At 46.9% G+C, this 57,671-nt stretch carries 54 protein-coding genes and 1 tRNA gene (1 of these 55 running past the window's edge); 19 read left to right on the forward strand and 36 right to left on the reverse strand.

Translation table 11 applies throughout. The features are described 5' to 3' along the window. Nucleotides 1–269 (forward strand): integrase core domain-containing protein (locus ABO04_RS02905; protein ID WP_160809145.1); only part of this gene is annotated, 269 nt, incomplete at its 5' end. Between the two features lie 16 nt (nucleotides 270–285). Here the strand turns inward: ABO04_RS02905 and ABO04_RS02910 are convergent. Then, a complete protein-coding gene (locus ABO04_RS02910; RefSeq protein WP_160809146.1) occupies nucleotides 286–504 on the reverse strand; it encodes a hypothetical protein in 219 nt (72 codons plus the stop codon). A gap of 90 nt (nucleotides 505–594) precedes the next feature. Here ABO04_RS02910 and ABO04_RS02915 point away from each other — a divergent pair, with 90 nt between their 5' ends. Beyond that, nucleotides 595–984, forward strand: a complete 390-nt coding sequence (locus ABO04_RS02915; protein ID WP_160809148.1) for a RidA family protein — start codon at nucleotides 595–597, stop codon at nucleotides 982–984. A 382-nt stretch (nucleotides 985–1,366) separates the two neighbouring features. Here ABO04_RS02915 and ABO04_RS02920 read toward each other — a convergent pair. From ABO04_RS02920 to secA, 7 genes are all read right to left on the reverse strand, one after another. Continuing rightward, nucleotides 1,367–1,442: transfer RNA gene (locus ABO04_RS02920), tRNA-Thr, on the reverse strand. A gap of 14 nt (nucleotides 1,443–1,456) precedes the next feature. Further along, on the reverse strand, nucleotides 1,457–1,885 hold the full coding sequence (locus ABO04_RS02925) for a ClpXP protease specificity-enhancing factor (protein WP_160809149.1): 429 nt from the start codon (nucleotides 1,883–1,885) through the stop codon (nucleotides 1,457–1,459). After that, a complete protein-coding gene (locus ABO04_RS02930; RefSeq protein WP_160809151.1) occupies nucleotides 1,882–2,481 on the reverse strand; it encodes a glutathione S-transferase N-terminal domain-containing protein in 600 nt (199 codons plus the stop codon). Before ABO04_RS02930 ends, ABO04_RS02925 begins: the two co-directional genes overlap by 4 nt. Before the next feature lie 38 nt (nucleotides 2,482–2,519). After that, nucleotides 2,520–3,224 carry a cytochrome c1 gene (locus ABO04_RS02935; RefSeq protein ID WP_160809153.1) on the reverse strand — a complete coding sequence of 235 codons (705 nt, stop codon included), beginning with the start codon at nucleotides 3,222–3,224 and terminating at the stop codon, nucleotides 2,520–2,522. Further along, nucleotides 3,221–4,468, reverse strand: a complete 1,248-nt coding sequence (locus tag ABO04_RS02940; RefSeq protein WP_160809155.1) for a cytochrome bc complex cytochrome b subunit — start codon at nucleotides 4,466–4,468, stop codon at nucleotides 3,221–3,223. Before ABO04_RS02940 ends, ABO04_RS02935 begins: the two co-directional genes overlap by 4 nt. A 1-nt stretch (nucleotide 4,469) precedes the next feature. After that, nucleotides 4,470–5,075 carry a ubiquinol-cytochrome c reductase iron-sulfur subunit gene (petA, locus tag ABO04_RS02945; protein ID WP_160809156.1) on the reverse strand — a complete coding sequence of 202 codons (606 nt, stop codon included), beginning with the start codon at nucleotides 5,073–5,075 and terminating at the stop codon, nucleotides 4,470–4,472. 197 nt (nucleotides 5,076–5,272) lie between these two features. Next, the gene (secA, locus tag ABO04_RS02950) at nucleotides 5,273–8,002 is read right to left on the reverse strand and encodes a preprotein translocase subunit SecA (RefSeq protein ID WP_160809158.1); all 2,730 of its coding nucleotides are present in this window, start codon (nucleotides 8,000–8,002) and stop codon (nucleotides 5,273–5,275) included. 479 nt (nucleotides 8,003–8,481) lie between these two features. Here secA and ABO04_RS02955 point away from each other — a divergent pair, with 479 nt between their 5' ends. After that, nucleotides 8,482–8,940 (forward strand): DciA family protein, encoded by a 459-nt coding sequence (locus ABO04_RS02955; RefSeq protein WP_160809160.1) that lies wholly within the window; start codon nucleotides 8,482–8,484, stop codon nucleotides 8,938–8,940. A 12-nt stretch (nucleotides 8,941–8,952) separates the two neighbouring features. Here ABO04_RS02955 and ABO04_RS02960 read toward each other — a convergent pair whose 3' ends face one another. From ABO04_RS02960 to ABO04_RS03000, 9 genes are all read right to left on the reverse strand, one after another. Further along, entirely contained in the window at nucleotides 8,953–9,600 is a 648-nt protein-coding gene (locus ABO04_RS02960) for a DUF2959 domain-containing protein (RefSeq protein ID WP_160809162.1), read from the reverse strand. Between the two features lie 56 nt (nucleotides 9,601–9,656). Continuing rightward, nucleotides 9,657–10,622 (reverse strand): hypothetical protein, encoded by a 966-nt coding sequence (locus ABO04_RS02965; RefSeq protein ID WP_160809164.1) that lies wholly within the window; start codon nucleotides 10,620–10,622, stop codon nucleotides 9,657–9,659. 14 nt (nucleotides 10,623–10,636) lie between these two features. Further along, entirely contained in the window at nucleotides 10,637–11,620 is a 984-nt protein-coding gene (locus tag ABO04_RS02970; protein ID WP_160809165.1) for a diacylglycerol kinase family protein, read from the reverse strand. Continuing rightward, nucleotides 11,610–12,845 (reverse strand): CDP-alcohol phosphatidyltransferase family protein, encoded by a 1,236-nt coding sequence (locus ABO04_RS02975; protein WP_160809167.1) that lies wholly within the window; start codon nucleotides 12,843–12,845, stop codon nucleotides 11,610–11,612. Before ABO04_RS02975 ends, ABO04_RS02970 begins: the two co-directional genes overlap by 11 nt. Before the next feature lie 7 nt (nucleotides 12,846–12,852). Then, complete coding sequence (lptG, locus tag ABO04_RS02980) at nucleotides 12,853–13,920, reverse strand: LPS export ABC transporter permease LptG (protein ID WP_160809169.1); 1,068 nt, start codon at nucleotides 13,918–13,920, stop codon at nucleotides 12,853–12,855. Beyond that, on the reverse strand, nucleotides 13,920–14,993 hold the full coding sequence (gene lptF, locus ABO04_RS02985; RefSeq protein WP_160809171.1) for an LPS export ABC transporter permease LptF: 1,074 nt from the start codon (nucleotides 14,991–14,993) through the stop codon (nucleotides 13,920–13,922). Before lptF ends, lptG begins: the two co-directional genes overlap by 1 nt. 18 nt (nucleotides 14,994–15,011) lie before the next feature. Beyond that, nucleotides 15,012–15,827, reverse strand: coding sequence for a nucleotidyltransferase family protein (locus tag ABO04_RS02990; RefSeq protein WP_160809173.1), 816 nt, complete (start codon nucleotides 15,825–15,827; stop codon nucleotides 15,012–15,014). Between the two features lie 49 nt (nucleotides 15,828–15,876). After that, a complete protein-coding gene (locus tag ABO04_RS02995; protein WP_160809175.1) occupies nucleotides 15,877–17,034 on the reverse strand; it encodes an N-acetyltransferase in 1,158 nt (385 codons plus the stop codon). Between the two features lie 89 nt (nucleotides 17,035–17,123). Continuing rightward, complete coding sequence (locus ABO04_RS03000; RefSeq protein ID WP_160809177.1) at nucleotides 17,124–17,603, reverse strand: hypothetical protein; 480 nt, start codon at nucleotides 17,601–17,603, stop codon at nucleotides 17,124–17,126. A 276-nt stretch (nucleotides 17,604–17,879) separates the two neighbouring features. Between ABO04_RS03000 and ABO04_RS03005 the strand changes: the two genes are divergently transcribed. After that, complete coding sequence (locus ABO04_RS03005) at nucleotides 17,880–18,500, forward strand: exopolysaccharide biosynthesis protein (RefSeq protein ID WP_160809179.1); 621 nt, start codon at nucleotides 17,880–17,882, stop codon at nucleotides 18,498–18,500. Nucleotide 18,501: 1 nt separating this feature from the next. On the opposite strand, the gene ABO04_RS03010 is transcribed toward ABO04_RS03005, so the two are convergent. The 4 genes from ABO04_RS03010 to ABO04_RS03025 form a co-directional block, all read right to left on the reverse strand. After that, nucleotides 18,502–19,857: an AMP-binding protein gene (locus ABO04_RS03010; protein WP_160809180.1), complete on the reverse strand. Its 1,356-nt coding sequence runs from the start codon at nucleotides 19,855–19,857 to the stop codon at nucleotides 18,502–18,504. Between the two features lie 11 nt (nucleotides 19,858–19,868). Further along, nucleotides 19,869–21,146 carry a glycosyltransferase gene (locus tag ABO04_RS03015; RefSeq protein WP_160809182.1) on the reverse strand — a complete coding sequence of 426 codons (1,278 nt, stop codon included), beginning with the start codon at nucleotides 21,144–21,146 and terminating at the stop codon, nucleotides 19,869–19,871. Between the two features lie 143 nt (nucleotides 21,147–21,289). Beyond that, nucleotides 21,290–22,813 (reverse strand): EAL domain-containing protein, encoded by a 1,524-nt coding sequence (locus tag ABO04_RS03020; protein ID WP_160809184.1) that lies wholly within the window; start codon nucleotides 22,811–22,813, stop codon nucleotides 21,290–21,292. 194 nt (nucleotides 22,814–23,007) lie between these two features. Next, on the reverse strand, nucleotides 23,008–24,039 hold the full coding sequence (locus ABO04_RS03025) for a hypothetical protein (protein ID WP_160809186.1): 1,032 nt from the start codon (nucleotides 24,037–24,039) through the stop codon (nucleotides 23,008–23,010). A gap of 309 nt (nucleotides 24,040–24,348) precedes the next feature. Here ABO04_RS03025 and ABO04_RS03030 point away from each other — a divergent pair, with 309 nt between their 5' ends. The 3 genes from ABO04_RS03030 to ABO04_RS03040 all read left to right on the forward strand — a co-directional run bounded on the left by ABO04_RS03030 (nucleotide 24,349) and on the right by ABO04_RS03040 (nucleotide 26,148). Beyond that, nucleotides 24,349–24,549 (forward strand): (2Fe-2S)-binding protein, encoded by a 201-nt coding sequence (locus tag ABO04_RS03030; protein ID WP_160809187.1) that lies wholly within the window; start codon nucleotides 24,349–24,351, stop codon nucleotides 24,547–24,549. A gap of 52 nt (nucleotides 24,550–24,601) precedes the next feature. Then, nucleotides 24,602–25,066, forward strand: a complete 465-nt coding sequence (gene bfr / locus ABO04_RS03035) for a bacterioferritin (protein ID WP_160809188.1) — start codon at nucleotides 24,602–24,604, stop codon at nucleotides 25,064–25,066. A gap of 332 nt (nucleotides 25,067–25,398) precedes the next feature. Continuing rightward, a complete protein-coding gene (locus ABO04_RS03040; protein ID WP_240141395.1) occupies nucleotides 25,399–26,148 on the forward strand; it encodes a tetratricopeptide repeat protein in 750 nt (249 codons plus the stop codon). Nucleotides 26,149–26,155: 7 nt separating this feature from the next. Here ABO04_RS03040 and ABO04_RS03045 read toward each other — a convergent pair whose 3' ends face one another. From ABO04_RS03045 to ABO04_RS03075, 7 genes are all read right to left on the reverse strand, one after another. Next, nucleotides 26,156–27,538: an NAD(P)(+) transhydrogenase (Re/Si-specific) subunit beta gene (locus tag ABO04_RS03045; RefSeq protein ID WP_160809192.1), complete on the reverse strand. Its 1,383-nt coding sequence runs from the start codon at nucleotides 27,536–27,538 to the stop codon at nucleotides 26,156–26,158. Continuing rightward, nucleotides 27,539–27,847 carry an NAD(P) transhydrogenase subunit alpha gene (locus tag ABO04_RS03050; RefSeq protein WP_160809194.1) on the reverse strand — a complete coding sequence of 103 codons (309 nt, stop codon included), beginning with the start codon at nucleotides 27,845–27,847 and terminating at the stop codon, nucleotides 27,539–27,541. A gap of 55 nt (nucleotides 27,848–27,902) precedes the next feature. Next, the gene (locus ABO04_RS03055) at nucleotides 27,903–29,030 is read right to left on the reverse strand and encodes a Re/Si-specific NAD(P)(+) transhydrogenase subunit alpha (RefSeq protein WP_160809196.1); all 1,128 of its coding nucleotides are present in this window, start codon (nucleotides 29,028–29,030) and stop codon (nucleotides 27,903–27,905) included. A gap of 121 nt (nucleotides 29,031–29,151) precedes the next feature. Further along, nucleotides 29,152–32,703 carry an FAD-dependent oxidoreductase gene (locus ABO04_RS03060; RefSeq protein ID WP_160809198.1) on the reverse strand — a complete coding sequence of 1,184 codons (3,552 nt, stop codon included), beginning with the start codon at nucleotides 32,701–32,703 and terminating at the stop codon, nucleotides 29,152–29,154. A 100-nt stretch (nucleotides 32,704–32,803) separates the two neighbouring features. Next, entirely contained in the window at nucleotides 32,804–34,087 is a 1,284-nt protein-coding gene (cysN, locus tag ABO04_RS03065) for a sulfate adenylyltransferase subunit CysN (RefSeq protein ID WP_160809200.1), read from the reverse strand. 56 nt (nucleotides 34,088–34,143) lie between these two features. Further along, nucleotides 34,144–35,052, reverse strand: a complete 909-nt coding sequence (gene cysD, locus ABO04_RS03070; protein WP_160809202.1) for a sulfate adenylyltransferase subunit CysD — start codon at nucleotides 35,050–35,052, stop codon at nucleotides 34,144–34,146. Nucleotides 35,053–35,084: 32 nt separating this feature from the next. Next, nucleotides 35,085–35,774, reverse strand: coding sequence for a phosphoadenylyl-sulfate reductase (locus ABO04_RS03075; RefSeq protein ID WP_160809204.1), 690 nt, complete (start codon nucleotides 35,772–35,774; stop codon nucleotides 35,085–35,087). 187 nt (nucleotides 35,775–35,961) lie between these two features. Between ABO04_RS03075 and cysB the strand changes: the two genes are divergently transcribed. From cysB to ABO04_RS03090, 3 genes are all read left to right on the forward strand, one after another. Further along, nucleotides 35,962–36,918, forward strand: coding sequence for an HTH-type transcriptional regulator CysB (cysB, locus tag ABO04_RS03080; protein WP_160809206.1), 957 nt, complete (start codon nucleotides 35,962–35,964; stop codon nucleotides 36,916–36,918). A gap of 510 nt (nucleotides 36,919–37,428) precedes the next feature. After that, a complete protein-coding gene (locus ABO04_RS03085; RefSeq protein ID WP_160809208.1) occupies nucleotides 37,429–39,264 on the forward strand; it encodes an assimilatory sulfite reductase (NADPH) flavoprotein subunit in 1,836 nt (611 codons plus the stop codon). 8 nt (nucleotides 39,265–39,272) lie between these two features. Continuing rightward, entirely contained in the window at nucleotides 39,273–40,994 is a 1,722-nt protein-coding gene (locus tag ABO04_RS03090; RefSeq protein WP_193565779.1) for an NADPH-dependent assimilatory sulfite reductase hemoprotein subunit, read from the forward strand. Between the two features lie 173 nt (nucleotides 40,995–41,167). On the opposite strand, the gene ABO04_RS03095 is transcribed toward ABO04_RS03090, so the two are convergent. Beyond that, nucleotides 41,168–42,283 carry a transglutaminase domain-containing protein gene (locus ABO04_RS03095; RefSeq protein WP_160809212.1) on the reverse strand — a complete coding sequence of 372 codons (1,116 nt, stop codon included), beginning with the start codon at nucleotides 42,281–42,283 and terminating at the stop codon, nucleotides 41,168–41,170. Between the two features lie 77 nt (nucleotides 42,284–42,360). Here ABO04_RS03095 and ABO04_RS03100 point away from each other — a divergent pair, with 77 nt between their 5' ends. From ABO04_RS03100 to ABO04_RS03125, 6 genes are all read left to right on the forward strand, one after another. Continuing rightward, nucleotides 42,361–43,041 (forward strand): alpha/beta hydrolase, encoded by a 681-nt coding sequence (locus ABO04_RS03100; RefSeq protein ID WP_160809214.1) that lies wholly within the window; start codon nucleotides 42,361–42,363, stop codon nucleotides 43,039–43,041. Nucleotides 43,042–43,068: 27 nt separating this feature from the next. After that, nucleotides 43,069–43,758 carry a VIT family protein gene (locus ABO04_RS03105; protein ID WP_160809216.1) on the forward strand — a complete coding sequence of 230 codons (690 nt, stop codon included), beginning with the start codon at nucleotides 43,069–43,071 and terminating at the stop codon, nucleotides 43,756–43,758. A gap of 152 nt (nucleotides 43,759–43,910) precedes the next feature. Next, on the forward strand, nucleotides 43,911–44,363 hold the full coding sequence (locus ABO04_RS03110) for a histidine phosphatase family protein (protein WP_160809218.1): 453 nt from the start codon (nucleotides 43,911–43,913) through the stop codon (nucleotides 44,361–44,363). 123 nt (nucleotides 44,364–44,486) lie between these two features. Beyond that, the gene (locus ABO04_RS03115) at nucleotides 44,487–45,437 is read left to right on the forward strand and encodes a polysaccharide deacetylase family protein (protein ID WP_160809220.1); all 951 of its coding nucleotides are present in this window, start codon (nucleotides 44,487–44,489) and stop codon (nucleotides 45,435–45,437) included. 457 nt (nucleotides 45,438–45,894) lie between these two features. Beyond that, nucleotides 45,895–46,449 carry an NAD(P)H-dependent oxidoreductase gene (locus ABO04_RS03120; RefSeq protein WP_160809222.1) on the forward strand — a complete coding sequence of 185 codons (555 nt, stop codon included), beginning with the start codon at nucleotides 45,895–45,897 and terminating at the stop codon, nucleotides 46,447–46,449. Nucleotides 46,450–46,653: 204 nt separating this feature from the next. Further along, a complete protein-coding gene (locus ABO04_RS03125; protein ID WP_160809224.1) occupies nucleotides 46,654–46,920 on the forward strand; it encodes a hypothetical protein in 267 nt (88 codons plus the stop codon). 87 nt (nucleotides 46,921–47,007) lie between these two features. Here the strand turns inward: ABO04_RS03125 and ppx are convergent, their stop codons facing one another. The 3 genes from ppx to rpiA all read right to left on the reverse strand — a co-directional run bounded on the left by ppx (nucleotide 47,008) and on the right by rpiA (nucleotide 50,021). Continuing rightward, nucleotides 47,008–48,546 (reverse strand): exopolyphosphatase, encoded by a 1,539-nt coding sequence (gene ppx / locus ABO04_RS03130; protein ID WP_160809226.1) that lies wholly within the window; start codon nucleotides 48,544–48,546, stop codon nucleotides 47,008–47,010. A 25-nt stretch (nucleotides 48,547–48,571) separates the two neighbouring features. Beyond that, complete coding sequence (gene phoU / locus ABO04_RS03135; protein ID WP_160809228.1) at nucleotides 48,572–49,279, reverse strand: phosphate signaling complex protein PhoU; 708 nt, start codon at nucleotides 49,277–49,279, stop codon at nucleotides 48,572–48,574. A gap of 82 nt (nucleotides 49,280–49,361) precedes the next feature. Beyond that, nucleotides 49,362–50,021, reverse strand: a complete 660-nt coding sequence (rpiA, locus tag ABO04_RS03140) for a ribose-5-phosphate isomerase RpiA (RefSeq protein ID WP_164504239.1) — start codon at nucleotides 50,019–50,021, stop codon at nucleotides 49,362–49,364. A 169-nt stretch (nucleotides 50,022–50,190) separates the two neighbouring features. Between rpiA and mutL the strand changes: the two genes are divergently transcribed. From mutL to xerC, 3 genes are all read left to right on the forward strand, one after another. Then, a complete protein-coding gene (gene mutL / locus ABO04_RS03145; RefSeq protein WP_160809229.1) occupies nucleotides 50,191–52,017 on the forward strand; it encodes a DNA mismatch repair endonuclease MutL in 1,827 nt (608 codons plus the stop codon). 277 nt (nucleotides 52,018–52,294) lie between these two features. After that, nucleotides 52,295–52,996, forward strand: a complete 702-nt coding sequence (locus tag ABO04_RS03150; protein ID WP_160809231.1) for a DUF484 family protein — start codon at nucleotides 52,295–52,297, stop codon at nucleotides 52,994–52,996. Continuing rightward, nucleotides 52,980–53,939 carry a tyrosine recombinase XerC gene (gene xerC, locus ABO04_RS03155; protein WP_160809233.1) on the forward strand — a complete coding sequence of 320 codons (960 nt, stop codon included), beginning with the start codon at nucleotides 52,980–52,982 and terminating at the stop codon, nucleotides 53,937–53,939. Before ABO04_RS03150 ends, xerC begins: the two co-directional genes overlap by 17 nt. A 43-nt stretch (nucleotides 53,940–53,982) precedes the next feature. Here the strand turns inward: xerC and ABO04_RS03160 are convergent, their stop codons facing one another. The 4 genes in view from ABO04_RS03160 to ABO04_RS03175 are tightly spaced (at most 43 nt apart) and all read right to left on the reverse strand, a layout consistent with a single transcriptional unit that may run on beyond the window. Next, nucleotides 53,983–54,885 carry a prephenate dehydrogenase/arogenate dehydrogenase family protein gene (locus ABO04_RS03160; RefSeq protein WP_164504240.1) on the reverse strand — a complete coding sequence of 301 codons (903 nt, stop codon included), beginning with the start codon at nucleotides 54,883–54,885 and terminating at the stop codon, nucleotides 53,983–53,985. Nucleotides 54,886–54,902: 17 nt separating this feature from the next. Further along, complete coding sequence (gene hisC, locus ABO04_RS03165; protein ID WP_160809235.1) at nucleotides 54,903–56,027, reverse strand: histidinol-phosphate transaminase; 1,125 nt, start codon at nucleotides 56,025–56,027, stop codon at nucleotides 54,903–54,905. 43 nt (nucleotides 56,028–56,070) lie between these two features. Further along, entirely contained in the window at nucleotides 56,071–57,129 is a 1,059-nt protein-coding gene (gene pheA / locus ABO04_RS03170) for a prephenate dehydratase (RefSeq protein WP_160809237.1), read from the reverse strand. Nucleotides 57,130–57,168: 39 nt separating this feature from the next. Then, nucleotides 57,169–57,671: the final stretch of a 3-phosphoglycerate dehydrogenase family protein gene (locus ABO04_RS03175; protein WP_160809239.1), read on the reverse strand. The gene runs 715 nt beyond the window's last position; 503 of the gene's 1,218 nt are visible here — the last part of the coding sequence; its start codon lies off the right edge, out of view; the stop codon is at nucleotides 57,169–57,171.

Below are 57,671 nucleotides of genomic sequence, written 5' to 3' on the forward strand. Positions count from 1 at the left end.
AAAATCTGGAAACGGTGCTGATTGAACCCGGAAAACCCTGGCAGAACGGCACCAATGAAAGCTTCAACGGTAAGTTCCGGGATGAATGCCTGTCGATGGAATGGTTCCGTAATCGGCTGGAAGCCAAGGTGATCATCGAGAATTGGCGCCATCATTACAATGAGGTTCGACCGCATTCCAGCCTGAATTACCTGACCCCACGGCAGTTCGTGGGTAATCTGAGCAATGATTTAACAACCATGGCCAGAATCTCTAGTTCCAATTGGTAAGAAATTCCCGGTCAGGTCAGATGACACATAAACGGCTGATCAGGCGGGCGTCATTAACGATGTCCAGTGGCGCGCGTATGAATCGGGTCTGCGCGATGGATTGCATCTGTGACCAGTAATAGCCTTGACCAAGTTCAGCAGACAGCAACAGATTGGATGTGGTCTTGCAATAACGAACATTCAAATAAGGTATTGGCGGCAATCCCCCAAAACAGCGGTTGACCGTGGTCAACATAGCGCTGCTGCTTCTAAGCACCGTTAAAATGGGGGATTACCTATAGCGCCACAGGCACAAATCATTTAATTAACACGGAGAAATCATTTCATGACACATAAACTCATCAGTTCAGGCTCGACCTTTGAAAAAGAAATCGGTTATTCGCGTGCAGTCGTTGTAGATAACTGGATACTGGTATCTGGCACGACGGGTTTCGATTACGGAAAAATGTCCATTTCAGATGATTTGCTGGAACAGGCAGAGCAATGCTTCAGAAATATCGAAGCAGCACTCAATCAGGCTGGGTCGAGCATGAAAGAAGTAGTACGAGTTACTTATGTATTCCCTCAAGCAGAAGATTTTGAGAAATGCTGGCCGGTGATGCGTAAATATCTGGGTAATGTCAGGCCATCCGCTATGATGCTGACTGCCGGTTTATCCGATCTGCGCATGAAAATTGAGATTCAGGTAACGGCCTATCGTAGAACCGAAGACTGATCGGATCCAATTTCATGGAATCCCATTTGCCTGATAGATCACTTGCTGAGATGCAAGTATTCACTTTCGAAGTGATCTCAGACAATAAGTCAAGTAAATATTTTCGTAATGTACGAAAACCGGCATTGATAATTTCCGCTGGCATGACGTTTATGTCATACATGGGTAAGCTGACATATAAAGATCGGCACACCACTAAATGCATTACAGGAATTGGGTAGCTTGGGAATCAGCTGATATTGTAAAGAGGTATACCCACCTTTCCAGCGATCATTTAGCCAAATACGCCGAAGAAATGAGCGGAAAAATTCATTAACAGTTACAAAATTGAAGACAGGGACAATATATAGCTAAGGAATAATTACGTGACTCATTGATTTCATGGTGCCGGCAGCAAGAATTGAACTCGCGACCTTCTGATTACAAATCAGCTGCTCTACCGACTGAGCTATGCCGGCATAAAAAAATCGAACTATTTCACAATTTTTAAAAAAGTCTTATCTTGCTGCTTACCTTCAACGGATAAGGCTTGATTTTCCTGTAAAACAGAGTCATCCGCGCTGCTCTCACTAATTAATTCCGTATTAATCTCCGGAACGAAAGTAAGCCCCTGACCTGATTCTCGTGCGAATATTGCAGTTACAGCCCCAATCACAATCCTGATCTCTTTTGGCACTCCGTTGAAACGAGTTATAAATTGAATGGTTTCGTTATTAATTAATAAATTATTTACGGATTGACTACTTATGTTAAGTATTATTTCCCTGTTTTCAAATAGCTCTACTGGAATACCAAAACACCCATCTTCGAATGCTGAAATATAAGGACAATATCCGTTATCAATACACCACTCATGAATAGCACGTATCAAATAAGGCTTGATTGAGACAGCATTATTCATTTACGCATTAATTTCTCAGCTGGAGTTAATGCATCAACAAATAATGGCCTGCTAAAAAGCCTTTCGGCATATTTGAGCAGTGCAGCAGCCTGTTTTGGCAACTTAATCTCGTAATAGTCAAGCCGCCACAACAATGGAGCAATTACCACATCCAGCATGGTATATTCATCTCCCAGCATATATTTCTGCTTATCGAAAATAGGAGCAATTATCGTCAGCCCATTCGCAATTTCCATACGAATCTTATCTGCTGCCTTTTGATTACCCTGCTCCAGAGATTCGACATGGCAGAAAAACTCCTTCTCAAAGCGATGTAATAATAATCTTGCACGAGCGCGCATCACTGGTTCCGCAGGCATTAATTGCGGATGAGGAAAACGATCATCAATGTATTCATTGATGATATTCGCTTCGTACAACACAAGATCCCTTTCAACCAGAATAGGTACTTTTCCATGTGAACTAATTACAGCAATATCCTCAGGTATATTGTTGGGATCAACATCAATCACCTGAAAATCCATGTCCTTTTCATGTAATACGATACGGCAACGATGGCTAAAAGGACAAGTTGCTATTGAATACAATGTCATCATAGCTTCATTAGCTCACAGAAGATAATTCTGTGAAATTTTCAATGTATATCTCTCCAGTATTCTTTTTTAAGCAAGTAAGTCAACCCCAACATACCAAACAGAAACAGTAATACGATCACTCCAAGTTCCTTACGATAAGGCGCATGCGGCTCACCCAGATAGACCATGTAATTTACCAAATCAGCCACGAATTTATCATATTCGTCCTTCGTCATCGTACCTGATTTTGTTAAAACTAAGTTTCCAGTTTCTGGCTCGAGCGTCTGCCATCCTTGCAAATGATGCAAAACGTGAGGCATTGCAACCTTGTCAAAGATCAAGTTATTCCAGCCACTATAGGTGGATGTATCCTGATAAAAAGTACGCAAATAGGTATACAGCCAATCCGCTCCACGCGATCGGGCGATAACAGATAAATCCGGAGGGGCCACACCGAACCACTGCTCAGCTTCTTTCTTCCTCATAGCCGCCTCCATAAGATCCCCAGTCTTCTGCCCAGTACGAATAAGTTCCGTACGAATATCGTCCTCACTCATCCCAATATCTCGATGACGGTTATAGCGCATGAAATCAGCACCATGACATGTCAGGCAATATGCAACGAAGCTATCGGCACCGCGTTTCAGCGATTCCTTATCTGTTTTATCTATAGGAGCTTTGTCTAACTCAACTTCCTGACTGGAAGAATGTGCGACAAATGGAATCAGCAATACAGCCAGTAGTAAAATTTTTATCATTCTCATTTTGTTACATTCATTGGTTCTGGTTTAGTTTTATCTATTTTGCTATACCAAGGCATCAGAAGGAAGAAAGCAAAATAAATTACAGTGAAAATTTGTGCCAACAAGGTATACAGCGGTGTTGGTGTTTTAGTACCCAACCATCCGAGAACGAAAAAGCTGATCACAAAAAGAGTCAATGCAATCTTAAAATAGGGTCCTTTATAACGGATCGATTTAACCGGACTCCGATCCAGCCACGGTAGGAAACAAAAGATAACCACGGCTGCCGCCATTAAAATCACACCCCACAGCTTAGCATCCACACCAAGAAAGTTCACAGTCACTGCACGCAACATGGAGTAATACGGAGTGAAATACCATACGGGAGCAATATGATCTGGCGTATGTAAAGGATTGGCAGGTATAAAATTATTATCTTCCAGAAAATATCCTCCCATCTCCGGAGCGAAGAAAATAATGCCACAAAATATAATCAAGAACCCAACTACTCCAAAGATATCTTTTACCGTGTAATAAGGATGAAATGGTATACCGTCAACAGGGATTCCAGTTTGTGGATCTTTATTAGCCTTAATTTCTATACCATCAGGATTATTGGAACCAGTTTCGTGCAAAGCAATAATATGCACAAACACCAGCACCACAATCAAAACAGGAAGTGTTACTACATGATAAGCAAAAAACCGGTTCAAGGCTGCATCTGACAGCATGAAGTCACCAAGGATCCAGTTTGACAAAGTATCACCTATCAGCGGTATCGCCCCAAACATGCTAACGATAACCTGGGCTCCCCAGTAAGACATCTGTCCCCATGGCAAAATATATCCAGTAAAGGCCAGACTCATCAAAACAAAAAATATGGCCATACCTATCAGCCACAGTAACTCCCGCGGTTTTCGGTAGGATCCATACATCATTCCGCGAAACATATGCAGATAAACCACCACAAAAAACATGGAGGCACCGGTTGAATGCATATATCTGATCAACCAGCCAAAATCTACATCCCGCATGATGTATTCAACCGATGCAAAAGCCATTCCGGCATCGGGTTTATAATTCATCGTCAGAAAGATACCTGTCAGCAGTTGATTAACCAACACCAATAATGCTAACGATCCGAAGTAATACCAAAAATTGAAATTCTTGGGAGCATAATATTCAGATAGATGTGCCTTCCAGGTCGCTGTTAAAGGAAAGCGCTTGTCTATCCATTCCATCATTGAATTTTGTTGTTTATTCATTTTAGGCGGACTCTTTGCTGTCAGAACCGACCAGAAGTCGATTGTCACTTAAATAGGTATAAGGAGGTACTACCAGATTGGAAGGAGCTGGTACATTTTTATAAACACGACCTGCCAGATCAAACTTGGATCCATGACAGGGACAGAAAAATCCCCCTAGCCAATCTGCACCCAAATCAGCAGGTGCTATCTCTTTCCTGTACACTGGAGAACATCCGAGGTGTGTACAAACCCCAAGCACAACCAGTATCTCAGGCTTAATTGATCTTTCAGGATTTTGCGCGTAAGAAGGTTGCTGATCCCGCTCGGAGTCCGGGTCAGCCAGCTGGTCATTTAATTTCTTCAGATCGTCCAACATTTCAGAGGTACGTTTAAGTACCCAAACAGGCTTCCCCCGCCATTCAGCTGTCAACAACATGCCTGGTTCCAGCTTGCTGATATCCACTTCTATCGGGGCCCCTGCAGCCTTCGCGCGTTCACTAGGCATCATGCTACGTATAAAAGGTGTTGCCACACCCACGCCCGCAACCGCTCCAGCGATCGAAGTGGTCACCAGTAAAAACCGACGTCGCCCGCTCATCTTTCCGTTATCACCGCTGTCTGTCATTTTCTAACAATTCCATTCCATTAATTACCTGCTAACCAATAATATATTTAATTCTTAATCCGGCACCTTAAAACACATGAATTCCTGATTTCTAATAAAGTGGCACCCCCTCAAAAAGCGGGAGTATTTTAGCACAGACTATACCCACCAAGGTAGATTGATTATTGTCGATCTATCAATGCGAAATACAAGGAGCCTTAGCCCAATCTGCCATGACATTGTTTATATTTTCTGCCAGATCCACAAGGACATGGGTCATTTCGCCCGATTTTGTCACCTTTACGTACAAATGGCTGCTGCTTGCTTTCGTGATCCGCCGCGGTTGGTTGCTGTTCTTCATCTGTCTCGCTATAAGCAGCGTGATGATATTGCAAATTTTTCGGGGTCGAAGTTTCTGCCACGGATTCAACCTGCTGTTCACTACGGATTTGCACCGTCATAAGAATTTTTGTGACATCCACTTTAATCGCATCAAGCATACCTGAGAACAGCTCAAAAGCCTCCCTTTTATATTCCTGCTTAGGATTTTGTTGAGCATATCCACGCAAATGAATCCCTTGCCTTAGGTGATCAAGAGCGGCCAAATGCTCGCGCCAATGTGAATCCATGCTGTGCAACATGACCATGCGCTCATATTGATTCATGATTGCTGCACCTACTTGTTCGACTTTATCTTGGTAAGACGTATTCACGAATTCCATGATACGGGCACGCAGACTTTCTTCATGTAGCTCACTATCGGCCTCCAACCATTCCTGCACGGGAATCTGCAAATGGAACTCACTAGCCAGAGCTTTCTCCAGCCCTGAAATATCCCACTGCTCTTCTATACTTTGCTCAGGAATATAAAGACCGATGAGTTGATTGACTACACTCTCACGAATAGCACTAATGGTTTCTGAGATACCTTGTTCGGCATCCAATAATTCATTGCGCTGTTGATAAATAACCCTGCGCTGATCGTTGGCCACATCATCATATTCCAGCAACTGCTTGCGAATATCAAAATTTCTGGCCTCCACCTTCCTTTGAGCATTTTCTATGGCACGTGTCACCCACGGATGTTCAATTGCTTCTCCCTCCGGCATTTTGAGACGCGTCATAATATTTGCCACCCGATCAGAAGAAAAAATACGCAGGAGGGGATCTTCCAGAGACAGATAAAAGCGACTGGAACCCGGATCGCCCTGCCGACCGGAGCGTCCGCGCAGCTGATTATCAATCCGACGCGATTCATGCCGTTCTGTGCCAATAATGTGCAGCCCTCCCTGCTCGATCACCTCGTCATGCCTGGTTTGCCAGGCTCGACGGGTTTCCTCTATCTTATCTGCTTTGGTCGCATCATCAAGAGCGTCATCCGTCCGAATACGATTGATTACCTGCTCCAGATTTCCACCCAATACAATATCTGTTCCCCGACCGGCCATATTGGTTGCTATGGTTACCATTTTCGACTGCCCTGCCTGAGCAATGATGTCGGCTTCTCGTTCATGATGTTTGGCGTTAAGAACCTGATGAGGCAACTTTGCCTTTGTCAACATGCTCGAGAGCAGCTCATTGTTTTCGATTGAACCCGTCCCAACTAGAACGGGTTGCCCGCGCTCGTGACAATTCTTGATGTCCGCGATGATCGCCTGATATTTTTCTTGCGCTGTACGAAAAACCTGATCCATACGATCTTCCCGTGCTATCGGACGATGAGTCGGAATTACAACCGTCTCCAACCCATAAATTTGCTGAAATTCAAATGCCTCTGTATCAGCTGTACCAGTCATACCGGCAAGCTTTTCATACATTCTGAAATAATTCTGAAAGGTGATGGATGCCAACGTTTGATTTTCTTTCTGAATCGAAACATTTTCCTTGGCTTCAACCGCCTGGTGCAAACCTTCTGACCAACGCCTTCCGGGCATTAAACGGCCAGTAAACTCGTCAACAATAATGACTTCGTCATTCTGCACAACATAATGCTGATCACGGTTGTATAGCGCATGTGCACGTAATCCCGCATTAAAATGATGAATCAGGGTAATGTTGGCTGGATCATACAAGCTGGATCCCGCTGGCAGCAAACCAGCCTCGTCCAGTAAGTTCTCGGCGTGAATAAACCCTTCTTCACTCAATAATACCTGTTGTGTTTTTTCATCCACACTATAATCACCCGGGCTATTTTCATCCTTTTGCCGGGTGAGTCGGGGGATCAATACATCAACACGCTTGTAGACTTCGGTATCGCCCTCAGCCATACCGGAGATAATCAATGGTGTTCGGGCTTCATCAATCAGAATCGAATCAACTTCATCCACAATTGCAAAGTTAAGCATGCGCTGCACCCGCTCTGCACCATGCCCCACCATATTGTCACGCAGATAATCAAAGCCATATTCATTGTTTGTGCCGTAAGTGATATCTGCACCATAGGCAGCCTGTTTATCCTCATGCGGCATTTGTGACAACACCACTCCAACACTGAGTCCGAGAAACTGATAAATCTGCCCCATCCATTCAGCATCACGCTTTGCCAGATAATCATTAACTGTAACGATATGCACCCCCTGCCCGGAAAGCGCATTCAGATAGATCGGCAAAGTAGCCATCAGCGTCTTTCCTTCACCGGTACGCATCTCGGCGATTTTCCCTTCATGCAGCACCATTCCACCGATCAACTGCACATCAAAATGACGCATACCAAGCACACGCTTACTTGCTTCCCTGACTACAGCGAACGCTTCTGGCAATAATTGATCCAGTTTCTCGTTATTTGAGAAACGTTGCTTGAACTCGTCTGTCTTGTTACGCAGCGCCTCATCCGACAGCTGCGAAATGGCAGTTTCCAGTTCATTGATGGTGCGGACGATTTTTGAATATTGCTTTACCAACCGATCATTACGACTACCAAAAATACCTTTTAGTAAGTTACTCAGCATGGGAAGTTGTTATTTACCTATTGATGTAAAAATGCACTGTAATATAGATCAACTACCAAACATAATCTATTTCACAGCAGAGGAATACGGAAATTGCTCACTACCTGATGCGCAATCAGGCCAGAAAGACGTCGTTGATGATGTATGCACGTGCACAGTTGCAGATATGTAATGAAAACGAACGATGCACATTATATTTGGATTCAGTGCGTTAAGCAGTGTTTACTGTGATCCGCATTTTTTCTACTTATGCGACCACTTATCCGGCGAAGCATCAGCTAATTTAATTCACCGTATGTCAAAACAAACATCTGCAGTATCACACCAATTGTTGTGATGATAAAGTTCGGTCATACTACCATAATCAAAATGATAAGCAGAAAAGACGATAGCTGCTTTGGCATCGATTGCACGACCCCGATACTGATTGTTCAGTGTGATCACCCGGGATTCAACCACCCATCAAAAAATGAATCAGCATGCCTATTCTTAATCTAAGCAACTATTTGACCGCCCTGGATAATGCGCCCGATTATAGTCAATTATTTACCAAGGCAAGATACCTAGCAGAGGTACAAAAACATCTGTTGGATACCCTCCCCCCCCAATTCAGAAATCGATGTACAGCAGGACAACATACCTCTGACGGCCTCCTGGTCATTTATGTAGATAACGGAGCCACTGCCACCCGGTTGCGCAACTTTGCCCCATCCATCCAGCAAAAAATGAATCAAACTGGAATCAGGGTTGAAAATATCAGATTCCGTATCCAGCCGCAGCTGCATTCTCCAGAATCCGAAGACGCCCATAAAAAGACGACTCGTTTACTCAGCCAGGCCGCAGTTAAACATTTGGATAGGCTGTCCGGCTCGCTGCCGGCAGGATCTCCACTTCAGTCTTCTCTCGCAGCTTTTCTAGCAAATAGTCGTCACAAATAACGAGGTTATTGGCTAATTTTTTTCCATATTACTGATAAATGCATTGGCCTCGTTGATGGACTTTTCCATCGCTGCAACCAGGGTCGAGACATTCGATTGCAGTGTTTTCAATTCACCTTTCAGGGAAGCAATTGCCCGAGCGTTAAGATTATGCTTGAGATACATAACCTGATCATTAAAAACCGTCAACACAGGTTGTATCCTCGATTCTGCATTTTTCATGGCTGTAATGAGCTGCTTGTAATATGCCTTGGTCTCAGCCAATCTCTCCTGACTGCTCCGCTTCAATGTCGGATTTGAATATTGCGCAATTTCCTGCTCCCATTCGCTGAATAATGCAGCTGAGACACTTTCAATATCCTCTATCCGGCTTCTAACTTCTTTTGCCTTATCCACACTTGCTTCATATTCACTGTTCAGTTTCTTATAGACGCTCTCAAGATCGCCTCCCTTAAAATTGGTGGCAACAGAAAACTGCTCCAGGGCGGATTTGAATTGCTCTCGGGTTTCTTCCTGTGTATCTCTTGCCTTTTCTACACGATAAACCAGTACATCCCGCTTCGGGATCCCGATTTTTTCGAGCCCACTGTAATACACGGTGGAACACGCTGTCAGGGAAACCACAAAAATTACGACAAAGAACCGGATTGAATACTTCATGACTATCACTCACTCCCAAATAAATTTTCCGGCAAACAGCCGGATATTGCATCCGCTCAGCGCAACACACCGCGCCGCAGTAATTGCCACATGACTTTATAACCCCAGAGAATCGGATGACGCCTCAGCATAGGCGTAATTTCCACTTTGATGCCGGTATGGCGTTCAATTTTCCATGCAGCATAATCCAGACAATCCCGGAACGTCATTGTCGCCTTGCTCAGCCGCAGGATCGACAGCACCCGTCCCTGCCAGCGCCGCAAACGCCAATGGATACGTACATTCAATCTTTTCAGCGGTGCGATCGGTTCGATATAATATCGCCCGCCAGCCTGTAAACTCAGCAACGGACTTAAGGCAGGCATGGCCGCCATAGTCAACCGGCTGTAGACTTCCGGATCAATCCGCACCAGATGGCGCGCACGCGCTTCACGCTCGGCACGCAGCTCGGCGGCATAAGTCAGCATCAAACCAGAGGCCCAGATCGTCTCCAGATCACTGGGACCAGGTTCAAGTACAGGCAGCGTCGTATTGATGAATCTGAGTACGGCATTCGCCTGCGCCGTATAGACACGCTTTCGGATCCGGTCATCGCGGGCATAAAGCAACCTGACCGGCTGTGCAAAACGTGCCCAGATATAAGGATGAAACCACTGCCGGGCACCGCGTTCAAAGTCTGCCGTCGAAATAACTGCATACTTTGCACGCATCACACCGGTTGCAGCAGGAACTTCCAGATAAAAGACATTTGGCGGCAGCCAGGCATTCAGGCTGGCCAGCAGACGACCGGAATAAGCCAGTCGGTAATCACTGACCAGCACATAAAAATCAGCAATACCCTCAACCAGATCAGAAGTATGCAAACAGGAACCATATAAAACGACTGCATCCAGCGCCTCTCCGAAACGCTGCCTCAACGCATCGGTAAAAACCTGAAATGCCGGATGTACAGGTCGGGCATCCTGAATTGCAATTTCCTGTATCAGAAGATCAGGGATATTTTGTAAATCAGCGGCACCCATTCATATTCCTTTTTTCACAAAACGCGGAACAGAATCGGACCATCCGCCGTGATTTTCAACGGACCATTCTGGCTGGAAGCATAGTAAAGCTCGCCATCCACGATATATTCATCATCCAGCCACAGCTCGATCGATACTGCGTTATAGCTAATATAACCGTCTTCCTCTCTCAAATGATGACCACGCCCTGCGATCAGCGGCCAGATGACGCGCCAGAAGCGCTTGCTGTGTTGCTCGATAAATGTTGCGTGCAACGGCGCCGGTTCCAGTCCCCAATAAGGTCGAATGTCGAGCAATAGCTTCTCCAGCGCGCTGATGAGTGCGAACAGATACACTTTCTCATTCAATGTCCCTGTTTCATCTTTTTGTGCAATACGCACTGGCGCCCATTCAGCCTGCGGGCGTCCCAGAAAGGTGGCTATCAGTGAACGCAATACGATCAGCACTGTAAAAACGTTGCCGGTCATTCCCATTTGCTTGATCCGGCTGCGTGAGAATTTCACGCCACGCGCAATCAAACCAAGGCCAAACAGCATTCCGTATACCTTTTGCATACCAGTCTGTTCAATACGCAGCACGGGTCTTTGTACCCGCTGCACTGCACCGGATTGTTGCAAATACTGTCTGATTCTGGCCAGCACCTGCTCTGCCCGCCCATTTGTTCCCAGATCGAGCGCAGTCATGTTGGTTGTCCCGGCAGGCACAATGGTGATTTCCGGCCACCTGTCCGGTGGCAGGTGTTCAAACAGACAACCCATCACCCCTTGCAAAGTACCATCTCCCCCCACAACGATCAGCCATTCGATCCTCGCTTCAACTACGACCGTGACAGCCCGCTCAAACTCAATCTGGTCGGTTGCCTGCATCTGCCTGATTTCCGGAAACGTCGCCAGAAGACCTCGTATCCGGGCAGGATGCTTGCGAAACCAGCCTCCCAGCGGGTTGTAGATCAAACCTGTCCTGGCAGGCACAAAATCTACTACCGGTTTACTGGCCATCTGAAACGGGTTTGATATACCGCTGGGAAAGAGGCTGCCGGATAAACACCCTGACTGCAAGTTGCTGCCTGTCCCGAACAGGATCAATGTTCTCCATCCAGGAATGAAGCACACCATTCTGTGACCGGCTTTGCCAGGCAGCGAACAGTCTGTAAATGAGAAACAGGGTTGAAAGCAAGTGCCACGACACAACCAGAATGAACCCGATATCCGGCCGATCTGCCATCCAGCCGGCAGTCAGCAGGATCAGGTTCGGATTACGCCGCGCGGTAATCAAACGATGGAACGAATCGACTTTACACCAGATAAAAATGTCGAAAGAGGCTAGCCAGAACTGGAAAGCACCTTCACAAAGACGGCCGCCCACATAGCCGATGAACATCAGCCAGACCAGCAACTCGAGATTGGCTACAGGCGTAGCAGTGGCCATGAGGCCCACCCCCCAGGCCAGATACCACAATGGCGGATGAATGATATCCAGACCGTGATCCAGCACGTCGCCCAGCTTGCTTGATGTCAGCGTGACGCGCGCCAGTTTGCCATCAACTGTATCCAGAAAGGTCATCAGCCATGCCATCATCAGGCCGATACCAAACGCACCATACCAAAACGCCACGCCTGCCAGCACAGCCAGAACCAGACTGAGCAGCGTCACATGATTGGGCTTCAAACCCAGCCGGACACACAGGCGCGTTACCATAAATGCCGGCCAGGGCCATAGCCATTTGGTGACCAGATCCGTCACACCCTTATAGGATGCTGCAAACAGCTCGGATTCAAGTTCAAGCTGATTGCAACGCAACATCGGAAGTACATAAGGCGGATCTTTCTTTTTCAGATTCTGCTGCACCTGAATCGGAAGATCTTTCAAGGTGCAGATGGAAAGATCATCAGGCACCAATCGTTTTTCGTTCAATACTTCGCGCATCGCAGCGGCATTTTTCCCGTCAGTCAGAATCGCAACCGGAATCTCATCCAGTGGAGCCACGAGCACGACAGGTTCACGCAATGCCATCAACGCATTGATTACTCTGCTATCGAACAGATAATCAGCCCGCAGCAGTAATACAGGATCCGTTCCAGTCAACTGTGATATTTCTTCTTCCTCCACCACAATGGCCGTTTTGATCGTCCTCAGCATTCGCTCGAGGCGAGTACGCCCGTCCATTCCCCACAAACTGATTTCACTGTTACCGACAATATGAACAAAAAAAATGGCAGACATGTTGATCTCAAGAAGTGCGCCGTAACAGCCAGTACGCCGCAGTAACAATCAAAACCGCTCCAGGAGCAATTGAAACGACAACAGGATTCAACTGAAACACCAGCCCGATATTGGCAATAATCTGATCAAACAGGTAAATACTGATCCCCATCAATGCAGCCAGAACCAGCTTCCCTCCCAATCCTTCACGCACAGAACCGAAAATAAAGGGAACGGCTATGAGGATCATTGCAATAGTCATCACCACACTGCCAACCTTGCGCCATAAAGCCATGACATACGCATCTGCTTTCTGGCCGGTCATCTTTAAAAACTCGGCATGGTGCAACAACTCCAGCGGAGTCAGACTTTCAGGCGGCTTGGTCAATGTCGCTATATCTTCAGGGCCGAGAAACGAATGCCACCGAAGAGTATTTATTTTTCTGGAAAATATCTGATCAGGAGCAAACATACGTACAGTGACATCATGCAGTTTCCACATACTTTTATCGAAAATATCTGCATACTGCGCGTGGACATGAGCAGTCATCGACCCCTGTGGGTCAAAATGCATGACCTCGATATCCATTGCCCGACCTTTATGCAACATCTCACCAATGCGCAATATATTCTGTTCATTGCGCGTCCAGATACCAAGCCCTTTACCCAATTCCGCTCCCTGCTCCAATGCAACCGCACGCAACACAATCGCCTGTTGCTGAAATTGTGGTGCTACCAGATACTCGAGCGCTACGGTTGAGGTAATGAGCATCCCCCCGACTCCAACCGGAGCAAGGCTGATCATCAAAGGAGAAAATCCAGCCACACGCATTGCCACCAGTTCAAGATTAACCGCCAGCCCACCCAGCGCACCGACAGTTCCCAGCAGCGCAATGAAAGGTGCAATCTGGATAAATCTGCGAGGCATCAGCATAGCCGTATAGAGAAAAGCATCCCGGGTGGTATAGGTCCCTTTCCCGACATCATCGAGCTGATCGAGTAGATCGAAAAAACTGAACAGAGGTAATAACACCACCGTGGTAATGATCATCCCCGTCAGAACCTGCAAGGCGATATAGCGATAACAGATCTTCACTATTTTCTTGCAGACAATAGTGACCTGAATTCAGGCAGGCGTAACATAACAACTATGAAAAGCAGCCCATATACCCACCAGATCCCGGGCACGGCAGCAACAACCTCCTGCTCCACCCAGGTTTTGGCCAATCCACTGAGATTATAATAAACAGCGAATACCAGTGCTGCGACAATGAACGTTCTATCAGTTTTATCTTTACGGGGTACCGTCCGGGTAAAAGAAACAGCAATCAGAGCTAACAAAATGGTCGCAACCGGCCGGGAAAGGCGCCATTGCAATTCTGCGATTTCCCGGGGTTGTCCAGAACTCCACAATGACTGCGTTGACGCAGCCTTGCGCCGATAATTCTGATCCTGATCGTTTTCGTTGAAATAAATCATCTTTTCAAACTGGATGGTACTATCCCTGGCAGCATCATACCCAAGACGATAGATCTTGCCGTCCAGCAATTCAATATGCGGCCACTGCTCCCGAGTCATAGGCTGCTGATAACCTCTCTGGGATACGATGATTTCCGTGTTTTCCGTTGTTCTAATGTAGTGAAAAATGCCTTCCATGCGTTTTTCAAGATCATCTTTTCCTCGGATAAAGATCACACGACCACTTTTTTCGCTGCCATAAAACCGGCCAGGTTGAAATCGATCAGTATTCAACTCGGCCTCAGCCTGCGCATTCATAACATAGCTTTCTGCATACGCCCACGGACGGGCATAAATGGAAAGAATGCCGCTGAGAATAGCAATAGGCAGGGCGGTTATGAAAACAGTACGAATGATCCGGTTGTCGCCATAGCCGACAGACCGCAGTACATTGATTTCCTGATCACGATTCATCCGACTCAAGCCATGGATCACCGCAACATAAAAAGCAATCGGTACCAGTACTTCCAGCGCAATAATGGTTTTCAGTGCCACCAGTTTGAACATGGCTACAGCACCTAGAGTTTCAGCCACTGCCCCGGTCAAAAACCGCGCAACACTGAAACTGACGAAAAGTCCGATCAGGATGACGGTTACTACAAAAAAGGGAAGTAGCAGCTCCCGTGAAATGTATCTTTCGATGATTCCCATGAAAGTCAGCAGTCCGCTCTACACTGGTGGATGCGTCGATATTGTTTTGGCCAGAATAGATTTTACCAGCTGCAGATCTTCCACTTTATCAACATCAATGCCCGCTTCGGGAAATGGCAAAATTACCGGGCGCACCTGAACACCGGTTTTTTCTGAAATTTTTTGCAGTGCCTGATCAAGTGTCAAACGTCCAAATAGATATAACCAGACAGCTCGCCAGCCTAACACCTGATTGATCAGCTTCCATGGACGTTTACGCAATACTTCTGCCTGCTGCCAGAAATCTACCAGCGTGCGACCTCGTGAATTGAATGTAAAGAGATTGCAGCCGCAGAAATTTCCATCGCGCAGGCGAATTACCGTACGTCTGGCATTACCATATCTGTTTTGTAAGGTTTCATACCTGATGACCCCGACCGTCGCGTCACATTCCAGATCACGGGAGGCTTGCAAAAAATATTCCACAATTTCCGGCGTGAGTAGTGCGTGATCGGCTGTCGTCAGCAAGACATGTCGACGCATGTCGATTTGCGAGAGCCCATGACTGGCACTGCGAGCGGGTGAATCCAGGCTTTTAACCCAATCCACCTGTTTATTTTCTATGCGCTGTTTGAGCTCTTCGCACGCAGACAGCAATGACTCAGGCGGGCCACATAAAAGAATGGAGCTTATCTTGTTACAACCACCCAAGGCGTCAAGCACACGGATAATCATCGGCTTCCCGCAAACAGGCGCGTAGGCCTTACATACCGTTCCCGCGTACCTTGCCACGAAATCCTGATCGGCCCGGTCAGCAGCCAATACCAGAGCCGCAAACTGATCGTTGTCGCTCATTGCGGACCAAGCAGCATTTTGTTTTTCCAGATTAATTTGATCATTCTGATCATGCCAGTGTTTTCTCATAAATGCGGTAGCGCTTGTATTCCTTGCCTCCTATTTTTTCGAGAATTGCGCGCATGGGCAAATTGTCTTCAAGTATCCAGGACAGCTCGACATTCCGGATACCCTTGGTCCGAGCTATTTTTCTTGGTGCATCAATCACCTTGAAGGCTAATGCTATACCGGGAAGTGTATGGTGAAATCGCCTGCGAACGCCCATTAGTGGAACACGTGCAGTCGTAATTGAACTGGATTTCAGTTTTTTGACCAAATGGAGCCAGCCAAAAGGAAAAAGTTTTCCATTCAGTGCCGGCAGTATCTCGTTCAGATTCGGCAGCGCCGCCATAAAAGCGACAGGCTCTCCATCCATTTCTGCTATCTGGATAAATTCATCCGGAACCAGCCAGCGCAAAGAACTACCCAGTTCGGCAAATTCTTCCTGTGTAAAGGGAACAAACCCCCAGTTTTCCGACCATGCATCGTTGAATATATTGCGCATGATCTCGATTTCCTCGCTAAACCGGTCGCGCCGCAGCGTTCTGACCTGGATCTGATGCTGATATTTACGATCGATAGCCTGCATAGCAGGAGGGGGTTCAAAATCTGTTTCAAGCCAGTAGGCCAGTAAATCCTTGCAGGGACGATAACCACTTTGTTCCAGTAGATTGACATACCATTCAGGCGAATAAGGCATCATAAAAACAGGTGGCGTATCAAACCCCTGAACCAGCAGACCACACTCCTGGTTAATGGAAAAATTGAATGGCCCGCTGACCCGACATACCCCCCGTTTAGCCAGCCAATCTTCAGCCACCCGTATCAATGCGCTAAAAACAGCTCCATCATTGACAGACTCCAGCATGCCAAAATGTCCAGTATCCGATCCGTATCGCTGTCGATGCAATTCATCCAGCTGCGCACTGATTCTGCCAACAGGCTGATTATTACGGTAGGCAACCCATCCCTGCCACTGTGCATGTTTGAAGTAGGGATTGAATCTGGAGAAATGCAGCCGGCGCTCCAGTCGAAGAGGAGGCACCCACAGCGGATCATCTGCATATATTCGCCACGGCACATCGATAAATTCTCCTGTCCCGCGGAAACCGGAAATCGGAAAAATTTTGATTTTTCCTCCCGGCGAGGTATCTGAGAATACGCTCATGAATTCATGAAAAGACAGACTCGCTCAAGTCATTGAAACAGTTGTCCGGAAAATCAAACAGCGCCTTCCGGATACAGCTACTTGTCTGACTATTTTTTGAATTGATCAGTATACGCCAGCAGATCCGTAATTATTTGCTGAAAAGCTTGCTGCTGTTGATTCCGGTCAGTTTGATCGGTTGCGATGTCCTGTGTGGTTCCTTCAGATAAATCTCCTCGCTCGTTTCCACCCGAGCGCGCAAACTGATAAAACCTATTCCAAGTAGCGTTATATTCATGCAGCTGATTCTGTGGAATAAAATTTCTTAAAACTTCAAAGGCATCACGCAAAACAGGTAAACGGGGTTGCATATAGGCCGCCAGATCATCTGGCCAGCGAGTGACAGCAGGATATAAACCCACCAGCTCCTCGTGAAAAACAGAATCGTAATATTCCACTGCTCCCGTTCGACGCCGATTATTAATAAGATCCACTCCCACTCCCACAAACAAAACAAGAACCAGCAGAGTGAATGGCCAAATCGGGGCACTCTGAATATAAAGAGATACCTGCTCAATAAATTTTTCCAAAATATCCTCGACTTCCTCTAAAAGAGATAACGTTCAAGATGACTGATATCCATCGTTGCAACGGATCGATATTGCCACAGGTGATCAACGGTCGCAATGCTTTACAATTCGATAATCGCGCGCACCACTTCCACAAAAAGCAAGTTCGTAGAAAGGGGGAAGGCATGATAAATTACCTGCTGCTGCGCTGCCGTACTACAAAAATCTGGTCAAAAAATAACCTTGACGGCAAAAACAGTTCGGATTCTATATTGAAACAACCGGGGAGAAAGAACAGTGGAGGACAAAGAAAAAAATACGTCCGAATTATTACAACTGATTGTTATACAAAATACCGATGAAATGATCACTGTTGATCAGATCAAACATTCTCTGGATGAACGGGGATTTGCTGTACTGCTGGCCATCGCCACCCTGCCAATCTGTCTTCCCATTCCCGCTCCACCGGGTTTTACGACTGTCTTTGCTATTCCACTTTTTATTTTTTCGGTACAGATGATATGCGGCATGAGAGCCCCCTGGATCCCCAAGTGGTTGGCAAGAAAAGCAATGAAAAAAAGAGTGCTGGATAAACTGATCAACAGAATCACGCCTTGGCTGCGAAAAATAGAAAGTCACATGCACCCGCGACTCACTTATATCAGTGTGCATGCATGGGAGCGCATTATTGGCCTCTTTTCATTCATTTTTTCGATTTCCATTGCACTACCTGTCCCCTTGATCAATTTTCTTCCAGGTTGGGGTATTCTCATTATGTCACTTGGATTGCTCAGCAAAGATGGCCTGACTATCTTTGCCGGTATGATTGTCGGCACCACTGGTGTTGGTATAGCTCTGATAGTCGTCGCATTGCTATGGATGGGGGTTCCGATACCCTTTCTGAATCCAGCCGACTAATTCAACCTGCGGTTACTTTACTGACCACATAGCGAAACTTGCCCGATTTTTCGGTTGGAATTTCGGATACCTGTTCTATTGCAATTATTACATCCCGGCCCAGCCTGGCCTGAAACGATACAATAATCCGATCTGTGTCCACCTGACTCAGGCCGTCTTCGGTGATAAGCAGCACACGGGTAAAATCCATGCTTTCCTGTATGATTTTGAACGTTTTTATCTGCGGCATATCTCGCAGAATGTAAATTAATGCCAGGCCATGCATAACTGTGCCATCCCGAGCGACAATAAAATCAGTATTGCGGCCCTGTATTTCCTTGATCAGCGGCAAACCGCGCCCACAGGCACATACCTCGTCATCAAGTATGCCAATATCGCCGGTTCGGTAGCGGATAAAGGGGAAATCCCTGCTGGCCAGATGGGTCACAACAATCTCGCCCGATTCCCCGTGTGGAAGAGAACGACCGTGAGGATCAATAATTTCAACAACAATATCCTCGGCGGTAATATGCATTCTGCCCGCAGGGCATTCATGCGCAATAAACCCTGCATCCCGGCCACCATAACCATTTGCCACACGACAACCAAACGTATCACTGATCTGTTTGCGCTGATCATCATACAGCCGCTCTGATGTTACAAATGCCACCTCAATATCCAGATCGCTCATGATGATACCGGTTTTATCAGCATATTTTGCAATGTGAGACAAAGCTGAAGGATAGCCAAACAGCATTTTGGGCCGAAATTTTCGAATGGTATTAAGGAAATCCTCGATTTTCTGGTTAGACATTTCAAATGCCGGCAGCAATTTGCTGCGAAACAGGCGATCGCGCAAGGTACGCAATGCATCCTGCGCTCCCAGCTCGATCGGGGAACCCCATATCACAATTTCCGGATCCCCTATATCCATTCCCCACCAGCGTGTAGCACGCCATTTAGCGGCAATATCATGACTGACACGCTCTTTCCCGATAAAAAATACCAGAGGTTCGCCACTTGATCCGCCCGTATTGAAACGGGCCAGATGACATGCCTGATCGGATTTAAGTTCTTCCAAATACATGCGTATCGTTGGCTTATCAAGAAAAGGCAATTGCTGTAAATCTGCCAGTGTATCGAGCTTCTCCGGTTGAAAATTCAGTCTGACAAACAGATCGCGATAATAAGGAACATGGATATTCGCGTAGATGAGCAACTGACGCAATTTTTCAGTTTGTAACTGCACAATCTCTCCAGGAGAAAGCCATTGAGTCTGCTCCATAGATTTACGCACATTAACACTGGTGTGCTGCTTAAGACGTTCATGCAGTGGGAAAAGAAATCCAGATACTAAATGAGTACAGATATTACGCATAAATTTACTGACTATTTCGATGATTCGTATCGTTTCACCTGCTCTGGCTGAGTAGTGATTTTTGTAAATTCTTCCACAAGCACGGTAACTCTCTGGTTCCAGGAATTTTTATGTGCGTAATCAATAATATTCTCCCGATTCCAGTCGTTTCTCAGAGCATTGCCAATCGCTAAACCAAGCGCTTGTTGATCATTAAAAGGCACCAGCTTACCCAGTGCCACATGATTAACCACTTCGGCATTCCCACCCACATCAGTAGCTACAACAGGCAAACCGCAAGCCATCGCTTCAAGTAACACATTGGCCCAGCCTTCATTTCTCGTAGCAAGCACAAATATATCTGCTGCCGATAGTGGGACTTTCAGTTTATCTGGTGGCACAACACCCAGGAATCGAACATTTTTCTCAAGCTTCAGTTCAGCAACCAGCTGTTTCAATTTTTCGGTCCAATCTCCTTCGGCACTTGCACCGCCAATTATCAGAAATTGAATGCCAGGATAAGCATCTATCAAATCAGGCAAGCATCCTATAACACGATGAAATCCTTTACGTTCACAAAGCCCCCCCACCGACACCAATACCGGTACGTTCTCAGGTATATTCAAGCTCCTGCGAGCTTCAAACCGATCAACTCGGTAAAATTTATCGAGATCTACCCCATTACCCACTACGAGTACTTTGTCTTTTGGAATTCCAATTTCTACCGCAATCTTCCTCAAGGAGTCTGACACAGAAAAAATCTTTACAGCACGAGTCATGGCCTTGCCCATAAGACACCGATACAAAGAGCTACGAAAAAGTCTTGCCTCCGTTCCCCGCAGAGTAATCGTGACAGGGACTTGCAGCCATTTTCCTAAAATGCTCGCAGCATACCCATCCGGGTAGGCAAAATGTGCATCAATAATCTGAAAATTGAAACGACGCCTGAGCTGCCACAAAGTTGACAAACTACCTAGCGCCATGAAAAAACCATCCAAAAATTTAAAAAAGCCCGGAACAGAGAAAAAACGTGGATGATAAATTTCAAAACCCTGCTGAAGCTCCTGATAAGGTGCTTCAGGCCTGAAATAAGGACGCCATCGGCGGAGAATTTTCTGTAATGGGAACCAAGGAACAGGGGCAATTACCACAAGCGGAAGATGTTCACCTACCCGGAACATACGCTCACGAACGAACAAACCAGCATTAGGCTGTCCCGGATGTGGGAAAAGTGAAGAAAATACGACAACTACAAAATTATTCTCATTACTTCCATCCTGATTCTTAGCCTTCCCTGGAATTAACTTCATATTATGATAATAATTGTTTTTTGATCTACTGAAAGCAAGCAGTCGTACTAAGGCTATCCTGAATCCTCTCGGATCAATTCAAACCCGGGGAGATTCAAACTGAATTATTCGAGTACCTTAAGCAAAGTTAACTGCTTTACAATTCACTGCGAATCAACAGTGGAACAGCTTATATTTTCAATCGGGTGCGGTCGTCCGACAGCAAACCCCTGAATATAATCAATCCCGATTTCCGTAAGTTTTTCCAGAACGGCTTGTGTCTCAACCAACTCTCCTATTGTTCTGATCTTCAGAGCATGTGCAAACTTGTTGATATTTTCAATTTTTCTCAGATCCTCTGCGTCCCGTAGCATATTGCAGATTATGCTGCCATCTATCTTCAGGAAATCAGCCTTAATATGCCTCAGCAAATCGAATGAGGTACGATCATGATTGAAACTGCATAACGAAACCAAGCATCCCAATTGCTGTATTTTCTGTACAAACGACACCGTATTTTGCAAGTTAGCTATAACATCATATGTTTCTATTTCAAAACAGAATTTTTCAGGCTGAATCTTGGCGTCTTTCAGAAAATTCTGAATATAATCAACAAACACCGGATCTTTAAGCGTACTGCCGGACAAATTTACACAAAATGAGATCTCAGCACCGATTTTCTTTTTTGAAAAATACTGGATAATTTTTTTTATCACCCATTCATCCAGACGTGGCATTAGATTATGGTTTTCTACAAGCGAAAGAAATGCTCCCGGTGGGATAAGATTAGATTCTTCCTCCTCCATACGAATGAGGATTTCATAATAAATTGTGGCATTTCTATCAGATTTAACGGGCAATATTTTCTGGCAAAAAAGACGAAATTCTTCCCGCTCAATAGCCAACACAATCCGGTTGGATAAATCTATAGATGCTTGCATCGACTGATGTTCCGCATCTATACCTGAATTCAGAGTACGTTCTCTTGTGTATGATTGTCCACTTACAAGCGCGGATTTTTCTTTAAGATTCTCCAGAAATAATTCATTTTTCTCCATGAATCGAGGTGTATACAGGGTATAGAATCCGACTACTTTTCCACCTGAATTGAAGTGCGGTATTAAATGGGCTGTAACCAAACAAGCTGATTGATTTGAAAGCTGTTGGGCATGTTGATTCTGTACTATTTCACCAGATAATACGCGCTCGATTTCATGCCTGGTATGGATATGAAATGATTCATGAAGAAATTCATACAGGAACCGATTTTCTATTTGCTCAGGCCTTAATCCGAAGCACTGACGAAAAGCCTGGTTATGATAACAACATCTTTGCTCCGTGTTAAAGTAGGCCAGCATAACCGGAAAATGCTCATCTACAATTTGCAACCTGGCTTTATTTTCTGAAGATGTTTTTTCAGCCCAGAGTCGGTGTTTTATTTCGTTAGCAAGACGCTCTTTTTGAGCAGCCATCTGTGCAAATTGCATTGAAAAAGCTTTTTCCGTATGCACAACCTGAATAATCGTGATGAGTATTGATGTTACCAGAATCACCCACAACCCCACTATAATATGCGACTCAATAGAAGGCATGACGTGATCCAACACAATCAGCAAGCCAGCTACAACCATTGCTACAGTTGCCGACAGAAAAGGTTTGATTGTATTGATTTTTGAGTGGGCATACATAAATAAGCGATAAACCAGGAAATCTGGCTAAAGAACCTTGGAACTTCTACAAAGCTAACCGCGTTGCTATTTTTGCGTTAGAAATTGTCTCGAAATGTTCATTTATTACAATAAACCCTACTTGTTCACCGATTTTTGCCTGGAACTGACTGCTTTGCTAACGTTTTTCAGATGTTCTCTGATACCGGCCACAACTAACTATATGATCCAAGCGGACGGACTGTAGTCCAGAATTTCCAGAGACTACCGGATGTCAGAGTAAAACTCCTGCTTGAATGCTCGCTGATGACAGTAAGCTTTAACTGCGTTATTTGTTTTCTCTTTAATGCCAGAAGTAATGGAGAAAACCAGCTTTGTTCCATTTTTATCAATTCATTTCGCCAGTTGAACACATCTTTGTAACCGGCATATTTCCGGAGATTATCCAGAAAGACCAACCACTCACCTGAATCATCAGGGTATTGTAGTAGCTCATCCACATCTTCCGGCAAATCATGACATACAACTTTCCCCATTTCTGCCAGAGCACGGGCAAGAATGTGATTGCTCCAGATTCTGCTATAGGATGTATGCACTTGCTGTGGCGTGATGCCTCCACCCCATGCCCATACACTATTGACCACCAGATCTCCCCGAGCCTCTCTTGCCTGATTTAATGGATGTTCATGCAAAAGCATTTGTATTTCATTTACTCTGCTATTCCAGATTGAACTGTCATTCCCACAGGGCAAAAGATTATTTATGTTCTTACCAACGACTTCACTCAGAAGAAACGTCTGTAGTTCCAGAGCCTTGCTGCATTGCAGATACCAACGATCAGGATAAAGAGGCAGCAAGGTTAAACCATCATCTGAAATTAACTTATTAATACTATCGGTAAATGAAATTGCCTCCTTTAAAGAAATATTCAGAATGTGATTGTCACCCAAAAGTATATGGTTGTTTTCAATCCGAAAATGAACTGGATCAACCCGCAACCAGTAACCATCTCCGAATTCAATATGCCTGCCATCCAACTGCAGCATTATGGGGGCAACCGGCCAATCACACTGTTTGTGCACATTAAAAACCTCGCATAACCAGGACTCTGCGGCGTATCCCGGCTCTTTAGCACAAAGACTCTTGGCAAGGATTGTTTCCAACGCTGGCAATTCCAGGTGGCGGCAAACCTCTGCGTGTGAATTACCCGGCCAAAACAAAGCGGGAATACATACATGTAAATTCATATAAAACCATAAACAAATATAAAAGTATCACTGAAGCCACACTGAGCAAAAGTGGCTCACTAATAATAAAATTATGAAGAAACCACGTTGTCACGTTATTTTCTGTACACACACCGCAAACAACACAACTTTACCGCTCTCGTTACAAAATACCAACATTTACACAACCATATGAAATTAACAGTTGCAAATCTTATAAAGATGAATATAATTTTAAGAATTATTCTCATTATTGATTGAAATTCGTAACTATCAATTCATCGGGTATGCCCGTGTTTTCTGAAAATTATTCGACAAAAGTTATCTTTCATGTATATTTGCGTATGTAAGGGAGTGACTGAACGCGACATTCATAAGGCCATCAAACAGGGTGCCGTAAGAATGCGTGACCTAAGACAATGCTTGGGCGTTACCGGGCAATGTGGTATTTGTGCTTGCCATGCCAAGACAACATTGGACAAGATATTGGATCAGGAGCTTTTTCAACAAACGACTGCAAATTCCTCCTGAAGTATTTCTAACTTACTGAAGCCTGTATATCGATCATCTGGAGAGAGAAATCATGAAAGGTAACGCCGATATAATTCGCTGGCTAAATCGCCAGCTGCAGCTCGAGTTAACTGCTATCAATCAATATTTTCTTCATGCCCGCATGTACAAAAACTGGGGGTTTAACAAACTTGGTGAGCATGAATACCATGAATCCATTGAAGAAATGAAGCATGCGGATCAATTAATTGAACGTATTCTTTTTCTTGAGGGTTTGCCTAATCTACAAGAACTTGGAAAGTTACTGATCGGTGAAAATGCACAAGAATGCGTAACTTGCGATCTTGAGCTGGAACGTGTCGGCCGGGAAACTCTCATTGGTGCAATAGCCGCTTGTGAAGCAGCGCAGGATTTTGTTTCACGTGAAATTTTCGAGGAAATTCTGGAAGATACAGAAGAGCATATTGATTGGCTGGAAACACAGCAAGATATGATTCAAAATATCGGCCTCCAGAACTGGTTGCAAAGCCAGATTTAGTGACAAATTGCTATTTGGACCGTGCTCAAAAATATAAAAACCAAGAATCTGAAGCAGTACCTCTTCTGAGTGAGCTGCACACCAACATGAAATACGACTGAATCTGACTTATGATCAGGTTTAGTCGTAGCAGCTGCTGTATGTGTTCGTCTACATATCTCTTATTACCTCTAAAAAATTAGAAATGTACTGATAAAATAAAAGGGCACTTGCTGCTTTATTTATTAATATCTGTATTTCTAACTTGGTATATGACTATTAACTGTACTCAGTGCGGGAGTAGCCGAACATATAGGTCTCACTTCAGGCCCGGCGAACGCACTCCCTTAAATTTGCTACTTTCCCCCTACCGCTGCCGCGACTGCAAAGCACGTTTCTGGCGGAAAAATAGTGATGCTTATTTTGTAGCCACAATAAGCGTCGGTGGTGTACTTCTGCTGGGAACACTGATCTGGATCGGATTTTCCACTAATGAACCCATAAGGAACAACCTGCAAGACCAATCACAAACAGTTTCTACAAAATCATCGCAAGGCAACCACAACCATCAATCTCCATCCGCGACTGCATCAAAAAGCTCAACACGATCAGAAACAGTTACACGCGGAGAAAAGATTAATCCTGAATCGATCAGAAGTGAAGAAAGCTACTTTATGCCAGGAGCCGACGACAATCGACTTTATACAATGAACCTTTTTCTTGAAAAAGCGAGAAAAGGCAATGCTGACGCTCAATATCAACTGGGTTTACTGTATCTGACTGGTAAAGGAACACTTCAGGATTTCTCTGAAGCTTCAAAATGGTTTATTCTGGCCGCAGAACAAAACCATCCTCTTGCGCAATATGAATTAGGTCTACTTTATCAAATTGGCCAAGGCGTGGAAATAGACAATGAAAAAAGTTATGTCTGGTTCAATCTGGCGGCGGCTGCCGGTGTAGAACAGGCAGCATTAGCACGCGATAAAGCTCTGCGTTCACTCAGTAGGGCACAACTTGCATCTGCACAGAAAACAGCCCGAGAATGGCTGGCTTCCAGAAGCAGGTCTGGAAAACAGCTATCCGGACAATTAGAAGAAGAATAATGTTCTACTAAAGCGCTTTAACCATATCTTCCACGACTTTCTTCGCATCACCGAATACCATCATGGTCTTATCCATATAAAAAAGATCGTTATCCAAGCCAGCATAACCAGCAGCCATACTCCGTTTGACAACCATTACAGTACGCGCTTTATAGGCTTCCAGGATCGGCATCCCGTAAATAGGACTGCCTGGAATATTCGCTGCCGGATTCACCACGTCATTTGCACCTAATACCAGCACAACATCAGTATTCGGAAAATCACTGTTAATCTCTTCCATTTCCTGCACCATCTCATAGGGAATCTCAGCCTCCGCTAACAATACATTCATATGACCGGGCATACGGCCTGCTACAGGATGAATGGCAAAACGAATATTAATTCCCTTTTTATGCAGCGCTAATGCTAACTCCTTGACAGCATGCTGTGCACGCGCCACAGCCAATCCATATCCTGGAATGATGATAACGCTGTCCGCGTTCCCCAATAAGAACGCGGCATCATCCGCACTACCGCTACGATAGGTTTTTTGTACTCCATCATCGTTGACGCCCTGACTCCCCCCATCACTGCCGAAACCACCAAGAATTACAGAAAGAAACGGCCGATTCATGGCCTTGCACATAATATAGGAAAGAATCGCACCGGAGCTGCCTACCAGAGATCCGGCGATAATCAACATCGGGTTACCAAGTGAAAAACCAATTCCTGCCGCAGCCCACCCAGAGTATGAGTTCAGCATGGAAATCACAACTGGCATATCTGCACCGCCAATTGGAATAATAATGAGGAATCCCAATAGGAAGGCAATCGCAGTCATCGTAGAAAACGCCGTCCAGTTTGTTGTTTCACTGAAGAAAAACCACAAACCGAAACCGATCATGACAACAGCCATTAACAGGTTGAGCATGTGCTGGCCACTGAATACAATTGGCCTACCACTCATGCGTCCAGACAACTTAAGAAAAGCGATAACCGAGCCAGACCATGTCATCGCTCCAATAAAGGTTCCTATAAAAAGCTCCAGTTTATTGCCTGCAGGTAATATTTCTGGCAGATCAAACGAAACTGGATTGTTAACCGCTGCAATTGCAATAAATACTGCAGCAAGCCCCACCAGTGAGTGCATGAATGCAATCAGTTCAGGCATCGCTGTCATCTGAATACGAAATGCAATAATTGAACCAATGACCGCACCTACAGCAATACAGCTCAGAATCAACACCCAGTTTCCTGTAATGGTCAGAGTTGTGCTTACAGCAATGCCCATCCCTAACATACCAAGCAGATTGCCACGACGTGCAGTAGTCGGCGAACTTAACCCCTTGAGTGAAAGAATAAAAAATACAGCCGCTACCAAATAGGCCAGCGCAATGAAGTTAACAGACATTTAGGCTTGTCCCTTTTTATCTTTTTTCTTAAACATTTCCAGCATGCGCTGGGTAACGAGAAATCCACCAAACACATTGATGGATGCCAGAACCACGGCTGCAGCCCCCAACCATGCACCCCAGTCCGCTTCGGCGGAACCTGCTGCCAGCATCGCACCAACCAGGATGATACTGGAAATAGCATTGGTTACCGACATCAGCGGAGTATGAAGCGCGGGAGTTACATTCCACACCACGTGATAGCCAACAAAAACTGCCAGGACGAATATTGTCAGATTAATGATCGTTGGATCAACTTCTCCAATCATGTGCTTTCCCCATAGAGATTCATAAATTTTAGTGTAAACAATAGAGCTGGCTTACTTATGATTTACCTATAATTTCTCCAGCCGTACAGATCAGACTTCCTTTGATAATCTCATCTTCGCGATCTATCTTAAGCTCACCGGTCTGCGCATCCAGCATCAGATTCAGAAAATTCAACAGATTGCGTGCATATAATGCACTGGCATCGGCCGCCACCAGTCCAGGAAGATTGGCAACACCCACCAAATGCACGCCGTGCTTGACCACAGTCTTACCCAATTCCGATAATGGACAGTTTCCACCTGATTCAACCGCCATATCAACAATTACCGAGCCGGGCTTCATTGCTTTGACCGTTTCCTCATTAATCAAAACGGGAGCCGGACGCCCTGGAATCAGAGCAGTTGTGATAATGATATCTGCAGCAGCAGCACGTTCCTGAATCAGCTCACCTTGTCGGCGTTTATAATCTTCCGACATTTCAGTTGCATATCCACCGGCAGTTTCAGCTTTGGCCTTTTCCTCATCTGTCAGGGGAACTTCCACAAATTTCGCACCCAAACTCTCAACCTGTTCCTTCACTGCAGGCCTTACATCAAATGCTTCGATTACCGCCCCCAGACGCTTGGCAGTTGCAATCGCTTGCAACCCCGCCACACCCGCTCCCAGAATCAACACGCGCGCAGCCTTAACTGTACCAGCTGCCGTCATCAACATGGGGAAAAACCGCTGGTATATATTAGCAGCCAGAATAACCGCCTTGTATCCACCAATATTTGCCTGAGAAGACAGCACATCCATGCTCTGCGCACGCGATATTCGTGGCAGCTTTTCCATTGCGAATGCGGTCAATCCATGTCTGGCTACCGATTCGATCTCCTCTGTATGATGCGGAGTCAGCAGGCCTATCAGCACTGCATCTTTTTTCATCAATGCCAGCTCATTTGCTTCAGGCCCCCGTACCTTTAGTACGATCTGGGATTGTTCATACAGCTGCGAAGCAGCGGAGACGATAGTAGCACCAGCTTCCTGATAAGCTGAATCAGTAATACTGGCACCAGCACCGGCGCCCGCCTGTACCAAAACGGTATGCAGACCCTTGGCAGTCAGCTTTTTGACGGTTTCTGGCGTAGCCGCCACGCGCGTTTCTCCTGCACGCGTTTCGGCAGGTATGCCTATGTGCATGGATATTCTCCCCTGTTATTTTAATGAATCATTAATTAATAAGTTGCAACTTGGATCCAATTGGTGCCAGATTATAAATCAATTTAAAGCAGATTGAATCCCGACGGCATTTTCGGCTTTGTCAGGAAATATGGCTACCACTCTGTTGCAAACAATGACCGATCCAGCGACTTGTCAGCTTTTCCTGAACACTATTCTGGCGCAAACGTGAAGCCAATCCACTGAAATCAACCAGATCCAGCGGTTGATCCTGATTGAAACAGGAGAAAACATAGGAAATTTCTCCTGTGACAGGATCTTTTTGCGGCTGCAGACATTGCGCGCAAATTTCCTTCATCATGCACTGCATCGGTGAATTAATCGAGCCCACTGCAAAATGCTCTGCTTTAAGATAGGGTGCAAGCTGTTGATGCCGTGCAGTGGCCACAGCTGCCATCATACGGTCTGAACCGATTGCAATAATGCGGTCAGCACCCTGCATTGAAATCGGCGCACTGCCAAGTTCACCACTGGCATAAGCAACCATCGCCTGTACGATATTTCCGACATAACTCAGATCACCTGGGCGTGAGGGTTGAAATCCGGGCGCTTCATCACTGCACCAGACGATGATATCCGCAGCTGCTTCTATTTCGGCCACTTTATAACGGTCGGCCAGTTTCTTGTAGCCGGCAAAATACAACACCTTACAACCGGCAGCGCGTGCAGCAGCACCGATCGAGAATAGTACCGCATTACCCAGACCACCTCCCACCAGTACAACTGTTTCATGAGACTCGATTTCTGTCGGAGTGCCAGTGGGCCCCATCAGTACGACCGGCTCACCTGGTTGAAGTAATGTACATAAATTCGCTGACCCCCCCATTTCCAGTGCGATCAACGATACCAGTCCGTTGGAAACATCCACGGAAGCACCGGTAAGAGCAATACCCTCCATTGCCAGACGTGTCTGCTCAGAGATTTTTGCAAGCGAAGCATAATTTTGGAAGCGGTAAAACTGCCCCGGGTGGAAATGACGCGCTGCTAACGGTGCATGAACGACGATCTCAATGATATTTGACGTCAGTCTTTCCACCTTATGTACAGTAGCGCGCAACTGCTCACCAATCTCAGCGAAGAACCGGGAAGTTGATTGCACTGATACGGACTTCTTCTGGGCAAGCACGCGACTGACTGACGGATATCCCTGTTTGGCACTGGCCATCGCCTTGACTACATTGCCGGAATAAGACGGATGCAAATCACCAAAAAAACTGATGAAACGCCCATCATTGGAGTGACCCAGCAACACCGCAGGCGTTTCCGGCTTAGGATTGCCTCGGGTTGCCTCAATAGACTGACCATTTTCATCACAGGAAGCAAAATAACGCCCATTCAGTTTGAAATTATGTTCGTCTTCACGTGCCAGAACGGTATTGGGCTGAGTTCCTGCGGCGACCAGAATCGTCCGGGCAGGTTGAGTCACTTCTTTAACTTTATACCAGCTGCCTTCTTCATTGATTACCTGAACTGCAAAACGGATGGACTGAACATGCTCCCACTGATCGACATCGATTCTCAACGGCGTCAGTCCTTCTGCAAAATATATCCCCTCCTCCAGCGCTTTTTCTACTTCTTCATGGTTGAGGGTATAAGAGGGGCTGTCAATCAAACGTTTCCGATAAGCAATCATGGCACCTCCCCATGATTGCAGCAATGCTACAACACGGGGTTCACACCCTGCCTGCGCAGCCCGTGCTTTTTCACTGCGAATAGCACGCGCATGACTCATGAATTCTTCAGCGATCTCACGTTCTTCACTGTCCCAATTCGCTTGTATCGCAGCCTCACCCTGTACCGCAGCCAGTATTTCATAACGCCGCAGGAATTTTTCCACTTGAACCGGATAATAAGCCAATGCTTCTGTTGCGGCGTCGATTGCCGTCAATCCACCACCAATCACCACTACCGGCAATCGTAACTGCATATTGGCGATAGAATCACTTTGGGCGGCTCCCGTCAGCTGAAGTGCCATCAGAAAATCGGATGCTGCACGTACACCCCGTGCCAGTCCGTTAGGAATTTCCAGAATGGTCGGGCGTCCTGCACCCGCCGCCAGTGCAATATGGTCAAATCCGAGATGCCATGCATCCTCAACAGTCAGAGCGCCACCAAAACGAACGCCGCCAAACAGCGCAAACTCTGAACGCCGTTCCAGCAATAAACGGATCAGTTTAAGAAAATTCTTGTTCCAGCGTACTGTAATGCCATATTCCGCTACTCCCCCAAACCCTGCAGGCAACCGCTCCTCCAGATCTTCACTTAACTGCTCGACATCAAAAACAGGAGCAAAGATACTACGCTCACCTTTTATATTAATTCCGGACAGGCTGGCAGATAAAGGCTCTATTTTCAATCCATCCACGCCAACAACGGTATGCCCGTCATTCATCAGGTGATGTGACAATGTATAGCCCGCTGGCCCCATTCCAACTACCAGCACTTTTTTACCGGTTGCTGCCTTAGGATAGGGCCTGAGCAAATCGAGAGGATTCCAGCGTGTCAAAAGACTATAAATCTCAAATCCCCAAGGTAATTCGAGCACATCTTTGAGTGTCCGTGTTTCCGCCTGAGGAATATTGACGGGATCTTGTTTCTGATAAATACACGACTTCATACAGTCATTACAGATACGATGCCCGGTTCCTGCACACATTGGATTATCCAGCACGATCATGGCCAGACTGCCAATCGCCACACCCTGTGTTTTGAGCTTGTGAAACTCCGATATCCGCTCTTCCAGTGGACAACCGGCAAGTAACACACCCAGATCATTTTTCTTGAAAGCTTTTACTTCGAGCGCTTCTTTTGATTTCTGCGGAAATCCTTTCGAGCAAGAATCTTTACCCTGCTCATGGCACCAGATACAGTAATTGGCTTCATCCAAAGCACCTGTCAAATCGGTTCCCTGGTCTGTCAGTGAAAAACCTGCTCGATAGCGGACATGATCGAGACTATGAACCGTATACCCGTTACTATCGTCGCTTGTCAGTGACAGTAGATGCTGAAAATCCAGCTTGCGCGGAGATTTGAACAAAATGCCCTGACGGGTATATGCCTGCCCTTCAGGCGTGCGCAGCGCCCAGGCAGCATAGTGCAGCGCAAGTTCGAGCTGGGCTGCATGATTGACTTCATCTTCCATCCAGCGCGCAACATGTGATGCAAAAACCAGCTCTGAAAAAGGTTGGCCGAACTCTTCGATCAACTTCTGCTCAAGTACTGATCCATTCAACGTTTGCAATACTTCGTCACTTACCTTGGTTTTGGCGCGTCGCTGTACAAACTGGCGCTTACAGAAATAAAGGGGAGCAAGTTCATGATGACGCGCAGCCAGCACGCTGACCTCAGTTTTAATACCAAATAACGTTGCAATGAAATCTTCCAGCCAGGGCGCAACCTCAATCAATAAAGCGGATTCATCCTTCCGAACCAGCAGTTCCGGGTTCTGACGTGCCTGAATCAAATGATCGTGTAATGTGGAATTACCCTCTCTGAGGAAATTCAGGAATAGCTGATCGAGCTTGATCAAGCCAGCTCGTTCATACAACTCAGAAAAAGATATGTCAAACCCAAGAACAAGCCTGGAATCAGACGCCATTGAAAAATCATCGTACATTGATTGAGAATCAATCATATTTTTGGTCAGATTCCTGGAGATTTTCTAATACAGAAATAGGAATGGATGAATAACAGGTCTTTACTGATCGAGACAATTTATGGTTCAGAAAACCCAGTCAACTTTCCAGGCTACAAATCATGCCGGCGGCAACGGTATTATTGCTGACTTCGTCAATCAGGATAAAGCAACCGGTTCCCCGGTTTTTTGCATACGCATCAATGACTAATGGCTGCTGCACCTTTATCCCGATTCTGGCAATATCATTCATAGTCAGAATGTTAACCGGCTCCTGATGCATTGTATTTATGTCAACCCGATAATCAATCCGGGTAATTAATCCTTTAACGGTACGTGTAGTATGCTTGATAATATATTTACGGCCGGGATCAAATGCTTGTTCGGATAACCAGCAGAGCATAGCATCAAACTCTTTGGTAATTCGAGGCGGCTCTCCACTGTTGATCAACATATCTCCGCGCGAGATATCCAGATGATCTTCAATGGTCAACGTAACTGATTGCGGAGCAAAAGCAGTTTCAAAACGATCGTTATACAAAAGGATTTCTTTGACGCGAGATGTCAATCCGGACGGTAATACTGTTACTGTATCTCCCACACATATTGTTCCAGATTCAATTCGACCCGTATAACCACGAAAATCGCGCATTTCTTCCGTTTGCGGACGACATACCCACTGTACTGGAAAACGAAAATCCAGCGCATTGATATCGTGTCCTATATCAATGGATTCCAGATAATCCAATAGTGGCTTACCCGAATACCAGTCAAGGTTGTCGCCGCGCTCCACAACCATATCCCCAAGCAGTGCGGACATGGGTATATATTCAATGGAGTGAAAACCCAATCCTTGCAAGAACAGAGTAAATTCAGCACAAATTTGTTTGAAAATCTCTCGAGAATAGCCGACCAGATCCATTTTATTGATTGCCACAACCAGATGAGGAATGCCCACCAAGCTTGCCAGGTAAGCGTGCCGTCTGGATTGTGTCAAAACACCTTTGCGCGCATCAATAAGAACAATTGCAAGACTAGCGGTAGAAGCACCCGTTACCATGTTGCGTGTATATTGCTCATGACCCGGTGTATCAGCAATAATAAATTTGCGTCTGGGTGTATTGAAATAGCGATACGCTACATCAATAGTGATTCCCTGCTCCCGTTCTGCTTGCAATCCGTCAGTAAAAAGCGAAAGATCAATTCTTTCCATCCCCCGCTTGTTGGAGGTTTTTGTAACAGCACACAGCTGATCCTCGAAGATGGATTTTGAATCATGCAGCAAACGACCTATCAGGGTACTTTTACCATCATCCACACTTCCGGCAGTGATAAATCGCAGTAGTTCAGCATGATCAGGCTCAACATTTTCAACAACAGACATGTCCTAGAGAAACCTATGAAAATAAAAAATTAAAACCGGGCTATTCCAGCGCTATCCTAGAAATAACCTTCCCGCTTGCGCAACTCCATTGATGCATCAGAAGTCCGATCATCCATACGGGTTGCTCCACGTTCAGTAATCCGTGTTAACGCTGTTTCGACAATAATTTCTTCAACATCTTTAGCTCGGGAAGCAACCGGGCAGGTACAACTCATATCACCAACCGTACGAAACCGTACCATCATACTTTGTACACTCTCACCTGCCTCCGGTTGAACCAGATACGATACCGGCAACAAACTGTTATTCCGCGCAATGACTTCTCTTTCATGTGCATAATAAATAGATGGAATTTCAAGCTGTTCCTGGCCAATATATTGCCATATATCCAGCTCTGTCCAGTTGCTGATGGGAAAAACTCTGATATTCTCTCCGGGATGAGTCCGAGCATTATAAAGACTCCATAATTCCGGACGCTGATTCTTTGGATCCCACTGGCCAAATTCATCCCGAAATGAAAAAATACGCTCCTTCGCCCGCGCTTTTTCCTCATCCCTGCGAGCGCCGCCAATACAGGCATCGAACCCAAATTCTGAAATTGCATCCAGCAAAGTAACTGCCTGAAAAGGATTACGGCTTTGGTTTTCAGATCGCAATATGACTCTGCCGCGCTGAATGGAGTCTTCCATACTGCGTACGATCAGACGTTCTCCCAGCTGCTTGGCCCGATAATCTCGAAACTCAATGACCTCCGGGAAATTATGACCGGTATCAATATGCATTAACGGAAAAGGAAAATGACTCGGACGAAAAGCTTTCTCGGCCAACCTCAGCAGAACAACCGAATCCTTGCCGCCCGAAAATAACAGTACCGGATTGGCACATTCCGCCGCGACTTCCCGCATGATATGGATAGCCTCGCTTTCCAAAGCATCCAGATGTGTAAAATATGACCGTTGATTCATTTTATTTGATTTAAAAACATTAGCTTATATTTCTATTTTCGAGTATGCAAGCCACATTCCTTGGAATCTGGGTTTTCCCACCACCACCGCCCTGAGCGGATATCCTCGCCCGGGGTAATTGCCCGGGTACATGGAGCACAGCCAATGCTGGGGTAAAACCGGTCATGCAATGCGTTGTAAGGAACATCATGCTGTTTTATATAGTCCCATACGTCCTTCTCAGTCCAGTCACACAAGGGGCTAAATTTATGTATTCCGTGAGCGCTATCGAATGCTGATAACTTCAGCTCATCCCGGGTGGCCGATTGTTCACGCCGCATTCCCGTAATCCAGGCTTTTTTACCGGCCAGTGCACGCTTCAGAGGCTCAACCTTACGAATATAACAACAGCGCTTTCGTAAATCGACGCTCTCATAAAACCCGTTTGGACCGTATTGCATCACATAATTCTCAACAGATGATGCATCGGGAAAATAAGCATGAATGGAAACACCATAGCGCTCCTTCACCTTTTGCATTAGATCATAGGTTTCCTCTGGAAGACGCCCGGTATCCAGCGTAAATATGCCGATTTTCGCATAATGAAGAGCGATTATGTCGGTCAGCACCATATCTTCAGCACCAAAGCTGTTAGCAAACACTGCAGGAGAATAATCCTGCTGAATACTGTCCAGCACATTGTGTAACTGTCCAACCTTCTGCTGCAACGTTTGTTCATCCATATCAATAAGACATTATTTTACCTGACAAACACATACCCATAAAAACATCTCCATCAGCTCGTCAATCCCAGCTCGCTGTGAACACATCATTTTTACGCTGCTCTTTAAATGTATATGCAAGCATAACAATAATATTTATAATACAAAAGAATATTAAATTAATTATATATTGCATATTGTTATATAAATGAAGCTTCAACAGTTGAGATATTTGAGAGAGATTGCAAAACAAGAGCTGAATTTGTCCAAGGCAGCAAATGCTCTGCACACTTCACAACCTGGAATCAGCCGACAAATTCAGTTGCTGGAACAAGAGCTGGGGGTCGAGATTTTTATACGTCACGGCAAGCGTATTACCAGCATTACCCAGCCGGGGCTTGCAATCCTGGAAACCGCCCAGCGGATGCTGCAGGACGCGGACAATCTAAAGAAAATTGGGAATGAATTCAATGACAAGGAAAGCGGTACATTTATTATTGCAACCACACACACACAAGCACGGTATGTACTCCCCCCTGTAATCAAACGTTTCATCGAACACCATCCCAAAATCAGACTGTCCTTACGACAGGGAAGTCCCATAGAAATATCCACCTGGGTTTCAACTGGTGAAGCCGATCTGGCTATAGCAACTGAAGCCATCGAATTATTCGATGAACTTGTCATGCTACCTTGCTATGAATGGAATCGTTGCGTCGTTGTTCCACCTCGACATCCATTACTCCAGCTCAAAGAATTAACACTTGAATCCATTGCGCAATACACTATTGTTACCTATGATTTTGCCTTTACCGGCCGCTCTAAAATCAACCAGGCATTTGAATCCAAAGGTCTGAAACCCAATGTGGTGCTGACGGCACTTGATGCGGATGTCATCAAAACCTACGTGGAAATTGGTTTGGGCGTAGGTATTTTGGCAAAGATGGCGTTTGATCCAGCGCGCGACAAAAAACTACGGGCGATTGATGCTGCGCATCTATTTGAGCCAAGCACTACCCGCATTGGCATCTGTCGCAACAGCTACATTCGTCATTATATTTACGATTTTATCGAGATGTTCGCTGCTCATCTCGACATGGAAACAGTCAACGGGCTGCTCAAAGACACTGAAAATCAACAGTTGTCTACAGTCAAAAATCAATGAATCTCCCGTCGTGCCTCGATTGATGATCAAACCGCTTTCTGATAGACTGCGTCCCTTGAAATTTTCCGCCGCGTTTTTGGAAAATACAACGCAACATCAATAACTATCGCTGAAACGCACGCTCCCCTGACAGCCTACAGCACCTGCAACAACAAAGTATAGCAAGTGAGCATCACGTCATTGAAAATAAATTTTCCAATTGGAAGCCAGGATAGCCCATATCCTTATAATTCTAGATTTGATTGACATCATCAATTAAATCTCTTGATCTTCCTGATGCTCTTTATATAACAAAAATAGATATACAACTAATTTAATATTCTTTTACATTATAAAAATAATTGCTATCCTTGCACACTTTATTTTAAGCGCGATGCAACAGCAAAACTGAAACAAGCATAAACGGATCTGTATTAATTCATCCGTGCTCAATGAAATATACGGATATTTTGGCCAGCTGGTCAGATATCTTACTTCTACGTGTAAAAAGTTTCCGGAATCCGAAATAAAATGACGGCATCACAATTCTCAGGAATCGCACTGACTGCGGAGCAGTGGCAGCTAGTCGAGGCACTCAGCTCTTCGCTTACACCCGAACATGCGTACTGGATCAGCGGCTACTTTGCTGGTATTGGGTCCGCGCTGTTACGTGACAATGGCGCAATCGCCCGATCTCCGGATTTACATATCCCTCCATCGGCAGCACAAGCAGAACCCACTGCAGCACGCTCGCTTACGATTCTTCACATCAGTGAAACCGGTAACAGCACCGAACTGGCAATCCGTTTGTCAGCTCAGGCTGTTGAGCAAGGACTCAACCCGACACTCGTTGACATCGCTGATTACAAAGTTCGCAAGCTCAAGGAAGAGCAGGATCTGCTGATTATCACCTCCACTCATGGCGAAGGAGATCCTCCTCAGTCCGGAATGGAATTTTTTGAATTTGTAGAGGGCCGCAAAGCGCCAGCACTATCCGAGTTACGTTATGCTGTACTCGCACTGGGCGATATGAGTTACGAACATTTTTGCGGTGCCGGCAAACGTCTTGATGAGCGTTTCGAGGCACTGGGCGCAAAAAGGCTGCAACCGCGCGTCGATTGTGATGTGGATTATGAAGACCCTGCAGCCACATGGGGCACCGATATACTGGCACTGCTCGTCGCCGAGAAAACATCGGTCACATCATCAACCGCATCACCATCAGGAATAACAGGTAATACCCAACAAGCTGACAATTCAGCTTACGGCAAACGAAATCCTTTCCCGGCAACGGTTATTGACAACATTGTGCTTTCAGGTCGAGGCTCTACTCGGGAAACACATCATATTGAAGTTTCGCTTGCCGATTCCGGCTTAACCTACGAGCCAGGCGACGCATTGGGCATCGTAGCCAACAATGACCCTGCAATGGTTGAGGCACTACTGACTGCGCTCGACATGAATTCAGACACACCCCTTACTGTAAAAGGTCAGACAACAACACTCCTTGATGCCCTTGGCAAATCATTTGAAATCACTACGGCAACGCTGCGCTTCCTCGACCACTGGGGAGAATTGACCGGCACAAGCGATATTTTTACCGCAATGAATAATACTGAGCGGACAGCATTTCTTTATGAGCATCATATTATTGATATAATCCGTGCTTTTCCTCTCAAAGGTCTTGATCCCCAGCGCTTTATCGACGGATTGCGTCCTTTGCAGCCGCGCCTCTACTCCATCGCTTCCAGTCTGGCAATCTGCCCCGACGAAGCGCATATTACCGTTGCACCGGTCCGTTATAAGCTGCATGGCGATATCCGTTCAGGCGTTGTATCCGGCCACCTTGCTGATCGTGTAGAGGCTGATTCTATATTGCCAGTCTACATTCAGAGCAATCCGCATTTTCGCCTTCCACCTAACGGTGAACCTATTATCATGATCGGAGCCGGTACCGGCGTAGCGCCTTACCGTGCATTCATGCAGGAACGCGAAGCAAATGGAGGCGGTCGCTCATGGTTATTTTTCGGAGAACGCAATTTCCGAATGGACTTTCTTTATCAGACCGAGTGGCAGGACTGGTTAAAAAACAGCATTCTGACAAAGATGGATGTTGCATTCTCGCGCGATACCACAGAGAAGATTTATGTACAGCACCGTATTCGCGAACATGCACACGACGTCTACGCCTGGCTGGAAGAAGATGCACATATTTATATATGCGGTGATGCCTTACGCCTGGCACCTGATGTTCATGACACACTGGTTACCGTAATTGAAGAACAAGCAAGCGTTCAGCGCGAAGAGGCAGAAGAATATCTTCGCAACCTGCAACGCGACGGGCGCTATCAGCGCGATGTTTATTGAGAATGAAAATGGCAGACATACTCCCACCCACTGATCGCAACTGCGATATTTCCCAACCGCTTGAACGACTCAGCCCGGATGAGACACTCAAAGCTGAAAGCGAACAATTGCGTGGCACAATTGCACTTGGATTGCTCGACCGCATTACATCCGCCGTGCCGGGCAATGATATCAAGCTGATGAAATTCCATGGTATTTATCAACAGGACGATCGTAGTGTCCGTGACGAACGTCGTCGTCAGAAACTGGAACCGGCTTTTCAGTTCATGATCCGCGTACGTTTGCCGGGAGGTGCCTGTACAACTGAGCGCTGGCTGAAGATTTCGGAACTCGCCTGTAAGCATGGCAATGAAACACTGCGCATGACCACCCGACAGACCTTTCAGTTTCACTGGGTACTCAAACACGATATCGTTCCAGTTATACGCGGTCTTCACGAAGTATTACTTGATACCGTTGCTGCGTGCGGAGACGATTCTCGCGGAGTGATGGCTACTGTCAGCCCTCAATTTCCAGCGCTGCAGGCAGAACTTGCGGTACTGGCAAAAACAGTCAGTGATCACGTCATTCCCAAAACCAGGGCCTATCATGAAATCTGGTATGGCGAAGAGCGGGTTGCCTCGTCCGAACCGGAAGAACCATTTTACGGGCAAACCTATATGCCCCGTAAATTCAAGATTGGCTTTGTCATTCCTCCCAATAACGATATCGATATTTATGCCCAGGACCTGGGTTATATCGCAATCGTTGGTAAAGATGAAAAAATAGAGGGATTCAACGTCGCGATCGGTGGCGGAATGGGACGTACTGACAAGGCTCCACATACCTATCCCCGCACTGCATCAGTTATTGGTTTTATTACTCCAGACAGACTTACCGCCATTACCGAAGCTGTCATGGGCGTCCAACGCGATTATGGCAACCGCGCCGACCGGTCGCGCGCGCGCTTTAAATACACGATTGATGACAAGGGATTGGATTGGATTAAACTGGCAATTGAAGATCGTGCCGGATCGCTTGAGCCAGTACGTCCCTACAACTTCACATCCAACGCTGATATCTATGGATGGGTCAAATCGGAGGATGGATTCCATCACTTTACACTGTTCATCGAGAATGGCCGGCTAAACCGCGATACGCTTGATAAAATCGCACAGATTGCACATGCTCACAAGGGACATTTTCGCCTGACTCCCAATCAGAATCTCATGATTGCCAATGTTGCCGCGGCTGACAAGTCGGAGATCGAGGCATTATTGATGGAAACGGGATTAATTGCCCTTAACGAACGCAGCGTACTGCGTCTGAACTCAATGGCATGTGTTGCTCTGCCAACCTGTGGCCTGGCCATGGCTGACAGCGAACGCTATCTGCCACATTTAATTACGAAAATTGAAAAGATCCTCGCCCGACACAACCTGCAAAATGAACCGATCACCCTCAGAATGACGGGATGCCCCAACGGGTGCAGTCGTCCCTTCATTGCGGAAATCGGCCTGACCGGCCGTGCACCAGGCAAATACAACCTTTATCTGGGTGGTGGCTTTCATGGCCAGCGTCTCAATCGCCTTTACCGTGAAAATATCGGCGAGACTGTAATTCTTGATACGCTTGACGAAGTACTCGGTCGCTATGCAGCAGAGCGACTGCCTGGCGAGCATTTTGGTGATTTTACGATCCGTGCCGGCATCATCCGCGAGGTAACAGAAGGACGCTTCTCAAATGACTAAGAGAAGTCATTCATGTACTGCATACAAAAGATACAAACAGCTGCCGCCAGCTGCTTTCTTTTCACGATGCCGGCAGCAGCCTGAATTTACTCGGGAACAAACACGATAGCTTCTTGCCAATACCTGATAATCACCACCTTGCCAGACAGGATGATGATCAGGCTATATCCAGATTACAGTTTAGCGCCGGTACCCACCAATACTGCTGAAGTAATTTTATAGGAGAAGGACTCCGGCTCCAGGCTATCCTGCAGTCGCCCGTCAATTTCAGCATAAGGGTAGCCGAAGAACGGCAACCTGCTGATGGCAGTGCTTACTTTGGTGGAACCAAGGTTAATATCCTCTCTTTCATTGAATGCCAGCCAGTTCATCTCCCAGGAACCAAACAGCTTTTCTCTCAATTGACTGATCGAATCATGATTACTTGGCAGCGATTCCAGAGCCATGATTTTTGCTACATCAGATGGGTCGACTGGCACCCAACCTAATCCGGAAAGATAGAATTCCGCCTGGCAATGCTGGGAAGTACTGATATCGCCGGATTTCCCCAGATTTCTATTGAGAGAGGATTCGCCGATACGGATCCCGTACTGAACCCTGGCCGGAATACCGGAAGCACGCGCAAGCCCGACAAAAAGTGAATGGATATCTGCACATTTTCCACTAAATTCTTCTCTGGACAGCATGCTCCGAATATCCCCCCCGCCTTGGCCACGTACACTGTTGTCATAGGCAACATTATCGATCACCCAATCATAAATGGCACGCGCCTGCTGCAACGGAGTATGTGCATTGACTTGGCTGGTCACAGAGCGCGCCATTTTTTTCACGGCATCATCCAGTGGAATATGCTTGGTGGATTGTAAATAGCGCTGTATATTCTGGGGGATTGAAACTTTGGCAGGTGCCTGGTAGGAACGCAGATCAACAGTACGATCGGCAGTCTTGACGATACTGCTTACCTTGACTGTACGCTCCTCTCCTTTTTGCCAAAGGGCAAAAAATACCGGTGATTGAGTGCCCGGCAGCATGTAAAAAGCTGAAGCAGTCGCTTTTCCACTCCAGTTATTTCCTTGAGTAAACTGGTAAACTGTGTCGCTTGCATCCGGCAGTGGCAGCCATAGCTTTGCAACTTTACCTGTAGCAGGTAATGTAATTTGATACGTCAATTGATAACCACGCCATTTTGCCTGGCTCAACGGCAACGCGGAAGCTTTTAAAACAGACGGAGCCAGCACAGCTGCTGTAGCACCTGTACCAACCAACTTGAAAAAATCTCTGCGTTTCATACGACCCTCATCAATGATAATATTGAACCCGATAAATTTATTGCTACCGGCCAATCACGTCAACTTCCTGTAGCCCTATGTCTAATAACCCGCTTCAGCTTTCCGCAATCGATATTGCAACCGGACCGAATCCCTTATATACCATCCTGTGGATGCACGGATTGGGAGCAGATGGCAATGATTTCGTCCCTATTGTACAAACACTTGATTTGCCAGCAACCCCGATCCGTTTTTTATTTCCTCATGCCCCTTTGCAGTCTGTTACCATCCATGGTGGCCATACAATGAGAGCATGGTATGACATTCAACACACTGATTTTATTATGCAGGAAGATAAAGTCGGATTACACAGATCACGTCGCGCAATCGTAGCATTGATCGAACACGAAAACCAGAGAGGTATTCCGTCTAATCGCATCATCCTCGCCGGATTTTCACAGGGTGCTGCCATGGCGCTGCATATTGGACTGCGCCATCCTGACAAACTGGCTGGCATTCTAGCCCTGTCCGGATATCTTCCTCTTGCTGATAAGATCAGACAAGAAGCACATGCGGCCAACCAGGCAACGCCCATATTAATGGCTCATGGTAATTATGATTCTGTCGTCCCCGCTGAATTAGCCCGATCTTCGCTACAGTTACTGCGCAATTACCATTACTCTGTTACCTGGTACGAATATCCGATGGCGCACACTGTATGTGACCAGGAGCTGGTTGACATTTCCCGCTGGTTAGCAAATATTCTAAAGGAAACATAAGTTTCCAGATCATCAAGACAGATATCCATGACGTATGACAACACCCACTACTCGCATCGAACTGGCTGGCTACGGGCAGCAGTACTAGGTGCTAATGATGGTATCGTTTCCATCGCCAGCTTGATTATTGGGGTAGCGTCTGCGCATTCAGGAGTTGAAGATATCCTGCTGGCAGGTGTGGCCGGCCTTGTCGCTGGCGCCATGTCCATGGCCGCGGGAGAATACGTTTCTGTAAGCTCGCAGGCGGATACGGAAGAAGCAGATATCGCGCTTGAACAGTTCCATCTTGTTCGGGATATCCATTACGAAACCCGGGAACTGACAGATATCTACATTGGAAGAGGTGTTGAGCCCGGACTGGCTCTGGAAGTAGCTAAACAGCTGATGGCGCATGATGCTTTGGGCGCTCACCTCAGAGATGAATTGGGTTTGCATGAACGCATTCATGCAAAACCTGTCCAGGCAGCCCTCACTTCGGCAGGCATGTTTACTCTTGGAGCATCCATGCCACTTCTGGCGACCATTACCGTGCCTGCATCACAAATCATCCCTGTCGTAACAGCCACCTCCCTTTTTTCCCTCGCTGCCCTGGGTACACTGGCGGCTTATCTTGGAAGAGCAAGTATATTGAAAGGAGCTGCGCGCGTGGTTTTCTGGGGTGTGCTTGCCATGGGGTTTACCGCACTGACCGGTACACTTTTTGAAATGCTAATCTGAAGGCTGTCAAGGCGCCTCTGCAAAATAGTTCACGTTGTTATGCTCATGTTTTTCAGAGGTTCCTTAAATAATACCACCTTTTTATATCTATTTTTCTAACCGTTTCGGGTCTACCCTATCCGGGAGCCGATCATTCAAAAAGGAGCATAACCTTGGATCTGATTTTATGGCGTCATGCCGAAGCAGAAGATGGTATTCCAGATGCAACACGCGAGTTGACTGAAAAAGGTTTGAAACAGGCACAAAAAATGGCCAAGTGGCTGAAAACCAAATTGCCGCAAGATACTCATATCATAGTCAGCCCGACCAGACGTACTCAGCAAACTGCTTCGGCACTGACTACCCGTTTTGAAACCAGTGATCAGGTAGGAACAGACACCACCCCACACAGAATACTTAATGCAATTGCCTGGCCGGAAACAGACGGTACCGTACTGGTGGTGGGGCATCAACCTACCCTGGGAAGAATCGCCTCTCTCCTGTTAAAAGGAGAAGAAACTGATTTCTCCGTACGAAAAGGCTCTGTCTGGTGGTTCAGCTGTAAACAAAGAAATGAGCGAGAAAGTATTATCCTACGCGCAGTAATAACGCCCGAAATACTGTAAATTTCTTAACTGACATGGAAAATAACAGCTAACCCCGATCTGGTAACACAAAAGTACCCGTATCCTTGCTTACCTTGAGATTCCTCATCTAAAGGATTGGATCAAAATATAAGCACACCTCCTATGAAAATACTGCCCTCCCTGTTTTCTCCCGCAGGCCAAAATGCAAGATTATCCATTGTCATCCATCATCGTGTTTTACCGGAACCGGATCTGTTGACAGGAGAAGGAGGAGTCACACAGTTCGAAAAAGGATTGGGTTATCTGACCAACAATTTCAACATCCTGCCTTTATCCGAGGCAGTAAACAGATTAGGCAACGGTACGTTGCCTGCTCGTGCCGCTTGTATCACATTTGACGATGGCTACGCAGATAATGCTGAAGTAGCACTCCCACTCCTGCAAAAGTATGGCGTAACCGCAACCTTTTTCATTGCTTCCGGCTTTCTGGATGGAGGACGAATGTGGAACGATACCGTTATCGAATCAGTGCGCTTCGCCAGAGGAGACAAACTTGATCTGAGCATGATCGATCTGGGTACTCACGCAATTGCCACGCTTGAGCAAAAGCAGGAAACGCTAACCTTCCTGATCAACAAACTGAAATACTTACCCCACGAAACAAGGGCTTCTCAGGTAGAGAAACTCAGCGCCATCATCTCTGCCGAACTGCCAGACAATCTCATGATGACTTCAGTGCAAGTCAGACAGCTACACGACGCAGGAATGGAAATAGGGGGCCACACCGTCACCCATCCGATACTTGCAAGCATCGATGATGCGACTGCACGTATGGAGATAACAGAAGGAAAGGCAAGGCTTGAAGCAATTACCGGTGCACAGGTACGTCTGTTCGCCTACCCGAATGGCAAGCCGGGCAAAGACTATCTGCCTGCACATGTAAAAATGATCAAGGACGCCGGATTTGAGGCTGCCGTCTCAACCGCATGGGGTGCTGCCCGACAAAATAGCGATATGTTCCAGCTGCCACGCTTCACTCCTTGGGATAACAGTGAACTGTTTTATGTACTACGCATGATGCGCAATATGAAACAAGCAATTCAGGTTGTGTAGTACAAGCCGGAAATATAACGAAAAAGCCTGTACGGGAACCTGTACAGGCTCAAGGAAAGACCATATCAATAGGTCTTAGGGTTTTGCGGTGAAGAAAATTTTGCGTAAAAATCACTGTATACGGCGCAACATCCACAAATCAGTACCACAACAAAATTTGCTTAATAAGTTGTCTGTGAAGAAGAAATCCCGGACGAGGTAAGGTAGGTAGATCGCCCGGGATGGGATGTGGAGGAAATAAAGTTACTTCGACCTTGAGAGAGAAAACATAATAATGAGAAGCAATCTCATTATTATGTTAGTGATGCGCGCAATGGAAGTCAAGCGCTTTATGCAAACTTATTGTGAATTTTTTTATTGGTACGGCAATCTGTAGTGACGTAGTATATTTACCTCTATAAGTATTTAAAGAATTTGCAAGTATTTATATGTTTTCTATCTACAGGAGGAAGTCGCAATGAGTCAATATCAGATTGCTGTTGTGGTTGGAAGCCTTCGCAGAGAATCATTCAATCGAAAACTGGCTGACGCATTGATAAAACTTGGTCCGCCGAAATTCGCATTCAAGCACCTGACCATAGGCGACTTGCCACTCTACAACCAGGATGATGATGACCATCCAGCCGATTCTGTAAGGCGGCTCAAGCGCGAGATTGCGGAGTCACAGGGATTGATATTTGTAACACCAGAATATAACCGTTCAATGCCTGGCGTACTCAAAAATGCGCTTGACCAAGCATCCCGTCCCTACGGACAGAATGCTTGGGCAGGCAAGCCTGCCGGTGTCATAGGTGCTTCCATTGGTTCGATCGGTACGGCTATCTCGCAACAGCATCTGCGTATCTCTCTTGCTTATCTCGATGTTCCGACACTTTGTCAACCGGAAGCGTTTATCCACGTAACAGAAGACTTGTTTGACGAGGCCGGAAACATTGGAAATGAGCGTAGCAAGAAATTCCTGCAAGGCTGGATGGACCGGTATGTCGAGTGGACAAGAAAACATGTTGCCTGAAGTAAAAAGAGAGTGGAGAACTTAAGACATAATTAAGTATTGAGTCCACAGAATATTCCTGTCGGATGGCCAACAGGCATGTTGAAGAAAGTATGTGTTCCAGCCTAGTGGAAGGCTTGATCCACATCGGGTTGGAGAAATAACTGTCTGGCGTATCCTGGACGGTAACGATCTCAAGCTCCACTAGGTGCATTATTACCTGCAATGACACGGCTCGGATTTCCAGCGCAAGATACCAAGGCACGGGTTTACTGCGATGTAAATCTATATACCGTGCAGGTGCTGGCACCAAACTCACCGCCCGTGTCCGCAAGCATGCGACTACGAGCACGCTCGCCATGGCGCATTGTCTATCATCGCTGCGTGCTGGATCTGCACAGCGGGCGACACATCATCTCAACGTCGAGCAATCGCTATCGCAGCGTCAAACTCATACGCTGCCGCGTCAGCCTGCAATCCCTCTCTCTCTGAGATAAACTGGGCTTGGTATCAAGGCGTAATTCTGACTGATTACCGCCATTGGCTATTGGAAAAATACAGGATTATTTGGATCAATCTTCAGGCTGCGCCAGGTCGGATATGACAATCGTCCACTCGATTCCCAATACGAAAATCGACATCTACTTTTTCCCAGGCGCTAATTTCATTATTCAGCAGCGTGTCGGTCAGTGGATTGCATTCCAGCCAGGCCGGTGGAATGCATAGTGTGCAGCGCCCGCCGTCCATGGACAATGTCATGTCTGGCAACTCAATATACGTGCGGCTACGGTAAAAAATTGCAGCGATACGCAGAGCAATTGAACGGGCGAGGTTAATGGGTTGGCCAAGAAAATCCCGAGTTTTGGCAAGCGAGCCACGATGCGAGAGTACCAACTGGCCTAACTGGAATTGTTCTATTCTGGAAAAACCGGGCATATCGGCATTATCGAGAATATAGGCAGAATGTTTGTGGTAACCCGTATGGGCTACCGAAATACCGATTTCATGCAAACGTGCCGCCCAGGCAAGCAGTTTCAGTGCATTTTCAACTTTTTCCTGATCGATGTAATCTTCTGCCAGGAGCTGCCTGCCAAACAAGACCGCAAGCGATTCAATTCGGGCTGCCTGTTGTGGTTCTACCTGATAGCGTTGCATGAATTCCTGTACAGAGACCTCACGCATATCTTCTTTGTGAAAGCGTCCCAGCATATCGTAAAGCACTCCCTGGCGCAGTGCGCCGCTGGTGATTTCCATGCGCTCAATCTTCAATTCTGTAAAAACAGCATTCATGATGGCAAATCCACCCGCGATAATCACCTTGCGATCGGGATTCAATCCAGGGATTGCCAGTTTTCTGAGATCGCCTGTTTTAAGCAGGAATTCCCGCAGTTTTTCCAGACCTGCAAGCGTGATGATTTCTGCCTCATCGCTATTGTTATAGCCATTCAGTGTGAGAATATGGGCCAGTGCACGCGCAGTGCCGGAAGAACCGTAAGCCTTTTGCCAGCGTGATGGAGAAAAACCGGCCGCAACAGCCTGTATTTCAGAACGTGCCGCCAGTTCTGCATGTTTCAATGACGATTTGGTGATCTTTCCATCCGGAAAAAAAATCTGACTGTGGCTGATGCAGCCGATGGAAAGACTTTCCAGTTTGCTGGATTTCAGCTGGCTGCCAATGATTAACTCGGTAGAACCACCACCGATATCGACGACGAGCAAAGTATCATTGGAAGGCGGCAGGCTGTGCGCCACTCCAAGAAAAATCAACCGGGCTTCTTCGTATCCTGCAATGATTTCAATCGGAAAACCCAGCGCATCTTCAGCTTTCTGCAGAAAATCTGTTGCATTTCTGGCAACACGCAGCGTGTTTGTTCCCACCACCCTGACCGCACGATACGGCAATCCCCGTAAACGTTCGCCAAACCGCTTCAGACAGGCCAGTGCACGGTGTTGCGATGCCTCATCCAGCATCTGATCTTCGGATAATCCCGCTGCAAGCTGTACCATTTCTTTCAGGCTATCCAACAGATAGAGCTGTTTTCCTTCCGTCCGGGCCACCTGCAGATGAAAGCTGTTGGAACCCAGATCAACCGCAGCAAGTGTTGAATATTCGTGCATGATACGTGGCCTGATTCCAGGCGGTTTATTTACTGACTTCTCGTTCGATTTCATCTGCCGATACATGGCGGACATCTTTGCCTTTAACCAGATAGACAATATATTCCGACATGTTTTTGGCATGATCGCCTATGCGTTCGACTGCTTTAGCAGCAAACAGGATCTCGATCGAAGTAGAAATTTTACGGGGATCTTCCATCATAAACGTTACCAAATGCCGGATAATCGACCGAAATTCCTCATCCACTTGTTCATCCTGGCGCACGATTTCCGCCGATGCATTCGGATCCAGCCTGGCAAAAGCATCCAGCGCCTTGCGCAACATATCGATGGCAATAGCAGCAATGTGCCGTATTTCGACGAAACGAGGCATGTGCATACGATCTGCGGCGTAAATCAATTTTGCCATACGGGCGATTTTGGTTGCCTCGTCACCAATCCTCTCCAGATCGGTAATAGTATTGATTACAGTCATAATCATGCGCAAATCAATCGCTGTGGGTTGCCTGCGCACGATAACCTGGGAGCAGAGTTCGTCGATTTTTACTTCCATGGCATTGACGCGATGATCGTTGTCGATAATCTGTTCGATCATGTGCTCATTGCCATCAGTCAATGCCTCGACTGCATTCTTGATCTGCTCTTCGACAAACCCTCCCATCTGTAATACATATGTGCGGATTTCTTCGAGATCAGCGTCAAATTTTTTTGAGACATGTTCCTTGTTAACCATGTTATGCATCCTGTAGAGAGATAATCACGTCATTTTATGCCAGTAATATGACGACCCAAGACAGGCAGGGAAATGTCTGTAGCTATACCGTCAGGGTTTCCACTCCCTGATCAGTACCCAGCAACAGCACATCAGCGCTTCGTCTGGCAAACAGGCCGTTTGTCACCACCCCTGTAATCTGGTTGAGCATGGTTTCCAGTTCAACCGGGTTCATGATATTTAGATTATGTATATCTAGAATCACGTTACCATTGTCAGTGATGAAATCCTGGCGCCAGGCCGGTTGTCCGCCTAATAATGCAATTTCCCGCGCAACATGACTGCGTGCCATCGGAATGACTTCCACCGGAAGAGGAAATTTCCCCAGTACCTTAACCAGCTTGCTCTGATCAGCAATACAAATGAATTTACGCGCAACCGCCGCGATAATTTTTTCACGCGTCAGCGCACCGCCACCGCCTTTTATCATGTGCATATTCCGGGTGATTTCATCCGCACCATCAATATATACCGGGATATCGGCAACGGAATTGAGGCTCAGAACCTCAATTCCATGCTGCTTCAGACGGTTTGCAGTCGCCTCGGAACTTGCCACGGCTCCTTCGATCTTGTGTTTAATTCTGGCCAGTTCGTCAATAAAGAGATTGGCGGTGGATCCTGTCCCGATGCCGATGATTTCACCTACCGGCACATACTGCAGGGCTGCTTGTGCTACTGCCCGTTTCTGCTCGTCTTGTGTCATGATGATTATTAATAATTGGTTCTTGAAATACTGTCGTGACTGGGAAGGATGCGGAGCACTCGTGCCTTCCTCGCCCATTTGACATTAAGCGTACCATAACTTGGTGACGGTATAATCACCGATTCAATCAGTTTCGCTGCATATTTTTCCATCTCGATTCCAGCTCCAAATGTGTTCAATCAAATTACTTCCCGATAAGTTGATCAGTCAGATAGCGGCAGGAGAAGTCATCGAGCGCCCAGCTTCAGTGCTGAAAGAGCTGCTGGAAAACGCCATTGATGCCGGTGCAACTGAAATCGCAGTCAATATCGCGCAGGGTGGGTTGAAACTGATCCGTGTAACAGATAATGGCACAGGTATTCCTGTAGAGGAATTGCCACTCGCCCTCACGCGCCATGCAACCAGTAAGATTACCAGTCAGGAAGATCTATACAGAATCACCAGCCTGGGGTTCCGGGGGGAAGGACTGGCCAGCATTGCGTCAGTTTCATATCTGTTACTCATCAGCTGCGCGTCAGGCGAAAAACATGGCTGGGAGATACGCAGCGAAGATACACGGTCAATATCACCGGAACCTTCACCTCACATGACAGGCACTACAGTTGAGGTCCGGGATTTATTTTTCAATCTGCCTGCCCGCCGCAAATTTCTTAAAACGGAATCTACAGAATTTGCGCATTGTGAAGAGATTTTTCGGCGCATGGCACTTTCCCATGCCGATATTACCTTCACGCTGCGGCACAACGGCAATCTGCGCGGTCACTGGCAGGCTGCAAGAGAGGCAGCAGAGCGCATCAGCGGCATACTGGGCAAGGAATTCGCGGAATCGGCTACCTGGATCGACGAGCACTCTGCTGGTATCAGCTTGCGGGGGATGCTGGCATTACCCGCATACTCACGCGCTACCCGTGACACGCAGTATTTTTTTGTCAATGGGCGATTCGTGCGGGACAAACTGATTACCCATGCCCTGCGTGAAGCCTACCGCGATGTGCTGCACCTCGACCGTCATGCAGCTTTTGTATTATACCTGGCGATTGATCCGGAACAGGTAGATGTGAATGTACACCCGACCAAAATCGAAATCCGATTTCGGGAAGCGCGGGCCATTCACCAGTTCATTTACCATGGTGTCAGCAAGGCATTGTCCTCACCCCGCTCGAGTACGGAAACACTATCACCTGCCATGGCTGCGCTGTCGGGCGCACACGCATCCGCTGACAAGACGCACACAGACTTCATTCCTGCTGCACCAGTGTTGAACTATCCCAGGCAAACACGCTTGCCGTCGGAAATGATTGCCCAGCCTTTCAGTTTTTATCAGCTTTTATCCGCCAACGAATCCGGTACCGTTGCCATGCAAGATTCACCTCGGCAAACCAAGGAGAAGGCAGGTAGCGAGAATCCGGCCATACCCCCGCTAGGCTTTGCACTGGGGCAGCTCCTTGGTGTTTACATACTGGCGCAAAACCAAAAAGGATTGGTGATTGTAGACATGCACGCCGCGCACGAACGTATTGTCTACGAACAACTGAAATCACAGCTGGATCAGCAGGCGTTGTCCACGCAGCGACTGCTGATCCCGGTTACATTTCATGCGGATAGTCTCGATATCGCGACGGTTGAAGAAAATCAATTCCTGTTGCAGCAACTGGGTTTTGAAATAACCACACTGTCGGCTGCCACGCTTGCTGTACGCGCAATACCAGCGATGTTGCAAAGTGCCGACGCAGAAAAGCTGATGTGTGATCTGCTGGATGAAATCAGGAATGGAGATCCCGGCCAGCTGCTCACAGCCCGTCGAAATGAATTATTGGCAACCATGGCCTGCCACGGTGCCGTTCGTGCCAACCGTCTGCTGACATTGCCGGAAATGAATGAACTGCTGCGTAAAATGGAAGTGACCGAGCGTTCGGATCAATGCAACCATGGCCGGCCTACCTGGTTTGAAATCAGTCTGGCCGAACTGGATAAAATGTTCATGCGCGGAAAATAGCGGTCGATTCAACAAAATCAGCCAGCAATGCAATGGACGAGGTAGTTGTTTTCGCTGTCATTGTTTCTGGGTTGCTTCGGCGTACCGCTACGCCTGCCCATACAGCAGACAAGCAGGCAGGGTCAACGATGCAGTTCGTACCTCACCGTCACCGTATCCTACTGCAGGATTCATCTTGCGATGGGGATAAAATTACAGAACAGCCAGATGCCTGATGCCTACTAACACCTCTCCGTGGTAAGATATTTGCCCTGTCATAATGAAATGTACGCTGCTCATGACCACACCCGAGGAAGTTGCCCAATACCTGCAGGACCACCCACAGTTTTTTGAGGAGAATTCTGACCTGGTGGAATCCCTCCGTTTCCCGCACCCATATCAGGGACGCGCAATTTCAATCAATGAACGACAGGTGGAGATGCTACGTGAGAAAAACAGGCTTTTGCAGCGCAGACTACAGGAGCTGGTAGATGTTGGCGAAAGAAATGATGTCATTGGCAATAAAATACATCGCCTGACAGTTGCACTGTTGGGTTTCGATTCACTGACCGAAATGCTGCACGGGCTGCAATACCATTTATGTGAAGATTTTTCCATTCCATACGTCGCGTTGCGTTTGTGGCAAACTGATGAACCGGGTGGCCAGGTGGATCTCCCCTCCCCTGAATTCGATCAGACCAGCAACAACATCCGTATCCTCGCACAGGAAATGCTGCACCCCTACTGCGGGCCAGAGGTGGACGATGAAATCAGGCAATGGTTTGAAGTGGATGCAGAGTACCTGCAATCCTTTGCTGTTATTCCCTTGAAGCAACAATCCAATCTCGGCTTGTTAGTGATCGCCAGCCCGGAAGTGGAACGTTTTTTCCCTGACATGGGCACGCTTTATCTGGAACGCCTGGGAGATATGGTCAGCAGTTCAATTACACGACTGATGCAGCAGACGCCCGGAGCAACCCCGCGTGAATCCACTTCATGACGCACAGAATTTTCCTGTCTTGCCGCCACTGCTTGACAAATATCTGACTTATCTGGCCAGTACGCGCAGTCTTTCCGTTCAAACACAGCATAATTACCGACGTGATCTGATAGCGCTGGTACGCTGTATTGCAGCCCGGCATGAAAACGGAAACGCAGTTTCCGATGCGTCACTCACCCAATTGCATGCGCATGATATCCGCCATTTTATTGCACGTTTACATAGTGGTGGCCTTTCCGGCAGGAGCTTGGCACGTATGCTATCCGCCTGGCGTGGATTTTATCGTTACCTGATCTGCCATCATCATCACGCCGTGAACCCTTGTTTGGATGTACGTGTACCTAAATCGCCGCATACACTACCGCATGCACTTTCACCCGATGAAGCCGCGCAACTGCTGGCATTCAACCCTTCCGGTGATGCACTGGCAACACGCGATCTCGCCATGTTCGAACTATTCTATTCGTCCGGATTGCGTCTGGCCGAGTTGACGCGACTTCAACCGGCCGATGTCGATTTCACCGAAGGCACGGTGCGTGTCACGGGAAAAGGCGATAAAACCCGTATCGTGCCGGTTGGCGAGCTGGCGCTCCGCGCATTGCAAGCTTGGCTACCACTGCGCAGCGCATGGCTGATGCCAGATGAGACCGCGCTATTTTTATCACAACGCGGCCAGCGTATTCATCCGCGCACCATTGCAATCCGCTTGCATCAACGAGCGCTATTACAGAACCTCGATGAACGGGTACACCCACACGCCCTGCGTCATTCATTCGCTTCCCATCTGCTGCAATCCAGCGGAGATTTACGCGCGGTTCAGGAAATGCTCGGGCACAGCAGCATCCGCAGTACACAGGTTTACACCCATCTGGATTTTCAACATCTGGCAAGAATCTATGATCAGGCACATCCCCGTGCCAGGAAAAAGCCAAACACAGATTAGATGCTGCCGGGAAATCTGCGCCTACAAATAATAAACTGGATAATCAGGATTCGTTTCTGAGAACCGTCCAGTTTTTACGGATAATACGCGCTGCCGAAAATAATTTTTCCAGAGCTTCGCTGTCACGATTGACCAGCATTTGCCGCAACCTGGACAGCTCCAATTGATAGGCTTCCATTTGTGCGAGCAGCGTTGTGCGGTTATCCATGCAGATATCCCGCCACATTTCCGGGGAACTGGCAGTGATACGTGTCATATCGTTCAGGCTGCTGCCTGCAAGGTGTAAAAGCTCCAGTGGATCGCCTTCATCCAAGGTAAAACTCTGGGTGCGGATGTGTTGCATCAGTGAAAACGCCAGCATGTGTGGAAGATGGCTGATAGCAGCGAGTATCTGGTCATGCCGTTCCGGCGACATAAACGAAACCCGCCCCCCACAGCATTGCCAGAGGGTGGCAACGCGATCAATAGCCTGTTGATCATTCTCCTGCAACGGTGTCAGAACTACAGGTTTATCCTGAAAGAGATCAGGAAAAGCAGCGTCCGCACCGCTGAATTCGGTTCCGGCAATCGGATGAGCAGGAACAAAGCGGCTGATATGTTGACCCAGATAAGCGTGGGCTGCATGCACCACATTCTGCTTGGTACTGCCAACATCCGAAATGACAGTCCCCGTTTCCAGATAAGATGCCATTTGCTGCATGACATGGGCAGTCTGCTTGACGGGAATTGCGAGCAGCACAAAATCCGCGCCGGATAATGCGGCAGCAAAATCACTTGTCTGCTCATCGATGATGCCCCGTTCAAGGGCACACTGCATGTTTTCAGGACTGCGCCCGATTCCGGTGACATGCTCAACCAGGCCAGCCCGGCGCAACGCCTGCGCAAACGAACCGCCAATCAGCCCCACACCGATAATAACCAGTTTTGAAATGCAGGATGAAACCATGAACGATGTACTGTCTATTAACCCGCTGGATTTTCTTTCAGCGCCTGTTCCAATGCGTACAGGAATCGCTTGTTTTCTTCCTCGATTCCGATAGTCACCCGCAAATGATTGGGCATACCGTAATTCCCCAGTGGACGCACAATGACACCTTGCTGCAACAGACTCTTGTAGATCTGTAGGGTATCAGCCTGATGACCGTCAATCTGGATACTGACAAAATTTCCAAAAGAGGGGATATACCCAATACCCAGTTGATCCAGACCGGCAATCATCCGTTGCATGCCAGTCCGGTTCGTCATATAGGACAGTTTGACAAACTCGACATCGTCGAGCGCGGCCTGGGCAGCTGCCAGACCAATGCTGTTGACATTGAAAGGCTGACGGATGCGATTCATCAGATTGGCAATATCGGCATGCGCCAGCGCAAAACCGACACGTACACTGGCCAGACCATAAGCCTTGGAAAAGGTGTGTGTGATGACCAGATTCTGAAAATTTTTCAACCACGCAATGCTGTTGGTTTTGTTTGCTTCTGGTAGATACTCATCATAAGCCTGATCCAGGATAACAAGAACATCCTGCGGAACATTTTCCACAAAACGCAACAGATCTCTAGCATCGCACAGGGTACCAGTCGGGTTATTGGGATTCGCAATGAATATGATGCGCGTTTCCGGCGTAACAGCATCCAGCATAGCTTCCAGATCATGGCCATAATTTCTTGCAGGGACGGAAATACCCCTAGCGCCAACTGCCTGAGCCAGCAGCGGATAAATAGCAAATGCATACTGGGAATAAATCGCGCTGGTACCGGGGCGCAGAAAAATACGGGAAGCAAGCTCAAGTACATCATTAGAGCCATTACCCAGTACAATTTGCTCAGCCGATACGCCCAAACGCTCGGACAAAGCTGCTTTCAGTTCAAAGCCACTGCCATCCGGATAGCGGGAAGATTCATTGAGCGCCTGAATCATTGCTTCTCTTGCCAATGGGCTGGTTCCCAGCGGATTTTCATTGGAAGCCAGCTTGATTACTTCGTCTTTATCCAACCCCAGATCCCTGACCAGTTCCGATATTGGTTTGCCTGGTTGATAAGGCTGGATTGCCCTGATGTATTCTGGTGCCAGTTCAAAAAGATTCATAACATTTGGGAATCAATAGTCTTTTGTTCAGGAATTTATCAACTTATGCTGCTGGATAAGAGCCGAAAACCTTCAGAAAGGTTGCATTGTCACGCAATGCCTGAAGCGCCCTGGCGACATTTTCATCTTCCTGATGCCCCTCGATATCTGTAAAGAAAACATATTCCCACAAACTTGCGCGCGAAGGACGCGACTCCAAGCGTGTCATACTGACACGATGGTGTGCAAATGGCGCCAGAAGCTCATGAACTGCGCCCGGCCGGTTATTGGTAGCCATAGCAAGCGAGGTCTTATCTTTTCCAGACGGCGCAACTGCCTGCATGCCTACCACCAGAAATCGCGTCGTGTTATTCGGGTTATCTTCAATATTGGCAGCGCAGATTTTCAACCCGAATACTTCAGCAGCTTTTTTTCCGGCAATCGCGGCGACCCTGCTGTCCGCGGCAGCCTGACGGGCAGCATCTGCATTGCTGGCGGCATTGATACGATCAACTGCAGTCATATTTTCGTTGAGCCATGCCTGACATTGTGCGAATGACTGTGGATGTGAATAGATTTTTTGAATAGCAGCCAAATCAGCATGCTGTGCCATCAAACACTGATGGACGGGCAGTTGAAGCTCGCCGCATATCTTCAGAGGTGTCTGCAATAACAGATCCATGGTTCTGCCGACTGCACCCTCAGTCGAGTTTTCGACTGGCACAACGCCATAATCAGCAGTGCCGGATTCAACTTTGCGAAAAATATCGTCAATCGAGCTACAGGGAATCGAGGTAACCGCACCGCCAAAACGTTTGGCAACTGCTTCCTCCGAAAATGTGCCCTGCGGTCCAAGGTAGGCTACAGTCAAAGGTTCTTCCAGGGCACGACAAAATGATATAACTTCAGTGAATAAGTGCACGACGTGCTCGTCTCGCAATGGCCCGGAATTCGCTTGCAGCAAGCGGGAAAATATTTGCGATTCACGTTCAGGACGATAGGCGGTTCCGGATTTCTGCCGGCCAATCTGCTGCGCAAGCCTTGCACGTGTATTAATCAATCGAAGCAATTCATCATCGATTGCATCGATTTCATTGCGCAGTCGTTTTAGCTGTTCCGTCATCAATAGGGATTTAACAAGATTGCGGATGAATTTTCCGTTCTACACCCGCTCAGGCTCGGAAGGAATTGAAACGGGCAGATAGCGAACCATCAATACACCCGTAATCCGGGTAATTGCATCAATGATTTCCGGCGGAACCGCTCTGTCGGTATCAACCAGTGTATAAGCCATTTCTCCACGGGATTTATTGATCATATTATGGATATTCAAGCCGATATCCGCCATGCGAGTTGATATCTGTCCCAGCAGATTGGGGACATTGGCATTCGCTACCGCAACCCGGAACTGCGTTCCGCGTTCCATAACAACATCCGGAAAATTGACGGTATAACTAATATTGCCGTGAGCAACATAATCCATGATCTGATCAGCGATCATCATGGCACAGTTTTCTTCCGCTTCGCGTGTGGAAGCACCAAGGTGGGGCAAAGTAATAATAGCCGGATGCTGTTTCAGCTTCTGGTCAGGAAAATCGCACACATAATTTTTGATAGTGCCACTTTTGATACCAGCCAGTACAGCATCCTCATCGACGACAGCAT

Origin of the sequence: Nitrosomonas sp. HPC101, from assembly GCF_009833125.1 — a bacterium.
GTDB lineage: Bacteria > Pseudomonadota > Gammaproteobacteria > Burkholderiales > Nitrosomonadaceae > Nitrosomonas.

Coding starts and splice junctions, on each gene's coding strand:
- ABO04_RS03020 (WP_160809184.1), bottom strand. CDS start 22,813: ATGTATGCCCACTCAAAAATCAATACAATCAAACCTTTTCTGTCGGCA.
- ppx (WP_160809226.1), bottom strand. CDS start 48,546: ATGCACGAATATTCAACACTTGCTGCGGTTGATCTGGGTTCCAACAGC.
- ABO04_RS03115 (WP_160809220.1), top strand. CDS start 44,487: ATGAAAATACTGCCCTCCCTGTTTTCTCCCGCAGGCCAAAATGCAAGA.
- ABO04_RS02930 (WP_160809151.1), bottom strand. CDS start 2,481: ATGATGACATTGTATTCAATAGCAACTTGTCCTTTTAGCCATCGTTGC.
- ABO04_RS03050 (WP_160809194.1), bottom strand. CDS start 27,847: ATGATTGGAGAAGTTGATCCAACGATCATTAATCTGACAATATTCGTC.
- rpiA (WP_164504239.1), bottom strand. CDS start 50,021: ATGACACAAGACGAGCAGAAACGGGCAGTAGCACAAGCAGCCCTGCAG.
- ABO04_RS03160 (WP_164504240.1), bottom strand. CDS start 54,885: ATGGTTTCATCCTGCATTTCAAAACTGGTTATTATCGGTGTGGGGCTG.
- ABO04_RS02995 (WP_160809175.1), bottom strand. CDS start 17,034: ATGAGCGTATTCTCAGATACCTCGCCGGGAGGAAAAATCAAAATTTTT.
- ABO04_RS03125 (WP_160809224.1), top strand. CDS start 46,654: ATGACACGGCTCGGATTTCCAGCGCAAGATACCAAGGCACGGGTTTAC.
- ABO04_RS03105 (WP_160809216.1), top strand. CDS start 43,069: ATGACGTATGACAACACCCACTACTCGCATCGAACTGGCTGGCTACGG.
- ABO04_RS02970 (WP_160809165.1), bottom strand. CDS start 11,620: ATGGCCAGTAAACCGGTAGTAGATTTTGTGCCTGCCAGGACAGGTTTG.
- ABO04_RS03090 (WP_193565779.1), top strand. CDS start 39,273: ATGGCAGACATACTCCCACCCACTGATCGCAACTGCGATATTTCCCAA.
- mutL (WP_160809229.1), top strand. CDS start 50,191: ATGTGTTCAATCAAATTACTTCCCGATAAGTTGATCAGTCAGATAGCG.
- hisC (WP_160809235.1), bottom strand. CDS start 56,027: ATGAATCTTTTTGAACTGGCACCAGAATACATCAGGGCAATCCAGCCT.
- ABO04_RS02925 (WP_160809149.1), bottom strand. CDS start 1,885: ATGAATAATGCTGTCTCAATCAAGCCTTATTTGATACGTGCTATTCAT.
- ABO04_RS02975 (WP_160809167.1), bottom strand. CDS start 12,845: ATGTCTGCCATTTTTTTTGTTCATATTGTCGGTAACAGTGAAATCAGT.
- ABO04_RS02955 (WP_160809160.1), top strand. CDS start 8,482: ATGCCTATTCTTAATCTAAGCAACTATTTGACCGCCCTGGATAATGCG.
- cysN (WP_160809200.1), bottom strand. CDS start 34,087: ATGTCTGTTGTTGAAAATGTTGAGCCTGATCATGCTGAACTACTGCGA.
- petA (WP_160809156.1), bottom strand. CDS start 5,075: ATGACAGACAGCGGTGATAACGGAAAGATGAGCGGGCGACGTCGGTTT.
- ABO04_RS02910 (WP_160809146.1), bottom strand. CDS start 504: ATGTTGACCACGGTCAACCGCTGTTTTGGGGGATTGCCGCCAATACCT.
- ABO04_RS02960 (WP_160809162.1), bottom strand. CDS start 9,600: ATGAAGTATTCAATCCGGTTCTTTGTCGTAATTTTTGTGGTTTCCCTG.
- ABO04_RS03030 (WP_160809187.1), top strand. CDS start 24,349: ATGTATATTTGCGTATGTAAGGGAGTGACTGAACGCGACATTCATAAG.
- ABO04_RS03055 (WP_160809196.1), bottom strand. CDS start 29,030: ATGCACATAGGCATACCTGCCGAAACGCGTGCAGGAGAAACGCGCGTG.
- ABO04_RS03010 (WP_160809180.1), bottom strand. CDS start 19,857: ATGCGTAATATCTGTACTCATTTAGTATCTGGATTTCTTTTCCCACTG.
- ABO04_RS03025 (WP_160809186.1), bottom strand. CDS start 24,039: ATGAATTTACATGTATGTATTCCCGCTTTGTTTTGGCCGGGTAATTCA.
- cysB (WP_160809206.1), top strand. CDS start 35,962: ATGAAGCTTCAACAGTTGAGATATTTGAGAGAGATTGCAAAACAAGAG.
- bfr (WP_160809188.1), top strand. CDS start 24,602: ATGAAAGGTAACGCCGATATAATTCGCTGGCTAAATCGCCAGCTGCAG.
- ABO04_RS03100 (WP_160809214.1), top strand. CDS start 42,361: ATGTCTAATAACCCGCTTCAGCTTTCCGCAATCGATATTGCAACCGGA.
- pheA (WP_160809237.1), bottom strand. CDS start 57,129: ATGACGGAACAGCTAAAACGACTGCGCAATGAAATCGATGCAATCGAT.
- ABO04_RS03120 (WP_160809222.1), top strand. CDS start 45,895: ATGAGTCAATATCAGATTGCTGTTGTGGTTGGAAGCCTTCGCAGAGAA.
- ABO04_RS03150 (WP_160809231.1), top strand. CDS start 52,295: ATGACCACACCCGAGGAAGTTGCCCAATACCTGCAGGACCACCCACAG.
- ABO04_RS03075 (WP_160809204.1), bottom strand. CDS start 35,774: ATGGATGAACAAACGTTGCAGCAGAAGGTTGGACAGTTACACAATGTG.
- ABO04_RS03045 (WP_160809192.1), bottom strand. CDS start 27,538: ATGTCTGTTAACTTCATTGCGCTGGCCTATTTGGTAGCGGCTGTATTT.
- ABO04_RS03085 (WP_160809208.1), top strand. CDS start 37,429: ATGACGGCATCACAATTCTCAGGAATCGCACTGACTGCGGAGCAGTGG.
- lptF (WP_160809171.1), bottom strand. CDS start 14,993: ATGGGAATCATCGAAAGATACATTTCACGGGAGCTGCTACTTCCCTTT.
- ABO04_RS03095 (WP_160809212.1), bottom strand. CDS start 42,283: ATGAAACGCAGAGATTTTTTCAAGTTGGTTGGTACAGGTGCTACAGCA.
- ABO04_RS03015 (WP_160809182.1), bottom strand. CDS start 21,146: ATGAAGTTAATTCCAGGGAAGGCTAAGAATCAGGATGGAAGTAATGAG.
- ABO04_RS02935 (WP_160809153.1), bottom strand. CDS start 3,224: ATGAGAATGATAAAAATTTTACTACTGGCTGTATTGCTGATTCCATTT.
- ABO04_RS02965 (WP_160809164.1), bottom strand. CDS start 10,622: ATGGGTGCCGCTGATTTACAAAATATCCCTGATCTTCTGATACAGGAA.
- phoU (WP_160809228.1), bottom strand. CDS start 49,279: ATGGTTAACAAGGAACATGTCTCAAAAAAATTTGACGCTGATCTCGAA.
- ABO04_RS02915 (WP_160809148.1), top strand. CDS start 595: ATGACACATAAACTCATCAGTTCAGGCTCGACCTTTGAAAAAGAAATC.
- secA (WP_160809158.1), bottom strand. CDS start 8,002: ATGCTGAGTAACTTACTAAAAGGTATTTTTGGTAGTCGTAATGATCGG.
- ABO04_RS02940 (WP_160809155.1), bottom strand. CDS start 4,468: ATGAATAAACAACAAAATTCAATGATGGAATGGATAGACAAGCGCTTT.
- ABO04_RS03060 (WP_160809198.1), bottom strand. CDS start 32,703: ATGATTGATTCTCAATCAATGTACGATGATTTTTCAATGGCGTCTGAT.
- ABO04_RS02990 (WP_160809173.1), bottom strand. CDS start 15,827: ATGAGCGACAACGATCAGTTTGCGGCTCTGGTATTGGCTGCTGACCGG.
- cysD (WP_160809202.1), bottom strand. CDS start 35,052: ATGAATCAACGGTCATATTTTACACATCTGGATGCTTTGGAAAGCGAG.